Here is a 56979-nt window from a genome sequence, read left to right on the forward strand (position 1 = left end):
CCTTTCGGCGGACCATGTGCGGCGCTGTCTGCTTGCCCACCCCGAGCTCCGGCTCGTCAACGCCTACGGGCCCGTCGAGAACACCATCAACACGACGCTCTGGTCGGCCCGCGCCGACCGGGCCGGCGACGAGGTGCCCATCGGGACCCCCGTGACCAACACCGACATTCACCTCCTGGACGAGCGGCGCCGTACCGTTCCCCTCGGCCGGACCGGCGAGATCGCCGTGAGCGGCGACGGGGTGTCCCTCGGCTACCTGGGGTCCGACGCGCAGACCGCCCGGCGCTTCGTGACGATCGCCGATACGGACGGCAGCCCGGTGCGGGCATACCTCACCGGCGACCTCGCGAGGATCGGGCCGGACGGCGAACTGCTCTTCGCGGGCCGTGTGGACCGCCAGCTGAAGGTGCGCGGGCTCCGGATCGAGCCCGAGGAGATCGAGCGCATCATCGAACGGGTGCCCGGAGTGGGGCGCTGCGTGGTGCTCGGGCTGCCGCTCGGCGCACCGAACGTGACCAGGACGGCGGCGTTCTACCGGAGCGACACGGCGCCCGAGGACGCGGTGCCGCCCACGCGGGTGCGGGAAGCGGTGGCCGCCGCGCTGCCCGCCGGCTTCGTCCCCGATCTGCTGCTCGCCGTCGAAGAGTTCCCCCTCACGGCGAACGGCAAGGCCGACCAGCGAGCCCTCGCCGCGCTCGTGGCGGACCGGGAGGCGGCGCGCGCCGACGCCGGGCCGCGGACCGGGCCGGACGAGGCGGACACGGACGCGGCGGCCGGGGGGTCGGACGGGCCGGACACGGGCGTGGCGGCCGGAGGGTCGGACGGATCGGACGGATCGGACGCCAGCACACGGGCCGGGGGGCCGGACGGCGACGGGCCCGTCGAAGCCGTGCGCGCGGTCGCGTCCGAACTGCTGGGCTACCCCGTCGGCCCCGGCGACGACCTCTTCGACCGGGGCGCCACCTCGCTGACCGCGATGCGCCTGGCCACCCGGCTCGGCCGGCTGCACGCGAGGGACATCGGCCCGGCGGACATCTTCCGGGCCCGCACGCCGCGCCGCATCGCCGCGATCCTGGCCGGCGCGCCGGCCACCCGGACACCGGACGACGGGGGAGCGGCGGAGCCGGACCCCGGCCCCGAGACCGGGTACGTGCCGAAGGAGCTGCCGTTCATCTTCGGCAGCTTCTGGACCGCGATGCGCGGGGGCAACCGCCTCGACGAGGCCGTGGTGCCCGTGGTCTACCGGCTGCGCGGCAAGACCGACCCCGCCCTGCTGGCCGCCGCCCTGGACCACCTCGTCGCCCGCCACGAAGTGCTGCGCGTCCGGTTCGGTGACGACCCCGACCGGCCTTCGGTCCGGGTCCTGCCGGCGAGCGAGGCCGGGGGAGTGCTGCGGCGCCACGGTACGAGCGCCGACCTGGCCGCCGCGGAGAGCGCGGCCACCGCTGCGGCGATGCGCCCCTTCGACCTGGCGGCCAGAAGCCCGATCAGGGCCGAACTCTTCCCGGTGGCGGGCAGCGACGACGCGGTCCTGGCGATCAGCGCCCACCACATCTTCTTCGACGGCTGGTCGGCGCGCCTGTTCAGCGACGAACTGGCCAGTGTGTACGCAGAGTTGGCCGATGGGCGGATACCTTCGGCGGCGCCGCCGCCCTCGTACTTCCGCATCATCGCCGCCCACCGCGCGCGCCACCGCGAGCTGATGCCCAAGGCGATCTGGGCCCGGCGCCGCAGGATGGCCGACGCCCCCGAGCTGGCGTTCCCCCTCGCGCGGACCGGCCTGCCGTGGACCGGGCCCGCCGCCGAGGTGCCCCTCGCGATCGACGCACGGCTGCTGGCGGACGTGGGTGCGGCGGCGGCCACCGTCCAGGGCACGGCCATGTCGGTCCTCTACGCCGCCTACGTCATGCTGCTGCGCTCCTACACGGGCGCCCCCGACCCGGCGGTGGCCGTCCCGGTCAGCGGCCGCTACACCGAGGACGAGAGCGGGCTCATCGGTTGCATGGCGGGGCTGCTCCCGCTGCGGCTGCCCGCCACGGCCACGACCCCGGCCGAGCTGGCCACCGCTGCCGCCGCCGAACTGCGGACGGCGATGCGGCCGCCCCTGGTGCCGATGGGGGCCGTCATGCCCGAACTCCCCGCCGGATACCGGCGCCACCCCCTGCTCCAGGCGTACCTCCTCCAGGAGGAACTGCCGCCCGCCGCACTGCGACTGGGGGAAGCGGACGCCGAGCTGATTCGGGTGCCCTCGGCGAACGCCGGACCCGAGCTCACCGTGGAACTCTGGCCGCACCCCGCCGTCGGCGGCGTGCTGCGCTACCGGGAGGACGCGATCCCCGCCGCCGACGCGCACACCCTGGCCGAGGCGTACGTGACCCATGTGACGGAGGTCGTCCGAGCCCTCGGAGCTACCAGGTGACCGGCAGCGCCTCCGGGCCCAGCGCGGAGCGCCCCAGCTTCCACGGCACCTCGTGCTCCGGCACGGCCAGCGCGAGGCGGGGCAGCCGGGTGACCAGCGCCCCGATCGCCGCCTGCAGCTCGATCTGCGCCAACTGCGCCCCCAGGCACCGGTGCGGACCGTAACCGAAGGCGAGATGGCGGTTGTTGACCCGGTCGAAGTCCAGCTCCTCCGGGTCCTCGAACACCGACTCGTCATGGTTGGCCGAGTCCGCCTGCACCACGACCGCGTCGCCCGCCCGCACCAGCCCGCCACCGAGCCGTACGTCCCGCGTCGCGATCCGGGTGAAACCGGACAGCGTCCCGATCGGCACGAAGCGAAGCAGCTCTTCGACCGCCGGTTCGAGCAGGTCCGGCTCCGTACGCAGCCGCTCCAGGTGCTCCGGATGGGTGAGCAGCGTGTAGACGAAGTTGCCCAGCTCGTCCGTGGTCGTCTCATGGCCCGCCAGCAGCAGCGTCACGGCGAAGCTCACCAACTCCTGCTCGCTGAGCCGGTCCTCGTCGTCCCGAGCCCGGACCAGGGTGCCCAGCAGGTTGTCGGAGGGGTTCTCGCGCTCGACGGCGATCCGTTCCGCGAGGTAGTCCCAGGGCAGCCGGCCCGCCCTGCGCATCTTCGCGACCGCGTCGGCCCCGGTGGAGCGCATCGCCTCCGACCACAGGTAGAACAGCCGCCGTTCGGCGAAGGGCACGCCCAGCAGCTCGCAGATCACCAGCACCGGCAGCGGACGGGTGAGCGCCGCCACGAGATCGGCCGGGGAGCCCTTGGCGACCATCCGGTCGATCAGCTGCCCGACGAAGGACTCCACCCTCGGACGCAGCTCCCGCATCCGCCGCGCGGTGAACGCCTTGGCGACCAGGCGTCGTTGCCGGGTGTGATCGGGCGGGTCCATCGTCAGGATGCTCGACACCTGCTGCACCAGCGGCACCAGCCGGGGCACGTCCTCGCCGAGCGTGGCCGCCCTGCTGAACCGGCTGTCGGCCAGCACGGTCCTGACGTCCTCGTACCGGGTCACCAGCCACGCCTCACCGCCGTACGGCATGGTGACCCTGGCCAGTGGCCGCTCGCCGCGCAGCCGGGCGAACTCGGGATCGATGCGAACCCCCCGCGGCGGGTGGAAGGGGTAGGCGACTGCTGCGTGCTCACCGGTCGTGGTCATCGGGCGGTTCCTGGTCCCTCTCGTACGGATGGCGCGGATCTGGGGCCGGGGCCCGTCAGGGGAACGGGTGCGGGAAGGGATTGAGGTCCGCAGCCGACGCCGGCGGAGCCGGATCACCGAGCAGCCGGGGCACCTCGAACAGCCGGGGCAGGCCATCGACCCTGCGCATGCCGTGGCCGAAGGTCATCGGCAGCGCGCCGGGGACGATCACCTTGACGCAGGAGAGCCCCGCCCCCTCCTGCTCGGGGGTGGTCTGGTCGACGACCAGCACGTCCAGTCCGGTCTCCAGGTACCGGCGCACGGTCCGCAGGACGTCCTCGGTCAGGTCGGTGGGGGAGACGGGGACACTGCGCCGCGCCATGTCGGGCAGCGCCACGCTCCGCCCCGACGCGAACAGGAACTCCAGCCGGGAGAAGACCGAGGCGTCCGCGTACAGCAGCGAGTGGTCGCCCATCGTCCGCACCAGCCCGGAATCCGCCGCCATCTCCGACACCCGCGCCCGCTGCCCCGCAAAGGCGCGGTCGACGCTCGCCAGGATCGGTCCCAGCTCGCACAGTGCGTTGAGCACCGCCCGCTCCGGGTCGATGTGCGATCCGCCGGCGCACAGCGCCCTGGCCCGGCCGGGGTCGTTCGTGCGGTCGACGGCGATCGCCCACACACAGGGGACGCCCTGCTCGACGGTGGTGTCCAGGACGGTCACCGTACGGTCGGTCTCCTCCTCCAGGTGCGCGGCCAGCAGCCGGACCCGGGGGTCGCGCGCCGACGCGAGATCGACACGGGCCAGCGGTCTGCGGCCGTACCACGCCATCAGGAACGCGTCGCGCTCCGCCACCTCCAGGAGCCCGTAGAGAATCGCCTCCTCCAGACAACTGCCCAGCGCGCAGCCGTTGGAGATCTCGTACGCGAGCCTCGGCTCGTCCCGGTGCAGCACGTGCGCGCCGTAGTAGGCGTACGCCTCCGGCACGAGGGCGGCGCGGTCGCGGGCGAAGGAGTGGGCCCACACCCAGCGCAGTTCGAGGTCCTCGTGGAAGGGGACGAAGGGGAAGCCGGGCTCCGCGTAGCGCTCCGGGCCGTACAGTCCGAGCGACGCGGGGTGCACGGCGTCCTCGCGCAGGGCGCGGTAGGAGCCGCGCACGGTCGTGCGCCGCCCGCCGGCCTGGAGCCCGCCCCACCGCTCGACGGCCTCCAGGACCGCCGTCAGCTCGCTGGCCCGGTAGCTGTCGCTCCGGCCCCAGCCGGCCTCCTCCGCCGTGGTGCCGCGCATCGCCAGCGGGGCGCGGGCGACCGGCAGGCCGCCCTCGTCACCGGTCCGGACCTCGCCGATGAGACCGGACTCCGGGTCGACGAAGTGGTGGAGGAGCGAGCGGTGTTCGCGCGTGACCGAGCGCAGCCGGAACGCGCCGGGGTGGGGCTTCGGCCGTGGCCGCGGCACGATCGTGGCGCGTTCCGGGGTGTCGTCGGGCAGCTCGCCGCAGCACGGGCAGAGCGGGTCGGCCAGCACCCGGTGCGTGCGCACGGTGAGATCGGTGAGAGCCACCCGCAGGAACGCCCCCCTGGTACGCGGCACGCCACCGTCGGACAGCGCCGCCATCTCCGCGGCGACCAGCGCGCCGACGGCGTCGGCGGCGAAACCGGTCAGCGCGGACGACGGCCGCCCGGCCAGGACGTCCCGGTGCCGGGCGAACACCGCGGCCCGCCCCGGATGGTTGCGGTCCCGCCGCAGATCGGCGCAGGACCAGCAGCCGGGGGTGCCCGGAGCGGTGAGCGGCCCGATCACCACATGACCCGGCTCGGTCCTGACGGGAAGCAGGGGCACGGAGACGCGGCCCGCCCGCGCGGCCTGGTCGGGCTCCCAGGCGTCCGAGACGACGACCACCGCCAGGGGGGCCGCCGGAACGCCCGGCGCGGGCGGTTCCGGCTTGCCCAGCGCGGCGTCCACAGCGGTACGGAGCACGCCCTCCCCGATGACCCGGACCGGAAGCCTCTCACGCATCGACCAGTACGACCTTTCCGACGCAGGGCAGAATCCGGCCGAGCGCCGGATCATGGTCGAGCGGGACGAGCACGGGTTCCCGGCCCGAGCGCCGCAGCGCGGCGACCGCACCGGCGGCCACGTCCTTGTCATCGGCAGCGGGAGCGGGGCCGTCGGCGGTGCCGACTCCGGTGAGGAGGGCGGGAGCGTCCTGCCCCGACTGCACGGTGACGATCAGCTCCGCCAGGACGTCGCGGACGGCCTCGGCGCGGCGCGCCCGGCACACCAGACCGAGCACGGACCCGCCGACGACCGCGGCGACGGCCGGGACCCCGGCTGCCGCGGTCAGATCCAGGAGCCGCACGTCGAGCCCGAGCACGGCGAGCAGCCGCAGCCGGTGGGCCGCGACCCGGTCCTCCTCCCGGCCGGGCGCGGGGACGCGGACGCCGACGAGGGGCCTCGCGGCGGCGCCCGGACCCGCGCCCGCGCCGGTGATCAGCTCCTGGCGGCAGCGGGCGAGCAGCGCGTCGGCGACCATCTCCGGCCAGTCCAGGCCGACGCCCACCGGCGCCGCCTCCAGGGCGGACGCGTCGACCCGGCACGCCACGTCGTCGCGCAGCCGCAGCCCCCACGCCCACGGCGCGTCGAAGGACAGGGCGCGGTGCACACCGAGCGCCCGCAATGCGGTGCGGTGCCGGGCCGTGGCGAAATCCGCGCCCCACGCCGACACGGTGACCGTGCGCCCGGAGGATGCCGGATTCACGACGACGGCACGTGTCCGGCGCAGCGGCACCTGGGGAAGGTCGTCCTCACCGAGGCTGAGGACGACCCCGAACCGCGCGTCGATGGCCGTCACGACACGGGCGGAGAACTCCTCCTCGTCGCAGCGGGGTCCGTCGCGCAACACCCGTACCGCTTCCTCGAATCCGGCCGCGGAGCGCGGCCGTCCGGCACCGGGCGGCGGCGTGGGAAGGACGTGGTGCCGGGACAGTTCCAGGGTGTTCAGGTCGAAGCAAGCGAGCCGCGCGTCCCCGTGCGCGTCCCCGGCCTCCGCGAGCCGGAGGAGGCGCAGGGCGAGATGGGCGGCGAGGACCCGGCAGGCGGCCTCCGTCGCGGCGGGCCGCCCCGCCGCCTCCTGAAAGGTGTGCCGCTCGGCGGGGAGCATGCGCTGCCGCACCGCCTCCCAGTCGATGCCGTCGGGCGGGGCGATCAGCGCGCATGTCTCGCCGAGCATCACCTGGACGAGCGGGATGCCGCGCGCGGCGCAGTCCTCGGCGATGCGACGGGCCACGGGCGTTTCCCCGTGGCCGAAGAGGTGCAGGACGAGGGCGGCGCCCTCCGGCACCCCGGCGTCCGGCTCGGCCGCGACCACCTCACCGACGCCGCTGTGCGCCAGGGCCCGGACACAGGCATCGGCCACCGGGCCCGCCCCGATGACCAGCGCCGTCGCCCCGGCGAACCGCGCGCCCTCCGCAGCGGGCCGGTGCGCGTCCGCCACCAGCCCCCGCTCCGCCAGGACGCGGATCAGCTCCGCGACCACCGTGCGGTGCTCGTCCGGCAGCGAGGCGGTCAGCTTCTCCACCGTGCGGCGGCCGTCCAGCCGCGGGGCCAGCCGCTCCACGAGGGCGGCGACATGAGCCCCCTTCAGCGTCAGCTCGCCCGCCTCGCCCAGCAGGGCCACCCCGTCGGGCAGCGGTGCGAACAGGACGTCGTCCCCGATCCTGGGCCTCATCCGGTCTCCTCGTGCGCGGCGCGGGGTCGGCTGCCCAGCGCGAACTCGCCGACACTGGTCTCCGTCAGGGCGTCGAGCCCCGTCGCGGCGGCGAAGGCGTCCGAGTCGCCGACCCCCAGGGCGCACGGGGCGAGCCCCATGGCCGTGGCCGCGAGATACATGTTCTGGTAAAGGACGCCGACGTGCTTGAGCGTCAGCGCGTACGCCATCGCCCGGTACTTCCACGCCAGCCGGCCGAACCTGCTGGCCAGCACCACGAGCACCTGCGGGGTGGCGTCGCCCGTCATCCCGGCCGCCGACCCGGTCAGCAGCCGGCGCAGCTCCCCGGCCCGCGCGGGCACCCGGCTGAGCCGGTGGTGGTACGGGTCGTAGTGGTACAGCCCGCTCTCCAGCCCGCGCACCCGGTGCACCAGCGGATACAGCTCCAGCTCATGGGCCGCGCCGCCGCCCGGATGCGGCCGGTCGGAGACGTCGAGGCCCTGATCCGCGCCGGTGGCGCGCACCCGTGCGGTACGGAAGAGGAACTCGCCCAGCTCCTCGACGGTGAGCGGACGCGCTTCGTCGTACGCGCGCAGGGAACGCCGGTCCTCCATGACGGCGGCCAGCGGCGGGTCCTGGGCGCGCAGCCGCTGCGGATCGGGGCGCGCCAGCTCGATCCCGCCCGCCGTCCACACGGGATGCGGACCCGGAGGGGCGGGGAAGGTGTCGCGCGCCCAGTAGGTGCCGCCGAAGTCCTCGCCCATCCGGTGCTCGTGCCGCAGCCTGCTGCCGTGATGGAACGCCAGTTCGTGCGGGCTCCACTGGGCGCCGCCGAGCGTGTCGGTCTCGGCGGCGGAGGCGAGGAAGCCGCCGTCGGCCAGATCGTCGAGCAGCAGTTCCACCAGCCCGGCGGGGAGACCACTGCGGGACGGCTCGCCGGCCCCGGCCGTGACGACCGTCTCGACGAGCCTGCTGTCGTACAGCCGCAGGACGCAGGAGGCCACGGGCGACTCGACCAGGAGGGCGTCGCCGTCACGGCGGACCGCCGCGAAGCGGGAGAGCGTACGCGGCTCGGCGGGCGGGGCGGGCTTCTTCGGCGGCCACAGGTGCCGGGTGGTGAACAGCGCGGTGCCGTCACCGCCGACGACGGTGCCGATCAGCCAGCCGCCCGCGCGCAGCCGGGCCAGCAGCTCGACCGCCTCCCCGGCGGGGCAGAGCGGGGCGAGGTCCTCGGGCGCGGTGTCCGCCGCCAGCTTCCGCAGCGCCGCGTGCTGGCCCTCGGAGAGCCGGCCGATGGCGCCGACGTGGGGCCAGGCGGTGAGCGCGGTGACGCCGGTCGCGGTGCGCACCGCGTTCACTCCCTCGCGCAGCCGGACGATCCTGCGGGCGCGGTCGGGGGCACCGCTCATGAGAACACCAGCTCGCCCGGCGCGGGCAGCGGCACATCGGTGGCGGGCACCCCGTACAGGTCCTCCGCGGCATTGGCCGCCAGATGGCACAGCAGGAACCGTTCGACGGGGGAGAGCCCGAGCCGGGTCAGGTGCAGATACGTGTAGTTGAGGGTCAGCCGGTACTGGTCGAACCAGAGCCGGTCCACCTCGACGCCCTCCGGCCGCCGGTGGTTGTGGAACGTGCTCTTGCGCGCCAGCTCCGCGACCTCCGGATCGTCCAGCGACACCCGGCCCGCCCACGGCGGGTCCATGGACAGCTCACCCGCCGCGATCAGGGCCCGCCCGCGCCGCAGTACGGGCCCCGCCGCGGCCAGCCAGCGGGGCACGAGACCGGCCGCACCGTCTCCCGCCGCCTCCCCGGAGCCCTCCACCGCCCGCAGCACCGCCCGCACCCGCGCCGCCAGCGGCCCGGAGTGCGCCGCGTAGTGCCGGTCCCAGGCCTGCCGCAGCCCCTCCGCCTCCGGCCACCAGGACAGGAACGCCTCCGCGTGGGACCGGAACGAGACGAACCCCTGCCGCAGTTCCACACCGGAGAGCCCGTGCGCCGAAGCGATCATCGTGTCGAAGGCGAGCGCCGCCAACTGGCCGCCGCCCCGCAGCTTCTCCAGCATCTCGAAGGCGAAGGGCGTCGTCTCGTTGTAGAAGTCCGCCAGCAGGTCCGCCGCCTGCGGCCCGCCGTGGACGTGCAGCCGACGGTCGTACGGCGCCTCACGGACGGTGTTGTCGGGCAGCAGCGGGGAGAGCGGACCCGTCTCGTGCTCCAGCCCGGCGAGCCGCTCGTGCTGGGCGAGCATCGCCGCCGCGTCCACCACGGCCGTCGAAGGACGCGCGACCAGATGGCCCCGCACCAGCTCGTCGAGCGCGGGCAGCACCAGCGCGTCGAACACCTCGGGCTCGGCGTCCACCTGGAGGCGCACATGCGGCCCGCGCAGCCAGTGCAGCAGATAGTGGACCCCGTTCACCCGAGGGGCTATCCGCTCCACGAACGGCCGTACCGCGTCCAGGAGCAGCGCCGTCCTGTCCTGCTCGTAGTAGTGGACGTGAAAGCTGCGCCACATCATGCCCCCTCGAGTGCGGCGGGCTCCGTGATCGCGCGGGCGACCAGATAGCGGAGCGATCCTTCGGCATCGATCCGTACGCCGATGCGGTTGGCGAAGAGGTGCGCGCACAGATCGGCGACGCTCTCGGCGGACGGCGGCCGGCCATCGCCCTCGTGGTGGTGCGTGCGCAACACGTCCACGACCCGCGACACCGAGGAGGCCCACTGCCGGACCGTGCTGCCGGCGGGCAGCGCGGTCCAGCCGCGTGCCGCCTTGTGCATGCCGGCGGCCAGCGTCAGCACCTGCGGTCGCTGACGCTCGTACAGCGCCCGCGCGGCGTCGGCGGACGGCGGCGCCTTGGCGAGCTGCCGCCACGCCAGTGCGCGTACGTCGCCGGACGCGAGGAACCAGGACAGCATGAGGTAGCAGAGCACAGCGGTCTCCCGCCTGTGCCGGCCCGGCTCGCTCCGCAGCACGGACAGGGCCAGGGCGCTGGACTCCGTGAAGTGCTCCTCCACCGCCTCGATCGCCTTGCCGCTGCCGTAGCGGCCGTGCTCGCGGACGTACGGGATGAACCGCACCGAGTTGTTGGGATACATCAGCTCCGTCGGGGCCACGCCCTCCCAGGCGCCGATCTCCCGCGCGGAGCGCAGATACGCCTCCTGGCCGAGCACATCGGGGGAGGGGTGCCGGTCGAAGTACGCGCCGGCCCTGTCCTCGATCAGCCGGGCCGCCTCGGCGGCCACCGACGGGTCCCTGGGCAGCACCCGCAACCGGATGTGCGGGCCGCCGTCCCAGTAGCGCAGGAAGAACGAGCGGTCGGCGAGCGAGCGCGCGCGCAGTTCGCCGGTCAGCGGCCCCACGAGATCCACCAGCACCGTGCTGAGATCGCCCTGGTGGAAGAGATGGGCGCTCAGCCAGCCACCGTCGCCCACCCACGCCTCCTTGCTCATCGCCCACCCTCCGACGACAGTTCGACGACACACTCGGTCACCCTGGCCGGACCCCAGCCGGAGTCGGTGGCCGAAGCGGGGTCGGGCAGCGCCTCCTCGAAGGCGACCCGGCCGGTGAAGCCCTTCGTCATGTGGCGGAACACGGCCAGCATCGACACGCTGGCGAGATCGAGGAACATCGGCTTGCGGGACTTGGCGAAGACGCTGCTCACCCAGTCACCGTCGGTCGACTGGAGCCGGACGAAGCAGCGCCGGGGTATGCCGTGCGAGCGCAGCCAGTGGGCGAGACGCAGCAGGTGCTCCGCGTCCGGTTCGCCGGGGCGCTGCACCGGCACCAAGGCGGTCGGCGCCGACCACTCGGCCCGCTGCACCACGAGCCGTCCCACCTCCACACGGGGCAGCAGCTCCACCTCGGGGGACCGGGCACCGGCCGCTGGTTTGAGCAGCGAAAGGCTGGGGTGCAGCAGATACGACTGACCGAAGGCCGCGAGCATCAGCCGGGCCGCCGGCGGCATCAGCGGATCGGCCATCATGCCGAGGTGCGTGGGCTGGACCCGCCGGTCCCGGCTGCCGGACACCAGGGCGAGCAGCCCGCTGGACGGGTCGGTGCGCACGACCAGATCGGCGAGGGGGATGCGCTCCCCTGCGGGGCGGGTGCCGGCGGTGTACGGATAATCGATCTCGTACGGGGCGACGGGCTCGCGCAGATTGACCGAGACCCCGAAGGTCCCGGACAGCTCGGCGAGCAGCGGCCCGTCCTCCGCGCCGTCGGTCCCGGGCCACCGCGCTCCGGCCGCCTCACCGCCCGCCTGGGCCAGCAGCCGGGACCACCGGCCGCGTCCCTTCCCGAATCCGCCGCTCACGGTGTTGACGACGGCGCGCAGCGGACCGTCCTCCTCCGAGCCGTCGAGGAGCTGGAGGTAGCAGCCGATGGATGCCGGTGTGCGCACCCAGGCCGGCCAGCTCTCGGCCAGTTCGACGAGGACTTTGGGGTCGGTACGCACGACCGTGCCGTCCCGGTCCCCCGAGAGCACGGTGGCCAGGGACTCCTGGCGCAGCCGGTGCAGCAGGGCGAGTTCGGGCACCGGGCTGCGCTCCAGCGCGTCGGCCGGAACGGGGCTGCTGAGCTGGAGGTACGGGCGCAGAGGTAGCAGCCGGCCGGGGCACGCGTCGTCGGGCAGCGCCAGGTCGGCCTGGACCGCCGCGTGCAGTTCGAGGAAGGACACGGTCGCTCCCGCGCCGAACCGTTGCTCGGCGTACCGGGCCAGTGCCAGGCGTACCGGAAGCATCCGGTCGTGCAGCCCGAGCCAGCGGCGCAGCACGTCCAGGTCGTCGAGCACGGGCCGCCACGCGGTCTTCGACGCGTTCAGCCGCCCGTGCGGCACCATGGCGTTCTCGTGGAACGCGATCTTCCCGAGGGTGGCGGGCTCCGGCCAGTCGAGCCCGAGTTCGGCGCCGATCTCCGCGAGGAGCCCGGCGATGCGGGACTGCTGTGCGCGATGACCGGCGACGTCGTCGGGTGAAGTCCCGTGGTCGAACTCCGCGCACAGGGCTTTGAGTTGGTGCAGGAGCGGCGTGCCGGGCCGGACGCGGCCGAGGTGGGCGATCAGGTCGCTGAGCGGGGTCCGGGAGTGGTCGGCGACGGGCGGCTCGTACTCCAGCACGCCGAGCCGTACCAGGTGACCGCAGAAGGCCGACACGTCCTCGGGCCGTTTGCCCACGCGCTCCGCCAGCGTCTGCCGGAGCTCCGAGGATGTGCAGCCGTCGCCGACGATGCGCAGGCACGCCGCGATCTCGGGGGTCGCCGGAACGGCCACGATCGACTCGGCGGGCCTGCGGCCGAGGAACGTGTAGCGGCCGCCGGTCTCCCTGAGGCTGGGGTTGCGGCGGACCTTCAGCCCTTCCCCGGCCGGGTCGCGCTCCATCAGCGCCCGCAGCACCTGCTCGACGACCAGCCGGTCCAGTTCGAGCACGCACCCCAGGTCGCCCCTGCCCTCCGGGAGCAGCGCGGGCGCGGCGGGGGAACCTTCGGTGTCATCTTCGTGCCACAGGCCGGCCGCCGTGGCGGTGAACGTGCTGTACGGACTCGTCTTGGTGGCGGCACGGGAGACGAACTTGGTCAGCCCGATCGAGGTACGTCGCCTGAGCGGCGGAAGCCCGTCGCGCTCGGCCCGCAGCAGCTCGTCGAGGAGCGCGGGGCTGGCCTGGGACAGAGCGTGCCGGAACGCGGGAAGTGCGGCGACGCGCTGCAGGTTCCTGCCTTCTTCCGCGCCGTCCTCCTCCATCGCCGCCGCGAGTGTGCTTATGGTGCTCTCCCGCAGGCGTTTACGGTCGAGCCATTCCCGGACCCGCAGGGAAACCGCGGAGGGAAGGGATCGCGATATTTCGTCGGACCATTCGCCTTTCGCCGGAAAGCGGCCCCGGTGAATGCACCGACGCAGCGCCACCAGACGCGGTCTGAGCGCCGGTTCGGAGAGTTCACCGATCACGGAGAAAAGCATCTCGCTCAATTCTTCGGCATCCGTGGCGATGGCTTCGTCCATTGCCAGCACCTGCTCGGCCAGCCGCCAGGCACGCCCTGGGGTGAGCTGGTCGACGACGGAGGCGGGAAGTCCGCCCACGCGTGCGAAGAACTGTGTTCCGACAGCGTACGAAGTCACGCCACACCCTTGCCCGTAGCCCTCGTTCAGTCTCTGACGTGGATCGATGCAGCCCGTGGGTGCCGGGAACGCGCGTTCCCGGCACCCACCCGCCGGCTACGGCAGGGACGAGCAGGAGCTGCCACAGCTGGGCGCCGAGGCACCGTTCTCCGCCAGGCCGTGTCCGCTGGTGAGGGACTCGACCGTGAGGCCGCTGTCCGCCAGCTCGAATACGTCCGCCGGAATGTCGTCGAGGTTGAACTCGAGGTCGCCGAGGTCTTCCACGGGGACTCCTTTCAGGGAACGAACATGAAATTGCGCCGAATTTTTCGGCGGCAATTCGGAACGCTACTCGGCGAGTTGGGAGGAGGATACGGTTCCGCGCCCCCGAATCTGGCAGAAACATGCCACGCCGAGGACGGCGCTGCCGAATTGACAGGAGGCCCACGTGATTGGCATGAGGCCCACCCTGACCGATGCGGCCGAGGCCCACGTACGACTCGCCGAGGGCGGCCTGCCCGGACGCATCGTCCTCGTGCCGTGAACCGCTCGCCCGCATACGACGGCCCAGGCGGCATCGTGCGCGGGTGCCGCCGAGGCACCCGCCCCGCCCGGCTGCCACACGCCCCCGCCCACGTAGACCGCCGGGCCGGCGGCGCCGCCGAGCTCACTCGCACTCTCACCTGACCCACCGCACGACGACACCACGAACCACGGAGGACATCCCATGACGAACATCGCCGTCTTCGGCGCCAACGGCACCATCGGCTCCGCCATCGTGCGCGAGGCCCTGCGCCGGGGCCACCGCGTCACCGCAGTCGTCCGCGACCCCGCGAAGTTCATCCAACAGCACCCCGACCTGACCGTCACCACGGGCGACGTCCTCGACCCGCGGTCGGTCACCGCCGCAGCGGAAGACCAGGACGTCATGGTCAGCGCCGTCGGCGGTGGCGACGGCCCCGGCCACCTCGCCACCATCCGGCCCGCCGCCGAAGCCCTCACCGAAGGTCTGCGCACCCTCGGCACCCGGGCCCCCCGCCTGATCACCGTCGGCGGCGCAGGCTCCCTGCGCACCCCCGACGGCAAGCAGGTCTGGGACGCCCCCGGCCTGCCCGACTTCCTCCTGCAGATCATGCACGCCCACGGCGATGCCCTCGACCACTACCGCACCATCACCGACGTCGACTGGACCAACCTCAGCCCCGCGGCGACCATCGCCCCCGGCGACCGCACCGGCGTCTACCTGACCGCCCTCGACGACCTCGTCACGGACGAGAACGGCGACAGCACCATCTCCGTCGAGGACTACGCCGTCGCCCTTCTCGACGAGATCGAGCAGCCCCGCCATCACCGCCGGCGCCTCACCGTCGGCTACTGACCACCAACCACCGCGCAGCGCCCCGGCCCACCCCGGCGGATCCCGCCGCCTCGTGAGGGTGCTGCATACAGGGAAGGAGATGGAATACATCGAGGCGTCTCAGCTCGAGGAGCTGCCCGGCGGTCCAGCGCATCTCCCGGTGCACCGCGTCGCCCGAGCAGAGGGCCGCCCAGCGTGCCCGTAACACTCGCGGTCGAGCCGAGGGCGACCGAGCTTCAGGAATCCCGTCCGCGCAGCACCAGGTAGCCGCCGAGCAGCGACGCCGCCGTCCAGGCCAGGAGGACGCCGAGGGCCGTCACCGGACCGTAACCCGGGCCGAAGCGGCTGTCACCCGACGGGGCGGCGATGTGCATCAGCACCATTCCCGCCTGGTCCGGCAGGAAGCGCAGGACCGGTTTCAAAGCGGGTACGTTGCCGAGTCCCTGGGACCCGAGAAACAGCACAGGGAGCAGGACCGCCATCGAGATCGCCGCGCTGCGCGCCATGGCCGTGACCCCCATGGCGATGGCACAGACCGACGTCAGGTGGACCACGGCCCCGGCGAGCGCGGCCGGGACCCCGCCCGCGCCCAGCGTGGTGCCGTACGGGCCGAGTGCCGCCTGCGCCGCGAGGAACGTGACTACGACGATCACCGCCGAGGCGGCGAGAGCCGTCAGGGCTCCGACGAGCACCTTGCCGACGTAGAACAGGCCGCGCCCCGGCACCGCCGCCAGCGAGGTCCGGATCGAGCCGGAGGAGTACTCGGAGCCGACGAGCAGGGCCCCCAGGACGACGAGCGCGAGCTGCCCGAGAGTCATGCTGTACAGGGCGGCGGCCAGTGGGTCGAAGTTGACGACGCGGTCGATGTCGGCGCGCCAGGAAGACGAGACGAGAGTGCCGGTGCCGACGCAGAGCACGAAGGCCAGCGACAACGTCAGACCGGTCGAGCGAACGGTCCACGCCTTGGTCCATTCGGCGGCGAACACCGCCCGGGGCGAGTTGGTCATCGGCTCCCCCTTACAGGCCCGTGCGCCAGCCCTTGTCGCCCCGCCTTCTCCAGTGGCTCCGCCCGGTATTCGACGGCGTCGGCGGTCAAGCGCATGAACGCCTCTTCCAGGGATGCGGCGTTCCTCGTCACTTCATGCATCGAAATGGCGTGCGCCGCAACGAGAGCGCCGATCCGTCCCGGAGCGGCCGCCGCGCTCAGACTGCCGTCGGCGTGGTCGGTGAACGCGATGCCCGCGTCGGCCAGCACGGTGCGAAGCCGCCACGGTTCCGGCGTACGCATGCGAACCCCCGCGTCCGCGTACGTGTTGACGAATTCGGCAACTCCGGAGTCCGCGAGAAGCCGCCCACACCCGATGACGACGAGACGGTCCACGGTGACCGCGGTCTCGCTCATCAAGTGACTGGACATCAGGACGGTACGACCTTCAGCCGCCAGGCTCCGCACCAGACCCCTGATCCACCGGACACCTTCGGGATCGAGCCCGTTGACCGGCTCGTCGAGGATCAGAACGGCGGGGTCGCCCAGCAAAGCCGCCGCGATGCCCAGCCGTTGACCCATCCCTAGTGAAAGCGTCCCGGCCCGCCGGTCCACCATGCCCGACAGCCCGACCTGCTCGATCACCTCATGGACTCGGCGCATCGAAATCCCGTTGCTTCGGGCCAGCCACCGCAAGTGGTTCAGCGCGGTCCTGCCCGGGTGAACGGCCCCCGCGTCGAGCAGCGCACCCACGGTCCGCAGCGGGTCGCGCAGCCGTCGGTACGGTGCTCCGTCGATCCGCACCTCTCCGGAAGTCGCACGATCCAGACCCAGGATCATCCGCAAGGTTGTCGTCTTGCCGGCACCGTTGGGGCCCAGGAATCCGGTCACCAGACCGGGCCGTACTCGGAAGGTGAGCCCATCCACCGCAGTGGTTCTCCCGAAACGCTTGGTGAGTTCGAACACTTCGATCATGCCGGTGATGGTTCACGAATCCGCGCGTCCGCCGCATCAGGCCCGGGGCCCACCCGCTCGGGTCCACCCGTGGGTGGAGACGAGCTGTGAACTGGCGAAGGCATCCGACCAAGGGTGGAGGACCTGAACCGACCCTGAGGCCGAGGCGGTGCGCGGCGCTCCCTGAGTAGGGTCGAGCGGTGCGAGCAGGTACTGAGGTGAACGAGGACGACCACCCGATTCTGGCCCGGCGACTGAACCGACGCCAGCACATCACCCTGGACTGCACGCTCGTGCTCCTCTACGTGGCGGCACTGCTGCTGACAGGACCGGACACGGGCGGCTTCTCGGCCACGCCGCCCGGCACGGAGGAGCGGCTCATGCTCATAACCGCGGCGACCCTCCCCGTCGCGGTTCGGCGGATCTGGCCCCTGCCCGTGTTCATGGTCGTCCTGACGGTCACGGCGGCGGCCGTCGCGCGGGGTGTCACATGGGATCCGTTCCTGTCGGTGGCCTTCGCCCTCTACGCCGTCGCCCTCACCCTGCCGTCGCGCCGTTGGTGGCAACGGTGGCTGCCCCTCCCGGCGACCGCCGTCCTCCTCGCAGCCGCTGCCGTCGGAACGGTGCGCGCCGGCGAGGGCTACTGGTGGCAGGACGGGCCGGGACTGCCACTCCTCGGTTGCGTCGTCGTGCTCGGCACATGGGAGCTGGCGCGGGCGGTGCGGCAGAGACGCGCTCTCGCCGTCCGGGCGGCCGAGCAGTTCGCGCGGAGAGCCGTCACGGAGGAACGCCTGCGCGTCGCCCGTGAGCTGCACGACGTCGTCACGCACAGCATGGGCCTGATCGCGGTCAAGGCCGGAGTCGCCAACCACGTTCTGCACGTCAGGCCCCAGGAGGCGCACGATGCGCTGCGGGTCATCGAGCGCACGAGCCGTACCGCGCTGAACGACATGCGCCGGATGCTCGGGGTGTTGCGCGCCCCCGAGGGTGAGACCGAGGGACGGTCCGCGCCCCTCGACCCCGCACCCGGCATCGACGCGCTTCCCGAACTCGTCGAGCGGGCCGGCGCGCGGCTGGCAAGGCGCGGCAACGTGCCTGACGACCTCGCGCCGGCCGTCTACCGTGTAGTGCAGGAATCACTCACCAACGTCGCCAAGCACGCCGACCCGGGGACACGTTGCCACGTGATGGTCCACGCGGACGACCACGAGGTGCGGATCGAGATCACGGACGACGGGGGAGGGCGGGCTTCCCGAACCCCCCGAGCATCGCGCCCGGCCACGGCACCAGGTGGCCACGGCATCATCGGCATGCGAGAACGCATCGCCCTGCACGGCGGCTCGTTCTACGCGGGCCCGCGCCCGGCGGGCGGCTTCGAAGTACAGGCGACCCTGCCGATCGAGGAGAGCCCATGACTCGCCCCGCAGTATCGGGGGAGCGCCCCTCCCATGCCGCAGAGCCTTCGCACGGAGCTCCATTGCCCCATGGCATCGAGCCGCCCGGGGTCCCGGTCCGGGTCCTCATCGCCGACGACCAGACGCTGTTGCGTGGCAGCCTGCGCGTGCTGATAGACGCCGAACCCGGCATGGTGGCCACATCCGAGGCGACGAACGGTACGGAGGCGGTGCGATGTGCCCGGCAGGATCTCCCCGACGTCGTCCTGATGGACGTACGGATGCCGGGCATGGACGGAATCGAGGCGACCCGGCAGATTTGCGGATCTCCCGCGACCGCCGGTGTCAAGGTGCTGATACTGACGATGTTCGACCTGGACGAGTACGTCTACGCCGCGCTGCGGGCCGGCGCCGGGGGCTTCCTGCTCAAGGACACGCCTCCGGGCGAACTGATCGCGGCGATACGAGTGATAGCGGCCGGTGACGCGTTGCTGGCACCGGCCGTGACGCGGCGCCTGATCGCCGAGTTCGCTCGCCGGCCCGAGCCGTCGCGACAGCTGCCGGACACCCTGGACGGGGTGACCGAACGCGAACGAGAAGTCCTCGTCCTCGTGGCGCGCGGACTGTCCAACACCGAGATCGCTGCACAGCTGTACCTCGGCCTCGCCACCGTGAAGACCCACATCGGCCGACTGCTTGCCAAACTCAACTGCCGCGACCGTGCCCAGCTGGTGATCGTCGCCTACGAGAGCGGCCTGGTCACGGCATCAGTGCCGCCGCGGGCCCCCTGATGGCTGGCCTCGAACGTTTGGGCGAGACGACATCCACTAAGCCTTCCTCGGCCTCGCCACCTGCCTCATCACACACCGGCACGGTGAAACGCCTTTGTCAGGAGTTCTGAGCAAGATCAGAAAAGGACGTCCTCGGTCCGACCGTCAAAGCTGGGAGAGCTCGTCGACCAGGTCGTCCAGGCCCAGGGAGCCCTGAGAGAGGGCGGCCATGTGCCAGGCTTTCAGGTCGAAGGCATCGCCGCGGTGCTCCATGGCCCTTTCCCGGCCGAGCAACCATGCCCGTTCCCCGAGCTTGTAGCCGATAGCCTGCCCAGGCATCGTCAGATAGCGGATGAGTTGGCTCTCCACGTAGTCCGCCGGGCGGCTGCTGTGCGCGCCGATGAACCCCTGGGCGAGGTCAGGCGTCCACCGCTCGCCCGGGTGGAACGGGGAGTCGGCCGGAATTTCCAGCTCCAGGTGCATACCGATGTCGACGATCACCCGGACCGCCCGCATCATCTGCGCGTCCAGATAGCCGAGCCGTTCCTCGCTGTCCTTCAGGAATCCGAGTTCGTCCATCAGGCGCTCGGCGTACAGAGCCCATCCCTCGATGTTGGCGCTGACCATGCCGACGGTCGCCTGGTAGCGGGAGAGGTCTTCCGAGACGTGTATCCATTGGGCGAGCTGGAGGTGATGACCCGGCACGCCCTCGTGATACCAGGTCGACACCAGGTCGTACACGGGGAAGCGGGTCTGCCCCATGGTCGGCAGCCAGGTGCGGCCGGGGCGGGAGAAGTCCTCCGAGGGAGGGGTGTAGTACGGGCCTCCGCCGCCTCCGGACGGCGCGATACGGGACTCCACACGCCGTACCCGGTCGGCGAGTTCGAAATGGGTGCCGTCCAGGGCGCTGATCGCCTGGTCCATCAGGCCCTGGAGCCAGTCACGGACCTTCTCCTCGCCCTCGACGTGCCGGCCGTGCTCGCGCAGACGAGCCAGCGCTGTCCACGGGGTGTCCGCGCCGGGCAGGACACGTTCGGCCTCGGTCCGCATCTCGGCGAGCAGACGATGGAACTCCGACCAGCCGTAGGCGTACGCCTCGTCGAGGTCGAGGTCGGTGCCGTTGTAGTAACGCGCCCAGCGGGCGTAGCGCTCGCGGCCGACGATGTCCGGGGCGCCTTGGACGGCGGGCTCGTATTCCGCACGGATCCAGTCGCGCAGTCCGGTGACGGCGGCGGTGGCGGCACGGGCCGCCTCGTCCAGCTCGCCGCGCAGCGCGTCGGGACCGGCGGTTGTGAAGTCTTCGAACCATCCTCGCCCTTGGCCATCGGTGTCGACCCACTGATCGAGCTGGTCGGCGAAGGTGGCGGTGGCGCGGGGGGCCGCGTACAACTCGCGTTCGAGTCCGAGGGCCAGGCACTCGCGGTAGCCGGCCAGCGCCCGGGGCACGGCCCGCAGGCGCTCGACGACGGCCGTCCAGTCCTCCTCGGTCCGGGTCGGCATCGCCGTGAAAACGTCGCGGACGAAGTGGGGCGGCGTCGCTATGTTGCCTACGGCCCGCAGGTGTTCACCGGCCGAGTGAACCGCGAGTTCCGCAGTGAGGCGTTCGCGCAGCAGGCGAGCGCAGCGGCGCTCGTTCCCGCTGTCGGCACCGGGCAGGCGCTCAGCCTCGGTGAGGTGCGTGAGGGTCTCCCGCGCGAGCGCCGCGAGGGCGTCCGCGCCGGCCGGTGAAAGGTCGGGCAAGCGGCCGGCACTCTCCGGCACGCCGAGGAACGTACCCGTGATCGGGTCGAGTTCGACGAGGGCGTCGACGTATGCGTCGGCGACTTGACGAGGAAGCGGGCTGTCGATCTGCGTCATGCGGTCATCCTTTCGTAGAAGCCGACGCCAGTCATCAGTCGACGAGGGGCCCCACGTCACAGATGATCCGTGCCGGAACCAGCTCCATTTGCCTTCGGCCTCCGACTCCCGCGAGAGGCGCCGACGGGATCGCCGCCGTCCTGGAGGACATCGCCACCCACGGCCCTCCCTCGGCGCCGGTGACAGCCCCGCGCCGCGGTAGGCGCCACGCTTTGACCGGTCACCAGCAGCTCATCGATCTGTTACAGCCGTGGTGAGGCCGCGGCCAGGAGGGTGTGTCCTGCTTCGGTGAGTTCGTACATGGCCGTGCGGCCGGCCCGGCTGCGCTCGACCAGCCCGGCGTCCCGCAGGATCGCCAGGTGTTCGCTGGCTGTCGGGGGAGTGACGCCCACCAGCCCGGCCACCGCTGTCGTCTGCAACGGAGTGGTGAGCGCGGCAAGGATCCTCGCTCGAGTCACCCCCAGAAGACGGTCGAGCGACCTCGGAGTGGGAGGTGCCGCCCAGAGGTATCGCCCGGACGCCGGGTAGTAGATCGCCGGAGCCCAGTGGTCCGAGGTGGTGCACTGCACCCGGTCGGTGATGAACAGCGACGGAACGAGAATGAGCCCATCCGGGCAGTCGACGTCGATGTCCACAGGCTTCTCGACGGTGACCGTGTCGTCTTCGTACGTCGCGGAAGGGTGCAGGCGCGGAAGCACTGCACGTAGTCCCTCGCGGTTGACCTGGATGGCCCGCTCCAACAACTCGGCACGCAGCGCCTGCCGCATGCCCACCCACTCCGGTTCCACGACTGTCTTCCAGAGGCGGCGCAGCGCATCGGCGGCCTCGGACCTGGCTCGCTCGGGGTCGTCGAGCATTCGGCCCATGTCTTCCCCGCGTCCCCGCGAGGCGTCGACCAGTTCCGCGTACGTCTGGTCCGCCGGCACGGCGAGGAGGGCATTCATCCCCTCCTCGAACGTCGGCTCACTGGTCATCGGCGACGGGTCGAGGAAGTCGGGCCGATACGCACCGTCGGCCATGAAGACGGTGAGCGCCCGCAGGTCCGGATGCGAGAGGTGGAGATGGCGGCGGCGCAGCCATGGATGGAACATCGCGTGACGCTGCGGTTCGGTCAACAGCTGAGCGAGGCTGACCACCTCGTGGATCGGTGACATCGCCCACCGCACACTCGCGGCGCCGGCACCCAATCGGTAGCGGATCATCCCCGCATTGTTAGGCCACCGCCGAAGTGAGCGCGAGCAGAACGGTGAAACCCCGAGACTCGGGGCATGACCGACACGGAATCGACTTACCGGCTTTCCAAGGAATCCGAGCGAGCCCTGCAGACGCGCATGATTCGGCTGGGCGTCGGCGGATCGACCATCGAAGTCCTCGCCGGTCCGGCGGAGACCAGCGGGACGGTGAGCATCTACAGGTGGCGCATGTCGCCGTCCAGCCGGGGACCTGCCCCGCACTTTCACACGACCTTCAGCGAGACCTTCATCGTGGAAGAAGGTGAAGTCGACTACTTCGACGGGCAGGCATGGCGAACACTGCAGCCTGGCGACACCGCGCACGCATCGATGGGGGCTGTCCACGCCCTCCGGAAGGAACGCGCCGAGCCGGCCACTCTCCTGATGGCACTCTCGCCAGGCGTACCGCGGGAGGAGTACTTCGCACAGCTCGCCATCATCGACGAGCGGGAGTTGAGCAGGCTTCACGAAGACCACGACAACCATTTCGTCGACGACCACGAGCGGTGACGGCGGCGCACCCTGCCCCCCTCCCGAGGGACAGGTGACCTAAGCATCCCCTCAGCAGGTTCGCCACCGCCGCATGGCCCACCCTCGCCCAAAACGCTACGTGCACGCCAAGGCATACCCGCCTCCAAGAGCCGGGCTCGCTCCGCCTTCGACAGCTTCTACCTCTCCAACACCGCCACGAAATGGATCCGTCTCATGCTCGCCGCCATCGCCACCACCCTGACTGCCCTGATCGCCACTGCTGTCGTCCTCGTCGGGGCCCGCTCCGTTTGGGCGCCCGGCTCCGCCGTCGGCTTCGGCATCCCCAACACCCGCCCCGATGACCCGGCCGTACGATCGTGGCTGGCCGTCATGGGCGTCCGCGACATCGGCACCGGCCTGATTCTCGCGGTCCTGCTGATCGGCGCCACCACTCGCCTGCTGGGCTGGGTCATGCTGGCCGCCGCGCTGATGCCCGCCGGTGACGCGGCCGTAGTGGCCCGCAGCAAAGGGCCGCGCTCCGCGATCTACGGTGTCCACCTCGGCACCGCTGCCATCATGGTGATCATCGCTGCCCTCCTGTTTCTGGCTTGAAGGCCCAGCAGGAATGCCACCCCGGCTGGCTGGCTGCGCCTGCTGTGGACTCGGCGCCGAGCAGTAGCCATGGACATCGACCCCTGAGGGAAGGCATCCGCCCGTTCGACGTGATACGTCGGGCCGAAGCGACCCGGGAGCAAGGGTAGGTTCGCACTACACGGTATGTTCAAATGGCTCTGGCCAGAGTGTTGTTGTGTGAAACGAACGTGCGCCCTCGCGCGAAGGAGATCGTGTGTTCCCCAACGGGTCATTCGAACAGGGAAAGCCGCACCCGGCGCGGGTCTACGACAGCCTCCTCGGCGGCAAGGACAACTACCCGGTGGACCAAGCCGTCGCAGAGGGCATCGCCCAGCGCTGGCCGGAGATCCAGCGCAGCGCGCAGCAGAACCGGGCATGGATGGCGCGCGCCGTTCGGCACATGGTGAAAGAGGGCGGTGTCACCCAGTTCCTGGACATCGGGACCGGCATCCCCACCCGGCCCAACCTGCACGAGATCGCTCAAGGCATGGTGCCCTCGGCCCGGATCGTCTACGTGGACAACGACCCCGTCGTGCTGCGCCACGCCGAGGCGTTGCTCACCCCGGTATCACCAGAGGGCCGCTCGACCTACCTCCAAGCCGATCTGCGTGACCCGCGCGCGGTACTGGATTCACCCGAGGTGACCGGGACACTCGACATGACGCGTCCGGTGGGCCTGGTCCTGGCCGCGATCCTGCACTTCCTCGACGACGACGAGGACCCGGCGGGTGTCCTGCGGGTCCTCGTGGACGCGCTTCCGGCCGGCTCGTACGTCGCGTTGTCCCATGCCTGCGGCGACGCAGATCCCGTCAGGGCGGCGGAGGCATCGGCCTTCTACCGGCAGAACAAAGTCTCCAAGCCCGTGGTGCTGCGCACACAGAAGCAGATCGAGGAGTTCTTCACGGGACTGGAACTGCTGGAGCCGGGCGTAGTGACCGTCGACCGCTGGCGCCCGGACGCATCGGTGCCTGAGGGGCCCGACGACATGGGGTTCCGTGGCGGCCTGGGCCTGAAGCGCGGAGCTGCGTGAGGCGTGGAAGGCATCGCCGACCGACGGCCGGGCGTAGCAGGGAGGCTCGAGCCACCAGTTCGCGCGCGGGGAGTGGGTGTGCGAACGGCAGGTGCTTCGTGAGGGGATGCTGCCCGCCCTGTTCGCCATCGCCGATACAGACGGCGACGACCCGCTGACCCTGGACGAGTTCCAGATCCTCGCCGGCTCGGCACCGGCACCCACCGGGCCGTCGAGACCTTCGTCGGGCCTTGACCGCGACAGCCGCGTCGGCCGAATGTTCACAGTTCAAGTTATGCAGAGCGAGAGCCTGCGTACGGGGGCGCAACGCGAACGCGTTGCACCCCCGTACTGCGCAGCGTGTCGCAGCCGCCCCCGGAACAGGCCCGGGGCAGTCATGCGGCTGGGGGTCAGCTGAAGAGCGCGGAGCGGAGCTTGAGCCGGTCGGTGGCCCGACCGCCCGGCCTGAGGCTGTAGAAGTCGCCGTCGCAGTCCGGGCCGGTGAACATGGTGACGGTGCTTCCGGTGTAGTTCTGCGGGGCGAAGGCCGGTTCGGTGGCGTCGGGGTCGGCGACCTCCGGCAGGGTGACGCACACGCGGCTGTCGGGCTCGACGAGGACGCCGGCGGCCCGGTTGCCGAAGTCGTCGTAGTAGGTGTATCGGAACTCGCCCACGGCGGCGCCCGCGGAACCCGGCAGTGCGACCGCCATGGCGAGGGCCGCCACTGCGACGGAGACCTGACGCATGCGGGTGGACATCGGTGAACCTCCAGTAGGGCTGACAAAAGCTGATATCAACGCAAAGAAACTAAACGGCACCAGAACTGGAAGATCGTTTCTTCTTCATCCGCCGCACGACCCGAAAGCGCGATACACCCATGCGAGGTAATCGGGAACAGCCACGTGATCGCGCCGTCGGAGCGTACGGTCACCGGGCCGGCCGCGGCCACGGTGCGGAGCTCACCGACGCGCGGGTCGCGGGATCACGAATCTCGCTCTGGAGACCTCACGCCACTGACGCCCGAGGCCGTGCGGAATCAGGTCCGGGCCTTCCGTGGCGCTCTCGTGCGGGCAACCGCACCTCAAGCGACTCCGGTGCGGCGCAGGGAGCCGCCTGCGCGGACGGCGGGCCACCCCGTTGGAGCCGGAAGACGGCAGCCAGTCGTCCGCGGCATGGCCAGGCCCTTCATCAGGACCACTGTGGTGCTGTTCCTGCAAGGACCCCACTGCCCTCAAACTCGGGACCGACACCCGCATCCACCGGTACGCAGGCTTCTGCTGACCGGGGCTGTCGCTCCGCGGCGTGGGGATTCGGGCTGTGGCGCCGGGCCTGGCAGGTCTCAGCGGGCGGGGGTGACGTGGACGGGCTTCTCACCGTGCCCCGGGGGACCGGACGCCTTATGCCTGTGCGCCCATCGGGAGGTTGGCGCCGCCGGTGCAGTCGAGTACGACGCCGGTGATGAAGCCGTTCGTCGCCAGGGAGTGGATGGCCCTCGCCACATCGGTGGCGCGGCCGACCCGGCCGGCCGGGGTCGTTTTCGCGAGGCCGTCGAAGAGTGCCGTGCGCTGTTCCGCCGGGACGCGGTCCCACCAAGGGGTGTCGATCACACCGGGGGAGACGGCATTGACGCGGAGAGGGGCCAGTTCGACCGCGAGGGGCGGCACCATGGCCTCAAGGGCGCCGTTGATCGCGGCGAGGCCGGACGTGCCCGGGAAGGCGGCACGAGCCGAGGCGGCCGTGATCAGGGTGACGGAGCCGCGCCGGCGGTCGAGGCGGGGGAGCGCGGCCTGGAGGATGCGGACCTGGGGCCAGAACTTCGCGTCGAAGCCCGTGGCCAGGTCCGCGAGGTCCAGTTCTGCGAAGGGGCCGCTACCCGCGGCGCCACTGACCGCGATGACCAGGTGGTCAATGGGGCCGGATGCAGCGAAGTACGCCGCCGTGTCTTCCTGTGACATGGCGTCCATTTGGTGGGTGAGTGTGTTGCCGCCGATACGGTTCGCCGCTTCGTCCAAGCGGGTCTGCGAGCGTCCGGTGATCGTCACCTCCGCGCCTGTCGCGGCGAAGAGTGCCGCTGTGGCCTCGCCGATGCCGGAGCTGCCGCCCATGACGACGACGCGAGGGGCGGGGCTGTGGTCCGTGGTCATGATGGCGGTCCTCCGTAAGCGCTGTGCGCGGTTGTCGTTCATGCCCTGTCTTCGGTCTTCCGTAGCGTTGACGAGACCGTCGGTCTCGGTAAGGTGAGTCTTGTCGAGACCGGCAGTCTCGTCAAGTGGTTCGAGCTCGGAAACTCGGAAAGGATGTGCGACATGGCGCAGCAGGCGGAAGCGGACAAGAACACGAACGCGGGCACGGGCGGCGTGCGGCCCCACACGGGGCGCCGGCGCAACGAAGCGGCGCGCCGGGCCATCCTCGACGCCGCGCTGCGGTTGCTCGGCGAGGGCGACGGCGCCCCCGTCACCGTCGAGACCATCGCGCGGGCGGCCGGGGTCGGCAAGCAGACGCTCTACCGCTGGTGGCCCTCCAAGGGTGCCGTGCTCCTGGAGGCTCTGGCGGAACGCGCCCAGCAGACCGTGTCCGCGCCTGACCACGGGGACCTGCGGAGCGACCTCCAGGTGGTCGTCGCCGCAACCTTCGCCGGGGCCCAGCAGCCCCCCGTGGGTCCGGCGCTGCGGACATTGGCCCGGGAGGCGGCGCGCGACCCCCAGCTGGCCGAGCTCATGCGTGAGTTCACCGAACGCCGCCGCGCGGCCCTGCGAGAAGTGCTGGAGCGCGGGCGGGAACGCGGCCAACTGGAGCCCGGGCGGGACCTCGACCTGATGGTCGACCAGATCTACGGGGTCTTCTGGTACCGCTTCCTGCTCGGCCACGCACCCCTTGACGACGCCACCGCCACGGCCCTCGCGGACTCGCTCCTGCGGTGACGGCGGCTCACGGTGGTTCAGGTACGCCGGCACCGTCAGCGGCCCGAGGGTGTACGGACCTCGGAGTCGGCGCTCGGGCGGTCGCTGCTGCGGGCGACGCAGGTGCGGCCCGCCACCACGCGGAAGTGGTGGAGTGAGTGCGATGGTTCGACCGGGCTGCCCGAAAGTCACCTCCCGACCGTCACAGCAGGCGGCAGCCACGGTGGTTTCGGCGTACTTTCGAAACCTTGCGAGCTGTTCCACGCCCACGCGTCGGCCGATTCGAACCCGGCGTAGCGTGGCGGCCATCGCCCCAGCCCCGCCCGCGCAGACAAGAATTGCGCCAAAGAGCCGCGCGTACCCGGCGGGACGCCGCCTCCGCAGGCCGCAGGCCAGTGCGGCTCCGGGGTCGGTCTTCCTCGAAACCCCGCCGGGACCGGCTGCGGAGCCGAGCACAGCGCGCTGCGCTCGGCAGAGTGTGCCGTACTGCCCGGCCGAGCATGCCCATGGGCCATGCCGAGGGAGCATTCCGGGCTCCACGCCTGATTGTCGGGGCAAAAGGGACGCGCACGCTGGTCCCGTCCGCCTTCGAAACTGTCCGAAAGTTTCCCGAAGGGGTTCCGGCCTCATGCGGGGTGCGCTTCACTGGTCCGGCACGCAGCAGGGCAAGGACTGATATTCATACGCCTCACGTGAAGGTTTTCTCACCTCCGTCAAGAGGAGAGTCTTGTATACCCTCGGACTGAATTGCTGCTTCTCGCTGCCGGGCCGTGAAATCGTGCCCGATCTGCCCCAGTGGTTTTTTCACGACGCGTCGGCGGTACTCATTCGGAACGGCGAAGTGGTGGCTGCGGCCGAACAGGAGCGGCTGAACCGGCTGAAGCACACGAATCGCTTTTCCGGCGATGCCGTCCGGGCCTGTTTCGACCATGCCGGCATCGGTTTCGAGCACGTGGACTCGGTGGCGTTCTTTTTCGACGAGGCGTGGACGGACAAGGAACTCTTCCACCAGTACGTCGAACACTCCGACGTGACGACGAGTTCGGCCAGGGAGCTCATCAAGGACCGCGTCCGGGAACTGTTCGACTTCCAGCTTCCGGACGACCGCATCTCCTTCGTCCGGCACCACGATTCCCACGCCTATTCGGTCTATCCCCAGTCGGGCTTCGACGACGCACTCGTGGTCGTCATGGACGGGCGGGGCGAAGACGCCTCCGCCTCGGTCTACAGTGCCGCGGGTGAACGGGTGGAGCTGCTCGCCACGAAGGGCCCGTCCGACTCGCTCGGCCACTGGTACACGGCGGGAACCGAACTTCTGGGCTACCAATTGTTCGACGAGTACAAGGTCATGGGCCTCGCGCCGTACGGGAACCCGGACACCTACCGCCCGGTCCTCGACGAGCTGTTCGAGCTTCGCCCGGACGGTGACTTCCGGCTGGATCACGCACGACTGCGTGCGGCCATGTTCTCCGCCGGCTTCGTCCCGCGCCGCCGGGGCGGGACGTTCGAGCAGTGCCACATGGACTTCGCGGCGGCGGTCCAGCAGGTGACCGAGGAAGCCGCCCTGCACATGATCGGGCACTGGCTCCGCGAGACCGGCCACTCCCGTCTGGCGCTCGCCGGCGGCGTCGGCCAGAACTGCACGCTGAACGGCAGGCTCCTGCGTGAACAGCACCTGCGGGACATCTTCGTCCACCCCGCCTCCCACGACGCCGGCGCCGCGCTGGGAGCCGCGATCAAGGTCGAGGCGGAGAAGACCGCCGCGCTGCCGCGCCGCAGAATCCGTGACGTCTTCTGGGCGCCCGCGTCGCCCCGGCCGGAGGAGACCGAGCCCCTGCTGAAGAAATGGGCCGGCCACCTGGACGTCGAGCACGTGACCGGCATCGAGAAGCGCACCGCGCAACTCCTCGCGGACGGGAAGGTGGTCGGCTGGGTGCAGGGACGTTCGGAGTTCGGTCCCAGGGCGCTGGGCAACCGGAGCATCCTGGCCGACCCGCGACCCGCGGACAACCGGCAGCGGGTGAACCTGATGGTGAAGAAGCGGGAGACCTATCGGCCCTTCGCACCGTCGGTACAGGCCGAGAGCCTGCACGACTGGTTCGAGTTCCCCGAGGACATCGCCGCCCCGGACTTCATGGTGTTCACCGTCCCCGTGCTCGAACACCGGCGGACCGAACTGGCCGCCGTCACGCACGTCGACGGCACTGCCCGAGTGCACGCGGTGGACCGCGAGGTCAACGGACGGTTCTGGCGTCTGCTGGAGGAGTTCGAGGCACTCACCGGAGTGCCAGTCCTGCTCAACACGTCCTTCAACAACCACGCCGAGCCGATCGTGGACTCCGTCGAGGACGCCGTACGCTGCTTCCTCACCACGGAGCTCGACCATCTCGTGGTCGGCGACCTCCTCGTCTCCCGCTCGCCCCGCGACCGCGAGGCCCGGACCGCGCTGGTTCCCCGCCTGCGCCCGGACACCAGGATCGTCCGCGAGAGCGGGCCGGGCCGGGTGGAGCGGGCCGTTGTGACCGGTGAGTACACCAAGGCCAAGCGGGTTCCGGTCGGGGCGGCGACGGCCGCACTGCTCCTCTCCGCTGACGGTGAGCGCAGCCTGGCCGAACTCTCTTCGAACCTGACGGGGCCGGGCGGTGCCGAGACGCTGGCCGAGGTGGAGCTGCTCTGGAGCGAGCGCTTCCTCGACCTGGCGCCGCGCTGAGAACGGCGGCACACGCCCGCCATGCGCTCGCGAACCCCCCGACGGCAGCCCGACAGGGGCAGCGGACGTCTCTGGCACAACAAGGACTTCACACTGCTGTGGATCGGGCAGTCGCTCTCCTTCTTCGGCGGTGGGCTCTACGACGTTGCCGTGGCCTGGAGCGTCTACGCGGTCACCCGCTCTTCGGCCGCTACCGGCATCGTCGTCGCGGCCACGACCGCCGCGCAGTTCCTGTGTGCCGTCCCCTCGGGATACCTCAGCGACCGGATGAGCCGGCGCCGGATGCTCATCATCAGCGACCTGCTGGCCGGGGCCGCGGCACTCGCGGTGGGGTTGGCGGCGCTCAGGGACAGCCTGTCCCTGGCACCGGTGGTCCTGCTCAGCCTGGTGCTCGGTGCCTGCCGGGCGTTGGGCACCATCGCCCACATGCCGCTGCTCGCGCAGACGGCCCGGGGGGACGTCAAGACCGCCAACTTCCTGCACTCGATCAGCTACAACTCGATCAGAATCACCTCGGTCGCCCTCGGCGGTCTGCTGCTCACCATCACCGAGGCGCACTGGCTGATCCTCGCGAACGCCGTGTCCTTCTTCGGCGCGGCCCTTGTGACCCAGCGGATCGGCGCCCAGCAGGACGAGGGCACGGCCACCGGGCCGGGCGCCCCGTGGCAGGCGTGCCGGGAGGGGCTGCGGGTGCTGCTGGAGATGCGGTCTGCGCGGTTGATCGTCCTCAGCTCCGCTCTCGCCAAAGCCGTGTACTCGTCGGCTCTGGCCGTGACCCTGCCCCGGCTGATGACCGAGAGCGCCGGCACATCCGGCAGCCTGGGCCTGGCGATGGGGTTGCAGAGCCTGGGCGTCGTGGCGGGGTCATGGATGCTCAGGCGGGTCACCGGAGGAGAACTGGGGCTCATGCACTTCCGGCGTCTGGTGACGGTGGGCGCGACGGCGATTCTGGCTCTGACGTGGACCTCGGGCCCGCTGCTTCTGCTCTGCGTCTTCGTCGCGGGCTGCGGACTCGCCTTCGAAATGATCGAACAGACCTGCCTGCAGCAGATCATTCCGGCGCGGGTACTGGGCCGGGTGCTCAGCCTCGACATGTTCGCCGGGCTGCTCTGCTATTCACTGGGCTCGGCGCTGCTGGGCGGGCTGGTCGACCTCTCGGGTGCGACCCTGGTCCTCACCTGCTGTGCCGCCGCGCAGTTCGCTCTGGTACTGGCGCTGCGACACGGCTCCCGGCACGAACCGGGAGCGGTCTGACCGTTACCGGAACGAGGGCTGCTCCTCCAGCCAGGTGAGGCCCTGGTGGCAGGTGAACATGCAACGCACCAGGTTCTCGACCGGCGGCGAGAAGGACAGCCGGATCCTGTGTCGGCCGATTCCCTTCCCGGGCGGGGCCATCATCTCTTCGGGTACCACCCTCACTCCGAGCAGGTAGGAGAGCACGCCGAACAGGTGGAAGGTCCGCTCCACCGCCACCGGCCCGATGCCGCCGCGGTCGAGGACCGCGTCGCAGTGCACCACGAGGAAGAAGCCGCACTCCGGCTCGTACTCGACCGCGAACCAGCGGCTGAGCCCCTCGTCGAGGAACCGCTCGGCCAGCTCCCGGTGGAACTCCCGGGTCCTGGCGTCCAGTTCGTCGTAATGGGACGCATCCACCGGGTGCTCCCGCAGGCCCGGTGGGCAGAGTACGACGCCTTGCGCGAACTTCCACCGCAGAAGCCGGTCCACCTCGTCGAGCACCACGGAACGGACGCGCCCGCGCTGAGCGTCGGGGATACGGGCCGATCCGATGCCCTCCACCATCGCCACCATCAGGTGGCGCCGGAACTCGTAGCTGTTCTCCTGGTGCCAGGACTCCTCCGCCAGGTAGGCCCGGATCTCCTCCGCTCCGGTCCGCATCGCCCGCGCCAGGGCGTTCTGGAACCCCGTGTAGACGAATCCGATGGTGCTCTCGAGAACCCGTCGAACGGACTCGGCCTGCGTGCGCGGGCTCCAGAGCAGACCGATCCGCAGGTTGGCCAGCGCGAACGGTTTGGAGAGGCCGAACAGCACGAAGGTGTCCGGGTGATGGTCGAGCAGCGTGCCGCAGTCCTCGGGCATGCTGCGGATCGAGTGGTACGACATGTCCTCAATGGCCGCCACCTGGTGGCGGCCGAGCACCTCACCCAGCCGGCGCAGGTGCTCGGGCGTGGCCATCCGGCCGGTGACGGTCGGGTTGATGTGCAGGTAGCAGACGACTCTGGGGGGCCGGAGCACCAGCGCGGGGCCACGGTGCAGCGGCTGGGCGTTCCGAAGCGCGGGCCAGCGGGAGGCGGCGCGCTTCAGCATCGTCCGGGCTGCCCGAAGAGGGCCGAGTTCCTCCAGTCCGCGGGTGATCTCCTCCGCGTCCTCGGGGCACGGTGCGGCGACGTCTCCCAGCAGTCCTCTGCTGTGCAGGTCGCGCAGGGTCCCCCGCACCAGGACGGACCGCTGCGGCAGCCATTCGGCGTACAGGGCGGCGTTCCGCTCGGTCACCACACGGTCCAGGGCGTCGATGTCCACGGCGCCGTCCTCGCCCAGCGGAACGGTCGCCACGGTTCCGCCCGCCCGGTAGGGCTGGGGAAGGAAGAATCCGTAGGACACCTCGGGATGCAGGACCACGTCGCCCGGCACCGTCACGCGGGTCCGGCACAGCGCGTCGTAGAGGCTGATGGTCCCGACTCCGACGACCGGTTCGACCTGGTCCAGGTGCCGGGCGAGGGGGAAGCCCAGTCCTGCGACGAGCTCCCGCACGGCCGTGTCCAATTCCTCCGTGCACTCGGGGCCGAAGTACCGCTGGAAATCCTTTCCTCGGCCCACTTCGACAGACAAATGGTGCACAAAGCTCGGTAGTGGGGCGGCGGATGCGTCACCGGTGTCCAGATTCCGTTCCCCGGGAATGCAGTCGACCGGGCCCTCGGAACCGCCGCCGGACTCCTGGTTCCGGCTGGTGAGGACTTGATAGGCCCAGCGGCAGAGAAAGGGAAAGCGCGACGGCTCGTCCTCGGCGACTCCCGCATATTGCGTCTCAAATTCGGCCAACAGCCGCCCGAGTTCCGCAATCGTGTCTCTCTCCAGGGCGGGGGAAATGCCGGCGCGCGCAACGCGTAACTTTTGTTGACATGTGTAAGTCATGACTGTTAGCGTAGCCGCGCCTTGAGGGCAAATCAAGCAACTCCCTGCTGACAGAAGGGCAGTTGAAGTGAGTAACTTAGCTTTGTTCGGCGGCGATCCCGCAGTGACCACCCCTCGGGAAGACCTTTTCGATTGGCCGATCCTAGGGCCCGAGGAGGAAGCCGCAGTACTGGCGACAATGCGAAAGCCGAGCTATCTCGATTTCCAAACCGTTCCGGCCTTCGAGTCGGAGCTCAGGGACTGGCTCGGCACCGACTACCTGATCACCGAGAGCTCCGGAACCCACGCGGTCCTCGGGGCCATGTTCGCCTGCGGAGTCGGAGAAGGTGACGAGGTCATCGTGCCGGCGTCGACCTACTGGGCCTCCTGCGTACAGGCGTTCACGTTGCGGGCCAAGGTGGTGTTCGCCGACATCGATCCGCTGACGATGAACCTCGACCCCGCTGATGTGGAGCGCAAGATCACCGACCGCACGAAGGCGATCGTCGTCGTCCACCTGCTCGGTTACCCGGTCGACATGGACGCCGTCAACGCCGTCGCCCGCCGTCACGGCGTCAAGGTCATCGAGGACGCGTCCCACGCGCACGGCAGTCTGTACCGCGGCCGCCTGGTCGGCACCCTGGGTGACATCGCGGCGTTCTCCATGTGCGGCAAGCCCCTCTCCATCGGCGAGGGCGGGATGATCGCCACCAACGATCCGGAGCTCCACGACCGGGCGCTGGCCTGGGGCCACAACTTCCGCTTCCACGCGGGTGAGGTGAAGTCGCCGGAGCTGCTGCGCTACGCCGGCCTGCCGCTCGGCGGAGTGACCTCCCGGATGCACAACCTCAGCGCCGCGATCGGCCGGGTCCAGCTGCGCCACTTCGACGAGCGCATCCAGGAGATCGACCGGGCGATGAACCACTTCTGGGATCTGCTCGCCGACATACCGGGGCTCGTCTCCCACCGCCCGCCGAAGGACAGCGGCTCCACCATGGGCGGCTGGTACAACCCGCACGGCGTCTACCTCCAGGAACACTTCGAGGGCCTGTCCGTCGCGCGGTTCGTCGAGGCGATCAGGGCGGAGGGGTACCACTCCTGGACCCGCATCTGCATCCGTGAGCCGCTGCACACGCACGAGCTGTTCAGGAGCGCGGACGTCTACAACGAAGGCGCGCCCACGAACAGCAGGCGCGGGGCGGTACCGCCCCAGGGCCGCGGCGACCTGCCGGTGGCCGAGTCGGTGCGGGCCCTGACCGTTCCACCGTTCCGGCGCTTCGACCGGGACGCCATCGAGATGTACGCCGCCGCCTTCCGCAAGGTGGCGGACAACTACAAGGAGCTCCTTCCGGGAGACCGCGGGGACGAAAGCGTGGTCCTCGACGAGCGGGGCAACGGGTGACGGCCGAGGCCGTCGAGCGATCCTTCCGCACCCCCGCCACCGCCGCCCTGGAATGGGCCACACGAGTCTTCCGCGTCCTCGGAGCCGATCACACGACCGCCCAGGACGCGGCTCTCGCGCTGGTGGCCGCAGACCTCGCCGGGCACCCCAGCCACGGGGTGCGGCTCGTCACCACCTACGCCCACCAGGCCGACAGCGGCGAACTGCTGCCCGAAGCACGCCCCGCCATCGTGCGGCAGGACGCCCACTCCACCGTCATCGCGGGCCGGAGAGGCCTGGGGGCCGGAGCCATGCGCCTGACGGTACGGAACGCCACGGAGCAGGCCCGGCGGCACGGAGCGGCCACCGTCCTGCTCACCGACCACGGTCACCTCGGACGCCTGGGACTCTACGTCGCCCAGCTCTCCGCCGCCGGCATGGTCGGCGTGCTGTCCAGCGGCTACGGACTGCTGCCGGAAGAGGCCGTCGTGGCGCCCGTGGGCGGCGTCGACCGAGTCTTCGACACCAACCCGTGGGCCTTCGGCTTTCCCGCCGAAGGAGGCGACATCATCATCGACATGTCCTCCGCGGCGATCTCGTACAACGCGGTCAGGGCACTCGGGCTCGCCGGAGTCCCGATTCCCGGCCACGTCGCCCAGGACCGGCACGGGCAGCCCTGCACCGACCCGGACAGCGTGCTGGCCACCGGCAGCCTGCTGCCGGCCGGGGGCGCCGTCGGATACGGGCTGGCCCTCGCGGCCTGCGGGCTCGCCGCCCTGGCCGGCGGGCCGCCGGCCTCGGCACCGCTGGAATCGATCGCAGGTACCTTCCTGCTGGCCCTCGACGTGACCCGGTACCGGCCGCTCGCACAGTACCGCCGGCATCTCGGCGCGGCTGCGGCGGCCGTCCGGGCCGGCACGCCGGCGAAACCGGGGAGCCCCGTCCGGACACCGGGAAGCCGCGGTGTCCTGGTGCGCTCCCCTCGCGAAGTGAGCGGAACGATCGAGCTGTCCGAATCCACCTTTCGAGAACTGGAGGACACATGTCACCGCATGCGACTGCCCGCTTTCCCGGAGAGCCGGTGAATCCTGGCCGATCTGTCGGGATCGCCTTCGCCGGCTGCGGCTACGCAGCCGACTTCTACGGCGCGACGCTGCCCAACTACCCGTGGCTGGACGTCAGAGGCGCCTACGACGTACGGACGGACCGCGCCAGGTCCTTCGTCCGGGAGTACGGCGGCCGCGTCTACGACAGCTTCGACCAACTCCTCGCCGACCCGAGCGTGGATGTCCTGGTCAACCTCACGCCGGTCACGCTCCACCACAGCACCACCAAGGCCGCGCTGAACGCCGGCAAGCACGTCTACTCGGAGAAGCCGCTCGCCACCCGGCTGGACGAAGCCTCCGAACTGGTGCTTCTGGCCCGTGAGCGCGGTCTGCTGCTGTCCAGTGCCCCGTCGACGGTCTTCAGCCAGGCCGCGCAAACGCTGATACAGGCCGTCGGTGACGGGCTGATCGGCCGCCCGCGCCTGGTGCACGCCGCGCTGGACATGGGCGCCCTGGCGTTCATGGCCTACACCGACTGGCACAGTCGGCGCGGGGTGCCCTGGCCGTTCGAGGACGAGGTGCGCAACGGCTGCGTCATGGAGCACGCGGGCTACCAGCTGAGCTGGCTGGTAGCCATGTTCGGGCCCGTCGTGCGGATGGCGGCCCACACCGCTTCCCTGCTGGCCGACGAGTGGTCCACGCTCGACGCGGGTGAGGTGGCTCCCGATGTCTCCCTGGGATTCCTGGAGTTCGCCGACGGCACCGTCGGAAGGATCAGCATCGGCTGGGTCGCTCCGACCGACCAGACCCTCACCGTCATCGGTGACGGAGGGACCCTCACCGTGGGTGACGTGTGGCAGGCCTCGGAACCCGTCGTTCTGCGCCGCAGGGTGGGCACCAATGGCAAGGACCACTCCTATCTCGCCGAGCCGGAGCAACTTCCGTTCGTCGTCCCGGCCGCCGAGCACCGGTATGTCGACACCCACGACCTCACGGTGGGCGCCGGTGTGGCCGACCTGGCCCGTGCCGCGGTGCGGGACGAGCAGCCGTTCCTCTCCGCCGACTACTGTCTGCACGTGCTCGACGTGAGCCTGCGGCTCGCCGCGGGCACCGGTGTGGCGGAAACCGTGACGGTGCCGGCCTCGACCGACTCGAAACTTTTACGATGTCCCGTCGAAAGTCTGGCCACGGCCGGAAGGGGCCAGGCACCAACCCCATGGCCCACCGTCGGCCTGGCGGGAGAAAAGAGGAGAGCATGAACGCCCAGAGGCACCAAGAGGTCGCCGCGCTGCTCGACCGGGCCGTGGAGTGGGCAGGCGCCCGGCCCGACGTCGCGGGACTGCTGCTCGTCGGCTCCTGGGCCAGGGACGCGGCGCGCGAGGACTCCGACGTCGATCTCGTCCTGCTCAGCGACGACCCGGCACTCTACGACGCCGAGTCCCTGACGGACCAATGGGCCCTCGGAACCTTCGTCACCACCCGCCGCTGGGGCCCCATCACCGAATGGCGGTTCGTCAGGGAGTCGGGGCTGGAGGTCGAGCTGTGCGTCGGGAGTCCGGACTGGGCCGGCACCTCGCCCATGGATCCGGGTACCCGCCGGGTCGTCTCCGACGGAGCGCGGTCACTGTACGACCCGCGCGGTCTGGTCGCCGGCGTCATCGGCGCGTGCGCGGGCTGAAACCCGTCCACCGGCGCGCACACCTGGCGCTGCCCCACCCCGCGCCGGGTGTCCGAGCCCGCACAACAGACCTGGTGTGCACGGGCTCGTCCGCCGGCCGGGGACGGCCCGCACCGGGTCGGCGGGCCGTCCTTGTTTCGCCGCCGGGTTAGACACCCCCCGAGGTCACGCTCCGGTCGGGTTGCGGGTGCCCCGGGACGGGGCGCCGTCCGCGGCGGGCGATCAGTGGCTCCGCAGCCAGACAGGCGACGGCGGCGGACACCAGCGCGGCGGCCACCAGAGCAGTGCTGCGCACCCCCCACGAAGGCAGCAGCAGCGCCCCGGCCAGGGCGCCGGCCGCGACGCTCGCATTGAACACGGCGCTGTGCGCGGCCGTGGCGACTTCGGTACTGCCGGGCGCCACATCGAGGATCCGGTTCGCCATCGCGGTGATCATCAGGAACATCGTGGCGCCGAACAGGACGAGCAGCCCGATCACGGCGAGCCGGAGCGCACCTACCCCGTGGAGACCGAACAAGGCGCCCGCGAGCAGTGCGGTCGGCACGATCAACCCGGCGCGCGGCCAGCGGTTCAGGACCACTCCGCCGAAGGCCATGACCGCCACTCCGGCCGCTCCGCGGACGAACAACAGGGGCCCCATGGCCGTTTCCGGGAAGCCGCTGACCTCTGTCAGGAAGGGCACGGTGTACGTGGAGGCAGCCGAAAGACCGGTGATCGACAGCGCAGTGGCCGCCAGCAGGACGACGAACCGCCGGCCGTCCGGGGCGGTGGCGGCGGCGGGCTTCTCCTCCGTCCGCGTACGCGGCATGCAGACGGCCACGGTCACCAGAGCGGCCAGACCGAGACCGCTGAGCGCCAGGAAGGGCAGCCGCCACCCCCACTGCTGTCCCAGCCAGGTGCCGGCCGGCACGCCCATGACGGTAGCGACCGAACTCCCGGTGAACACCACCGAGACGATCCGTCCTCGCAACCTCGGTGGGAACATGCCCACCGCCGTCACGACGACCACCGACCAGAACACCGCGTGAGCCAGCGCGGTGATCACCCGGCCGCCGAGCAGAAGCGGGTAGCCCGGAGCGAGAGCGGTGAGGCAGTTCGCGGTCACGAACACCGCCAGCACCCAGGAGAGCAGCCGGCGGCGCGGAACACGGCGGGTGGCCCTGACCAGTGGCACGGACACGACCGCCACGGTCAGGCCGTATCCGGTGACGAGCAGCCCCACTGCCGAGAGCGAGGTGTGCAGATCACCGGCCATCAGCGAGAGCAGACCTCCGGGCAGGTTCTCGTTGGCGACGAAGCAGAAGGTGGCCACCACCAGTGCGGCGAGCGCGGCCACCCGCGCGGATGCTCCCGACGCCGGGGCGGTCGCAGGCATCAGGCGCACCGGTCCAGGATGTGCCGCACATACCCTTCGTACGTGTGGTGCTCCTCCGCGTACGCACGCAGGCCGGCGGCGGCCTCGTGCAGCTCCGGCAGGTGCCGCAGAGCATCGTCGATCGCACGGCGCAGGGCACGGTCGTCGGCGGCGGGAACCACCTGGCAGGCCGGCGAATCGGGTATCTGCTCAGCGAGCACCTCCGAGACGATCACCGGCTTTCCGGCGCTGATCGCCTGCGCGAGTGCCCCGGACGCGCCCCCGTAGCCGGCGAATTCCTGCTGGTAGGGGAAAACGATCACGGCGGCCCCGGCGATCACCTCTGCCAGCCGCGCCCGGGATATCCAGCCGCTCTCGAACCCGACACGGGCGTTCGGATGGTCCTTGCACAGGCGTTCCTCGACACCGTCGTACTGCTGGCCGAGAACGCGGAGTTGCGGGCCGTTCTCCAGGGCCGTTAGCAGGACCCCGATGCCCTTGTCCGACCGGGCACTGCCGATGGAAAGGACGTATGGTTCCTCGTCGGTGGGAGTCCAGCCGCGCCGGAAGGAGGCGGCGACCTCCGCGCGGGTGGCGGTCGGCCAGCCCACTCGGAGCAGCCTGTCCGGAGCGACGAACCGCCGTGCCTGCCGCTCGCCGACCGGAGTGTTCACCACGAACAGTGCGTCCGGGCCCTGCCCTCCCACGACATCCAGCAGGCGTCCTCCGCCCAGACGGCGTCGTACGTCCGCCTCGAAGTAGCCGGGCCGGTGCAGAGCGTGCACGTACGTAAGCCCCGCCTCCGAGATGGGCCAGGCAGGGTAGTTCTCGTCGAAATAGCAGTTGAGGAACACCGTGGCACCGTGGTCGCGCGCGTCCCGGCACGCCTCCGCCAGTCTCTTGGGGTCGACCGTCCCGGAGTAGGAGAGCTTCACGGCGCTGGAGCCGGGCGAGGCACCCGTCGTGGCCATGTGCGTGACACCTCGGTCGAGCCGGTGGTGGAGCAGGTAGGACGGCGGGCAGTACATCCGTACGGGCCCTGCCGCAGGGGTCGCCGCGGCCGCGTTGGCCAGTCCGACGACGAAGTCCGGGTGATGGCCGAGGACGGTGTCGTTGAAGTCGTCGAAGACTGCCATCCCCGTCATGAGGTGCCGAGCCTTTCCAGCCGGGGCAGGGTGCCCGACGGCACCGGCGCGCTCCCGACGACCGTCTCCAGCGCGGACATCGCCAGATCCATGGGCACCGGCACCAGCGGACGCCCGCGTTCACCGGTGACGACGTGCCCCGGCGCCCTCAGCAGCACCATCGGCACCTCGTCGGGGGCGCAGGACAGGTAGCCGCGCTTGTTGTCCCGCGCCAGTACCGCGCGTATCCGGCCCGGATCGAGCGCGCCGGGTCCCGTGGACGCCGGGGACAGGTGCAGCCGTCCCACCAGTCGGTGGTGCAAGGCGAGGCCGTCGCGATCGAGATGTCCGAGGGAGTGGCTGATCTCGGCGGCGACCAGCATGCCCCAGCCGATGGCCTCGCCGTGGCCGAGCCGGCCCTGGGAGACGAACTCCAGCGCGTGCCCCATCGTGTGTCCGTACTCGAACACCAGCGCCTCGTGGCGCTCCCGCGGATCGGTCCGCAGGTAGGGCGCCTTGGCGGTGCATCCGATGTCCAGCAGGTCGAGCAGTGCCGTGGCCGGCGCATCTCCCAGACGGCCGAGAGCGCGCTCGAGATCAAGCCGCCGCTCCGGTACGACCGCCAGTACGTTCTTTGCCATCTCGGCCAGGCCGGTGAGTATCTGGTCGTGGGGCACCGTCGTGAGCCACCGCAGATCGCAGGCGATGAGCGAGGGCGCATGGTAGGTGCCGCAGAGGTTCTTGCCTCCGCTCAGGTTGACCGCCTGCTTGACCGACAGCACCGAGTCGAACGCCGCGATCGGCGTGGTCGGCAGGTGTACCAGCCGGATGCCGCGGAAGAGGAGCGCGGCGGCCAGTCCGGCGACGTTGCCGACCATTCCTCCGCCCATGGCCACGACCACCGTGCTGCGACTGGCGCCCTGACGGATCGCGAACTCGACGATGTCCTCCACCAGCGACAGGGTCTTGCGCTGTTCCCCGGCGTCCACGGTCATCGTGGCCACCCGGACGGTCTCGGAGACCCCGTGTAAGACCGCCGCGGCGTGCTCGGTCACCTGCCGGTCGCGCACGACGAGAACGAGATCCGCTGTCACGGCCAGGTCGGCCATCGCCGCGACCAGGTCCTCCGTCACGTCCACGCCGTACAGGTACGGGACGTCCTTGCCGTCGAGTGACACTTGTTGCCTGAGCAATGAACACAACCTCTCGCAGTGGGTGGTGGGCAGAAGCCGGACACGTGTGGCGGGAGCGCTCCCACACTACAGATGGTTCGTGCTAGCGTGCGATTACTTCTGATCTTCCATGGTTGATGCGGGCATCGCTGAGCAATCGGGGTGGACGGTTGAGTGGATGTGGCCGTACGGACGAACGGACCGGCCCTGCCGTGATCATCGGCGGCTGCGGGCGAGTCGGTCTGCCCCTGGGCATCGCCCTCGCCTCGCGCGGGATGCCCGTGATCCTTTATGACATCAACGAGTCCGCGGTCGCGACGGTCAACCGCGGCGTCCTGCCGTTCGGTGAGCCCGACGCGGCGGAGCCCCTCGCGACCGCCGTCCGGGACGAACGCCTGCGAGCCGTGACCGACCCGGCCCGGGTCGCGGAGGCGGAGACAGTCGTCGTGATCGTCGGCACACCGGTCGACGAGCATCTCAACCCGGACATCGGCGCCGTGCCCCGCGCCATCGAGCAGGTCGCCGATCACCTTCGCGACGGTCAGTTACTGATTCTGCGCAGCACTGTCCATCCGGGTGTGACCGCACTGGCCGAGAAGGTGCTCGCCTCTCGCGGCCTCGACATCGATGTGGCCTTCTGTCCCGAACGCATCGCTGAAGGCCGGGCCATGACCGAACTCTTCTCCTTACCCCAGATCGTCGCGGCCCGTTCCGAAAGGGCCTACCGCCGCTCGGAGACGTTCTTCCGCACCCTCACCGAGCAGACCGTGCGGCTCGCCCCGGAAGAGGCGGAACTGGCGAAGCTCTTCACCAACACCTGGCGCTACATCAAGTTCGCCGCGGCCAACCAGTTCTGGGTGATGGCCAACGACGCCGGTCTCGACTTCGACCGCATCCGCAACGCGATCACCCACGACTATCCGCGAGCGGCCGACCTGCCGGGCCCCGGATTCGCAGCCGGGCCGTGTCTCTTCAAGGACACGATGCAACTTGCAGCCTTCAGCCGGAACAACTTCCCGCTCGGCCACTCGGCCATGCTGGTCAACGAAGGGCTGCCGCTCTACCTGGCGGACCGCCTCGAAACGCGTTACGACCTCTCCGGGCTCACCGTCGGCATCCTCGGCATGGCGTTCAAGGCGGGCAGCGACGACCCACGGGCGAGCCTGTCGTTCAAGCTCCGCAAGATCCTCGCGCTCAAGGCACGCGAAACGCTGTGCAGCGATCCCTACGTCACCGACGACCGCTTCCTGCCGCTGGACGAAGTCCTGGCCCGTGCAGACCTGTTGGTCATCGGCGCACCGCACCCCGAGTACCGCGATTTGTCCACACGAGCGCCCGTCGTCGACATCTGGGGAATCAGCGGTCGCGGGATGCTCGTGTGACGGCGCCCGGAGCCGTCACGACCGCCAACCGTACACAGGACGCGCCGACGGGCGGCGCTCACCACACCACCAGGGGGCAGAACGAGATGGTGAAGGCACTGGTCACCGGGTCGGCAGGTTTCATCGGCGGCTACGTCGTGCAGGAGTTGCTCGGACGCGGCCATGAGGTGATCGGCCTGGACAACTTCTCCAAGTACGGGCCGGTGAGCCACGACTACGACACCCACCCCCGCTACCGCCTGGTGGAGGGCGACGCCCGAGACGTGGGTCTGCTGCGCTCACTCCTCGACGGGTGCGACCATTTCATCGCCGGAGCGGCGATGATCGGAGGCATCTCCTACTTCCACACCTACGCCTACGACCTGCTGGCCGCCAACGAACGGATCATGGCGGCGTCCTGCGACGCGGCGATCGAGGCGCACCGGTCGGGCACCCTGCGCAAGATGACGTACGTGTCCTCCTCGATGGTGTACGAGTCGACGGACCGGTGGCCTTCCGCGGAGGGCGACGAACGGGTCGTCCCGCCCCCCGCGTCGAGCTACGGCTTCCAGAAGCTGGCCGTCGAGTACTACGCGCGGGCCGCCTGGGACCAGTACGGGCTGCCCTACACCATCGTCCGGCCGTTCAACTGCGTCGGGGTGGGGGAAGGCCGGGCGGCCGGACAGGAGGAGATCCTTTCGGGCAACGTCAAGCTCGCGATGTCGCACGTGGTACCCGACCTGGTCCAGAAGATCGTCAAGGGGCAGGACCCCCTGCACATCCACGGGGACGGAAACCAGGTCCGGCACTACACCTATGGCGGGGACCTCGCCCGCGGCATCGTCACCACGCTCGATCACCCCGCGGCGCTCAACGAAGACTTCAACCTGTCCACCGAGCGGTCGACGACCGTCCTGGAACTGTCCGAGCTGATCTGGCGCAAGATCAAGGGGCCGCACGTGCCCTTCCGGTACGTAAGCGAGCAAGCGTTCCGGCACGACGTGCAGAAGCGGGTGCCCGATGTCACGAAGGCCCGTGAAGTCCTCGGTTTCGAGGCGTCGACGAGTCTGGAGGACATGCTCGACGAGGTGATCCCCTGGGTGGCCCGTGCCGTCGCCGACGGTCGGCTGTGACGGCCGGTCCGCCCGTCACAGCCGACCGCCGGCCCCCCGCCCCTGCCCGAACAGGAGAGACATGAGAGCGACCGATCCCAGGGCGTCGGTGGTGATACCCACGTACAACCGCCGGGAAGAACTCCGTACCACGCTGACATCCCTCGCCGACCAGAACCTGCCTGCTGACGAGTTCGAGGTGATCATCGCCGACGACGGTTCCAGCGACGGGTCCCTGGAAGTGGTTCGTTCCTTCGAGCAGCGGCTCGCGCTGCGGTACTTCTTCCAGGAGGATCAGGGGGCCCGCGCCGCCATGGCACGCAACGCCGGTGCCCGGTTGGCCGATGCGCCGGTCCTGATCTTCCTGGACACCGGGACGATCGCCGGTCCGGGTTTCGTGGAGGGGCATCTCGCCCTGCACGCCTCCCCGGACGAGGCGCGCGGTCCGCGGGTGGTGATCGGCTACACCTACGGCTACCGGCCATTCGACCCGACGCCGGGTCTGGCGGAAGCGGTGGCCGCGCTCGCCCCGGAGGCGGTGCGCCGTCGCTACGGCGAGGACCCGTCGTTCCAGGACTGCCGCCACCCGGAGTTCCTGTCCGTGGACTTCCACGCGAACTCGCTGCCGTTGCCCTGGATCATGCCCTGGACCGTGAACCTGTCCGTCGCGACCGCGGACTTCTGGCGGGTCGGCGGATTCGACGATTCCTTCCAGGGCTGGGGGGTGGAGGACCTGGACCTCGGTCTGCGCCTCCACAAGTCCGGCGCTCGCTTCGACGTGAGCCGCGAGGCGTGGGCCATCGAAACGCCTCACGAGCGGGATCCGTCCGGCAACGCCGACAGCGTCACCCGCAATGCCCTGCACCTGCTCCGGAAGTTCCCGGAACCGGCGGTGGAGCTCAACTGGGCCTGGTTCGCGACGGGCGACTGGCTTACGGAGGACAACTCGGCGCCCCTCCACGCCCGGTACGCACGCCTGCTCGACTGGACGGACGAGGCGCGCGGACTGTGCGCCGACCACGAGCTGGAGGCCATGCTGACGAACGTTCCGACCGGAGCATCCGTCGCCGTGTTCGGCTGTGGCCCGAAGCTGCCGAGGTCCCTGCCGGCCGGCACCACCCTGTTCGACTTCGATGTCCGGGTCCGGGCCGCCGTGGCCGCCGACACCCCATCGCGGCCCGTCCGGCACGCGCTCGGGGTGCGCACGTGCCTGCCGGACCAGTCGTTCGACCTGGTGATCGTGACGAGCCGACTGCGCGGTGTCTGGAAGGACTACGGCAAGCTGATCCTCGCCGAGGCGCACCGGATCGGCAGGGCGGTACGCAGCAGCTGCCCCTGACCGTCCGCACCCAGCGTCTTCGGGGCGGTGGACTCACCGACCCCGCACGCTGCTCGCGGGCCGCCACCTGCGGGACCCGCTCCGAGTTGTGACCACGAGATGTCCGTTCTCGGAAGGCGTCGAGTCCGCTCCTGGGAGCGGCCGCGTCCGGGCTGGGTGAGGAAGCCCTGGCGAGTGAGTCGTCCCAGGCGGACTCGGTCAGCGGCCCACGCCTCCCGACCTCAGTGCGACTGTGAGGCTCCGTTTCGCAGGCCGTCGAAGAGGAGGGCGGTGATCTGCCGGGCCTCGTCCAGCCAGCCCTCCGTGGCTCGCATTCCGCAGATGCCGCCCAGGGCGCGCAGGAGGGTGGAGCCTGTGACGTCGTCGCGGATGGTGCCGGCGGCACTGCCGGCTTCGAGCAGCAGTGAGAGAGCGCCTGCCATGCGGGTGCGTGCGTCGTCGAAGACCGGTGAGTCCGTTGCCATGATGCTTTCCAGCACGCTGGACATTCCCTTGCCCACCGCCGCATGGTCCACGAGCAGCAGGAGGAAGCGCCGCAGCGCCTCCTCAGGTCTGTGCTGGTCGAGGAGAGCCCTGGGCGTGGCACACAGATCGTCGACCTCTTTGCGGTAGACCTCCTCGATCAGTGCCTCGCGGGTTTCGAAGTGGCGGTAGAGCGTCCCGACGGCGACGCCGGCGCTGCGGGCGATGTCCTCGACGTGTGCGTCGGTGTCGTCGCCGAGGAACGCCTGGCGGGCCGCGGACAGAAGTGCCTCGCGGTTGCGTCGCGCGTCGGCGCGCAGGGGGCGTGGGGGCGGCATGGGAACCTCCATAAGGTGAGTCTGGTTCCGTTTACGTGTACCGTTTCCGGAGTCAGGTTCATCTTACGGAGGGGATTTCCATGCCGAACACCGATGACGGCCTGTCGGGCCTGCGCGTTCTGGTCACCGGCGGCAGCCGGGGCCTGGGCGCGGCGACCGTACGCCGCTTCGCTGCCGCGGGCGCGACCGTACTGACAGCCTCCCGCAGCCGGCCCGAGGAAGACAGCGGTGCCACCTTCCTCGAAGCGGACCTCTCCACCCAGCAAGGTGTTGCCGAGCTCGGCCGCCGAGTCCTGGAACAGGTGGGCGGAGTGGACGTGCTCGTGAACAACGCGGGTGCCGCGAGCGCCCCGACACCGACTCTGAGCCGCTCGGACGCCTCCTGGCAGGCAGACCTGGAGATGAACCTTCTCAGCGCCGTGCGACTGGACCGGGCCCTGGTGCCGAGCATGGTCGAACGGGGCTCCGGCGTGGTCGTACATGTCTCCTCGATCGCCAGTCAACTGCCCCAGCGCACCGAAGCGTCCTACGCCGCAGCCAAGGCTGCACTCAACACGTACAGCCGCGAGCTGGCCACCGAGGTCGGCGGGCATGGGGTGCGTGTGGTCTGCGTCCTGCCGGGTTTCGTCGTCACCGACGGTGCCACCGCCCACCTGCAGCGCATGGCCGAGGCACAGGGTGTGACCACCGAGGAAGTCACACAGCAGATCGTGGAGCACCTGAAGGTCCCCATGGGCCGTCCGGGAGATCCCGAAGATGTCGCCGAGATGATCGCCTTCCTCGCCTCCGGCCGGGCGAGATGGCTCACCGGAGCACAGTTCCGCGTCGACGGCGGCATCATCCCGACCGTCTGAGTAACCCCCTCCAGCAGGAACAGGACATCTCTCGTGCCCATCACCCTGACCTCCGTGATCATTGACGCCGCCGACATCGCAAGGGAGAGCGCTTTCTGGCACCGGCTGCTTGGCGGCTCCCTCACCCCCACTCCGACCCACCACTTCATCCAGGCCGCCGGGCTCCCGGTGATCGTCATCCAGTCCGCTCCCGGACACACCGCCCCGGACTGGCCGGACGGCACCTCCCAGCAGATGCATCTCGACTTCGGGGTCGACGACCTGGCAACCGCCGACCGCACGGCCACCGACGCCGGCGCCACCCGTATGCGGCCCACCGAAGACGGCACCGCGGAAACCTTCACCGGCAGCCGCGTCTACGCCAGCCCAGCCGGACATCCCTTCTGCCTGCGCTCGACCTGAGTTCGTTACCGCCCACCACCGCCTGCCTGCCGGCGTTCGTCCAGGGCGTACGTAAAGCTCCGAGGAGCGGGGGAGTGGGGGCGCCGCTCAGACCGGGGCGATGACGAGGGTGTCGAGGACGGACCTGATGGCCCTCGCCGGGGCCGCGCTACCGGTTCGGTGACCGAGGTCGCCTGCCGCTGGGGTCTCACGCACCTCGGCCGCTTCAGCGCGGAGTACCGGCGGGTGTACGGACGACTGCCGTCGGATACGGCGAAGGGGCGGTCCTGACTATCCGCGAACGCGGCCGACTCCCGCTCCCGAAGCGGATAGTGCGCGGGGAGCGCACGAGCGAGCCTGGATTCCGACGGCAGCCCAAGCCGCCGTCGGGTCGAACGACGAAGGGACAGCAGTCTCCATGGCTACGAAGACCGGCAAGAGCCGACGCAGTGGTGTCCTCGCGAAGATGGCGGGCGTGACCGCCGGGCTCGCGCTCCTCACCGTCGGCACGGTCACCCAGGCCCAGGCATCACCGTCCGCCGGCTACATCGGCGACGGCTACGCCAACAACACGCACGGCGTGTGGTGCGTCCAGCACCTCCTCAACGACATCGCCGTGGACTTCGGCTACAACCGCCCGCTCGCCGAGGACGGTATCTGGGGCCCCAACACCCGTGCCTGGGTGGAGTGGTACCAGCGTAGCGTCCTGTTCCTCGATCACGTCACCGTGGACGGCATCGTGGGTAAGGAGACCGGCGGCAACCTGCTGCTGGGGGGCGACCAGTACTACGGCGGCACCAACTACTGCTATTCGTACGTGCCGTCGAAGTTCTGACGAGCTCCCGCTCCGCACACCGGGCCGGACGCAGCCAGGACCCGTCAAGGCCCCGCCCTGCGCCCGTCGTCGTGCCCGACTTCCAGTCGCGGCGCAGGATCGTGTACTCCACGGAATCGTGAACGGTGCCGTCGGCGGCCGGCCACGCCTCGCGGTCGCGCGCCTCCTGCACGTATTCGCACGTGCGCGCGGCTGGCGCGGCAATACCCTCCACCCCGTCGACTGGCAGCAGGCCGCCGCCGAGGTCCCGGAGCGGCATGACACCAGCGGGCCGCAGTCCCCACCTCCGAGGGCCAGGGCTCCTACGCGGTGAACTTCGTCAGCGACCACTGAGCCCGTCCGCCTGCCGGCAGCGCACGCTGCCGGCAGGCGGGTTGTCAGCTGACAGTTTCCTGGCGGCGCCCATGCTTACCGGGCATCGTCGGGGTGTGGAGCCGCTTCACTCCCCGTGCCGGTCTCGGCGATACGGGTTCCTGTGCCGCTGACGCGTACCCGCGGGTCCCCGGCGTACAGCTCCACTCGGAGCTCGCCGGGACGGCCCATGTCCGTGCCCTGGTGGAGGCGGAGAACCGTCTCCTCGGGTACGAGGCCCAGTTCGCGAGCGTAGGCGCCGAACGCGGCGGCTGCGGCACCGGTTGCCGGGTCCTCGACCACGCCGCCCACGGGGAAGGGGTCGCGGACGTGGAAGACGGTCGTGGACTCACGCCACACGAGCTGGACTGTAGTGAGGTCCAGAGCGGTCATGAAGTGCTCAAGGCGCTCGAAGTCGTAAGCCAGGTCGGCCAGCCGGGCGCGGGTGCGCGCGGCCAGGATCAGGTGGCGGGCCCCCGCGTAGCCGATCCGGGGCGGGAACTGCGAGTCCAGGTCGGCCCGGGTCCAGTCGAGCGCCTGCAGTGCTTCGTCGACGTCGTCCTCCGCCACCACGTGGACCGTGGGTTCCACGCTGGTCAGGGTCGCGCGCAGTGTCCCGTCCGTGGCACCGGACACCTCTACCGGGACGGTGCCGGCTGGAGTCACGAGCAGCAGGTCGCCGGGTCCGTGTCGTTCCGCGTAGGCGATGGAGGCGGCGATGGTGGCGTGTCCGCAGAAGGAGACTTCGGCGCGCGGGGAGAAGAAGCGGACGGTGTAGGCACGGTCCCGGCCGACGAGTTCGGCCGGTGGAGCCGTGAAGAAGGCCGTCTCGCTGTATCCCAGCTCTGCGGCGATCGCGAGCTGCTCGGCGTCGGTCAGTCCGGTGGCGTCCAGTACGACGCCTGCGGGATTTCCTCCCTCCGGGTCGTCCGAGAAGGCGGTGTAGCGGAGGATTTCGGGGCGTCGGGGCGTTGTCGTCATGGCGTTTTCTCCTCACGGCCGTGGCCGATTGCGGGCGGGGTCTATGGGTGATGGCAGGGCGCCGTGCCCCGGGGTGTTCGAGCGGCTTCGCGGACGGCGGCGCCGGCCACGGATGCGGGAAGTGCGGTCAGGCGGTCGGACCCGCAAGCTTCGGACTGGCCGGCCTGGCCCGCAGGGCGAGGAGTGCGCCGAGGGCGAACGCGGCGGCTGCGATGCCGGCGGACAGGCGCAGACCGGAGGTGAAGTGGTGTGCCGTGGCGGCGAACGTTCCGAAGAGGGCGACGCCCACGGTGCTGCCGACCTGCCGGGCGACGTTGAAGACGGCGGTGGCGACGCCGGCATCGGTGACGTTCGCGGTGTCAACGATGACGGCGGTGGCGGCGAGAGCGGTCATGGTCTGACCCAGACCGGTCGCGACCAGGGCGAAGAGCAGAACCGGGTAGGGGGTGCCGGGCCCGGTGAACAGCCAGCCGGCGAATCCCGCGGCGCCGAGAACGAGGCCGGCGGCCATCAGCGCGTACGGACCGGTTCGGGGCGCGACGCGGTGGAACAGGGGGGCGGCGATCAGTCCCATGCACACGGACGGCAGCAGGGCCAGGCCGGTGTCCAGGGCGCTGAGGTGGCGTTCCTGCTGGAAGTAGAGCGTGGCGAGGAAGAGCATGCCGTAGTAGCCGAGGCTGATCAGCATCCCGATCACGGTGGCCGAGGTGAAGGAGCGGGACCGGAACATGGACGGCCGTAGCAGCGGGGCGCGCCCGCCCCCAACGCGTGCTTCCAGAGTCCGTGTCGTCAGGACGAGGGATATGAAGGCCGCCGTCCCGACTGCGAAGGCGGAGAGGACCAGGGGCGACGTCCAGCCCCGTGCGCCCGCTTCGTTGAGACCGCCGGTCACCGTCACGAGTCCGACGACGGCGAGCACCTGGCCCACCGGATCCGTCTTCCGGGCCCTGCCACGCAGCACCGGAACCGGCAGGTGCCGCAGCGTCAGCAGCACGGCAAGGCCGCCGAGCGGCAGGTTCAGCCAGAACACCGCGCGCCAGTCCGAGCCGGCGACCAGGATGCCTCCGACGGCGGGACCGGCACCGAAGGCGACCGACGCGACAGCCCCCCATACAGCGATTGCGCGGGCTCTGGTCGCACGGTCGGGGAAGGTGGCCTGCAGCAGCGCGAGCGAAGCGGGAACGAGCAGCGCCGCTCCGGCTCCCTGGCCGAGCCTTCCCACGATCAGCAGTGCCGCCGAACCGGCGAGTCCGCAGAGGACGGAAGCCCCGCTGAACAGGCCGAGGCCGGTGAGGAACACGCGACGGTGTCCGAACCGGTCGGCGGCCACTCCGCCGAACAGCAGCAGCGACGCGAAGACGGTGCTGTACCCGTCGACGACCCACTGGAGCGCGGAGGGCCCCGCGCCCAGTGAGGCCCGGATGTCGGGGAGCGCGACGTTCACCACCGTGACGTCCAGCATCACCAGGAAGTATCCGAGGCTAAGGGCGACGGGGGGCGCCAGAGCGAGGGGCGCCTTGTCGTGGGTCGTGTCCGCCCCGCCCCACCGGTCCCGGCCAGGCACTTCAGGGGGGCAGGCGGGGGAGCCTTGGACGGTTGTGTTGTTCATCGCCGCGGTAGCCATGGCAAGAGCATCGGCCCCGGATACTTCGTTGCCCGGCGAAGTGTCGTTGCTCTACGGTCCCTTCATGCCGAACACCGACCGCGACCGCGCACACTCGACGACCGGTACCGCGGGGCTTGAGTCCTCGGGAGAGCCGCTCAAGCACCAAACCGACATCGCACGGGCCGCCGCCCTCATCGCCGACCCCTCGCGCGCCCGAATTCTCAAGTGTCTGGCCGACGGCCGCGCCCTTCCGGCGAACGCCCTGGCCGCCGAGGCCGGCATCGGTGCCGCCACCGCCAGCGCACACCTGGCCAAACTCGTCGAGGGCGCACTGCTCACCGTCGAGCAACGGGGCAGGCACCGCTTCTACCGGCTCGCCGGCCCGGACGTGAGCGCGGCCCTGGAATGCCTTGCGCTGATCGCGCCGCCGCTGGCCATCAACTCGCTCAAGCAGAGCAACCGTGCCATCGCCCTCCACCGTGGCCGTAGCTGCTACGACCATCTCGCCGGGCGGCTCGGCGTGGCGCTCATGCGTGGTCTGCTGGAACGCGGCATCCTCACCGGACACGACCGCATCCACCGGCCCGACGAGTCCGTGCGCGACCGGCCCGCCTCCTACGGCCACGACGTCCGGTACCGGCTCACCCGCTCCGGACGCACGGAACTGGCCGGACTCGGCATCGACACGGACCGGTTGCCGCCACGCCGGCCCGCGATCCGCTACTGCGTCGACTGGAGCGAACATCAGCACCACCTCGCGGGCGGCCTCGGAGCCGTACTGACAGCCCGTCTGTTCGCGCTGGACTGGGTGCGATGGGGGCGCAGCCCTCGCGTGGTGAACCTGACCGGTACGGGCGCCCGCGGCCTGGAGCGAACGCTCGGAGTCGTGCTCACCGACGTCAAGGTTCCGGCCGGTGGGGAGCCCGTGAACCCGGCATGATCCGGAGGAACGGGCGTGGAGGGCAAGTCCGCGGCCTGTTCGCAACCCCGTGCGATCGTCCTCACGAACGACTCAACTCACCGCCGCCTGCTGCAGCTCGGCCAGGTTCGAGGACCGGGCCGTCTCCAGCAGGGTGTCGATGAAGGCCTGCACTTTCGGGGTGCTGTTCGCGGCCGTCCACAGGAGGCCGTATTCGACCAGTGGTGCGTCGCTGAACGGCAGGTAGACCACATCTGGGCGGGAGTAGTACTGGGCGGCGCGGGCGCACGTAGGGGAGACCCCCTTGCCCGCGCCGACCAGGGCGAGCACCTCCTGCCAAGCCGTCGTGGACGGACCGCGCGGAATGAGGCGCCCCTTGGGCGTGCGGTGCGGGTAGTGGTGGTCGAGGAAGTACTGGGGCTGGCCCGTGACGGTGATCAGAGGAGCTTCCGAGAGATCCTCCAGTGAGACGGTGCCCCGCCGGGCGAATGGGTGGCCGACGGGAACGACGAGCGCACGCGGCTCGGAGAAGAGGACCGGGCCGTTGACGATGTCCGGCTCGTCGATGGGCAGTTCGACCAGCTGAATGTCGTACGTGCCGTTGCGCAGGGGACCGATCGGATCCAGGAGAGGCGACTCGTGGATGCGGACGAGGCAGTGGGGTTGGCGCGCACGGAATATATCGGTCGCGGCCACGACGAGAATGCCGCACCACGCCGCGGAGTACGCGATGTTGAGTTCGCCGGTGATGCCCCGGCCCACGGCCACCGCGGAGGCCAAGGCCTCCTTGATCTGCTGGTAACCGGCGGCAAGGCCGTCCCGCAGCACGATTCCGGCGGGCGTGAGCTGGACACTGCGGCTGGTCCGCTTGAACAACTCAGCACCGATGGCACGTTCCTGCTTCTTGATGACCTGGCTGACCCGCGCCGGCGTGACGCGCATCCGCTCGGCCGTACGGCCGAAGTGCAGCTCCTCCGCCAGCATCAGGAAGATCTCTATCTCCCGCAGTTCCACGCCGCCCACCCCGTTTCGTGTACCGCCGGCTTAACGATCGTTGCAGGATACGACCTTGATGGCCCTCTCCCCGGCCGTGAAGCTGGACCCCGTGAGCAACATCCGCAGAAAGGAGCTCAGGCCATGAACATCATCGGGTCGGCCGTGGTACTGACCGTCGACGACCCGGCTCTGTCGTCCCGGTTCTTCGTGAGCCACCTCGGCTTCCGCGAGGTACTGGTGGCCCAGGGAATAACCCACCTCGCCCGCGACGACGCGGCTACCGACATCGTCCTTCGTAGCAGCGTCGGCCCCGGCATCTCGCAGCGGCACCCACCCACACAGGTGCGCGCCGTCGTCTCCTTCACGGTTACCGGAATCCACGCCGAGTACGAGCGTCTGCGACGCGAAGGAGCACGGATCACACTTCCGCCGCGCATGGAGCCCTGGGGGGAGTGGGGTCTGCAACTCACCGACCCCAACGGCGTGGTGATCCAGCTCGTGGAGTGGATCCCTCCGGCCGGAGCCTGACCACTGTCCCCAAGGCCCGTCCGTGTGCCGATGCCCGCTGCACGGTCTGGGACCCCACGTCTGCCGCTTCCCCAGCGGCACCCAGCCACGCGTCACTCCTCGATCGAAAGACACCAGCCATGCCTTCCACACGCATGCCTTCACCCGCGCAGGCCGCGCAACAGCCAGCCGTCGGGGCAGAAGGGGAGAACCGGAGAGCGAAGCGGAGGGCTCTCCTGTCCGCGAGGCGCCACGGGCCCGCCGTCGCGGTGCGAAGCCCCCCGCCACAGCAGAACCTACCCCTGCGCCGATGACCGCGCCCATCACGACCCCGTGCGTTACAACCTTCCCCACACCCTGACAGGAGCCCACAGACATGTCCCTCACACCGCCCGAGAAGGACCGGCCCGAGCTGCAGAAGATCATCGACGGGATGATCGATTCCGGATTCACCGGCGTGGCCATACGTGTGCACGACGAGAGAGACCCGTGGTCGGGCAGTGCCGGCCTGTGCAAGCTGGACGAGACGGCAAAGCCTCCTACGGACGGGCACATCCGCATCGGCAGCAACACCAAGACGTTCGCCGCCACCGCAGTGCTCCTGTTGGTCGCCGAGGGGACGATCGATCTGGATGCTCCCGCCGCGGACTACCTCCCCGACCTGGCGCTGGACCGCAGGATCACCGTGCGCATGCTTCTGCAGCACACCAGCGGCATCTTCAACTTCACCGGCGAGTACTACGAGGACGGAACGTTCGCACTGGGAATCGCCGCGACGACGGCAGGTCGGGAATGGGTGGACAACCGCTTCCACACCTACCGGCCGGAAGAACTTGTACGGCTGGCCCTGTCCAAGCCGGCACGGTTCGAGCCGGGCACGGACTGGAGTTACTCCAACACCAACTACGTGCTGATCAGGCTGCTGATCGAAGGGGTCACAGGCAACTCGCTCGCCGACGAGATGGAGCGGCTGATTCTGAAGCCTCTGGGACTGACCGGCACGTCGCTGCCGGAGACCGAAACCGGCCTTGCGGAGCCGCACGCGCACGGCTACTACCGCTACGAGGAAGAAGCAGGTCAGGAGACGACGGTGGACGTCACCCGTCAGAACCCTTCGTGGATCTCCACCGGCGGCGACATGATCTCGACCACCCACGACCTTCACACCTTCATCTCCGCGCTGACGGGCGGCAAGCTCCTTTCGGCCCCGCTGCTGGCCGAGATGTTCCGGCCGCACCCCAAAGCCGGGTACGGCCTCGGCGTCTTCGTACAGGACATAGGCCCGGACGGTGGCCAGGTCATCACCCACAACGGAGGAATGGCAGGCCACGCGGCGTTGATGTACAGCACCCTTGACGGCACCAGGACCCTGACCGCGGCGCTCAACTATGTGGACGATGCCTCGATGTCCATGGCCCAGGCGTTCCAGCAGGCGACCCAAGCACTCGTCCGGGAAGTGTTCGGAGACAGGGAGGCATCTACGGCCACGACGAGCCCGTCACCGGCCGACGTGTGACAGTTGCGCCCGGTATCCGTCTACCGTCCTGATTCCGCCCCGAGTGGAGAAGACCGTGTGTCTTTTCCGGCCGCACGCTGACGCGTGGTGAAGGACGAGAACGGCCTGGACGATCGCGGTGATGCGGTTGGCGCCGCAGCGGAGCTTCCGCAGAAGGCGCCAGCCATTCAGAGTGGCCATGGCCTGCTCGCCGAGGCAGCGGATCTTGGCGTGGGTGCTGTTGTGCCGACACTGCCACCGCTCGAGGCGACGACCTCGGAACGGGAGGCGGACGGGGTGACCGGCTCCCGGGTACGCCTTGTCCGCCGAGCATTCCGGCTCCGCGACGGGACCAACGGCCGAACGGGGGTGTGTCAGCGGCGTCGCTGGTCTGCTCGCAGTACGAAGTCGCCGTGGCTGTTGTCGACCGCGTTGGCCGTGCCCCTGGGGGGCGATCGCGTCGAGGACATCGACGGGCAGGGTGACGTCACCGGCGAGCAGGAAGGACCTCCAGCTGTTCCGTGGTGCGGAGGCCGATGATGGCTGAGGCGATGCCGGGGTGGTTGATACGGAGGCGACGGCGCGCTCGATCGGCGTCAGGCCGGACTTCAGACAGCGAGCCGCCCGAGAGCAGGCTGTCGGTGAGGGTGCCCCCGGTTGCTGCCTCGGCTTGTGGCCGGAAGTCATCGAGCGGCGCTGACGCCGACGAAGCGCTGTGCGCTGCGGAGCAAGGAGTGGTGCGCGCAGCGGCGGGACTCGCCGTTGGTCGTGCCTAGCGTGCTCTTCGGAGCAGCACCTTCTGCTCCGATGTACCCCTCCGAGCGCTGGAAGAAGACCACTCATGCAATCGTTTCCCGTTCCGCCTTCACCTGTCCTGGAGGCGGCCGCCGCTGCGTTCGCCGAGGCGACGGCGCAGCCCCCCTACCTCTTCGATCTTGCCCCCGCAGAGGGCCGTGCCGCGGTGGACGAAGCGCAGTCCGGCTCTGTGGAACTGCCCGAGGTGGACGAGGAGTGGGTGACCGTCCCGTCTGACACCGGTGACGTCCGGGTACGCGTCGTGCGCCCCGCAGGGTCCACGGGGCCGCTCCCGGTGATCCTCTACATCCATGGCGCGGGCTGGGTCTTCGGCAACGCGCACACCCATGACCGGTTGGTGTGTGAACTCGCCGACGGAACCGGCGCGGCCATTGTGTTTCCTGAGTACGCGCTCTCGCCCGAGGCACGTTACCCCGTTGCGATCGAGCAGAACTGGGCCGTGGCCCGCTGGATCGTCACCGACGGCGCCCGGCACGGCCTGGACAGTGCACGGATGGCCGTCGCGGGTGACTCGGTGGGCGGCAACATGAGCGCGGCGCTCACCCTCATGGCCAAGGAGCGCGGCGGCCTCGCTCTGCGCCAGCAGGTGCTGTTCTACCCGGTCACCGACGCCTCCTTCGACACCGCCTCCTACACGCAGTTCGCCGAGGGCTACTTTCTGCGCCGCGATGGCATGCGCTGGTTCTGGGACCAGTACACGACCGACGAGAGCGACCGTGCCCGCATCACCGCCTCCCCGCTGCGCGCCACGACCGATCAGCTCACCGGTCTCCCGCCGGCGCTCGTCATCACCGCGGAGGCGGACGTGCTGCGCGACGAGGGGGAGGCGTACGCCGCGAAGCTGCGTGCCGCCGGGGTGCCGGTGACCGCCGTGCGGTACCAGGGCGTGATCCACGACTTCGTCATGCTCAACGCGCTGCGCGGAACACAGGCCGCCGAGTCCGCGATCGCCCTCGCCGTCGCCACTCTGCGTACTGCTCTCGCGCCGCGCTGAGCTCCGCTTCAACCCCCGCGGTTTCGAACCCTGCCCAGGCGGGACCGGCCTCCACGCCCTATCGGCCGGTTCCGCCCCGCCGTGCTGCCCTGATGCGGCAGCGGCCTTTCCCGACAGGTGATCATCATGACCACACCTCCATCCGCCCGCCGCTTCGAACCGGATCTGCGCGCGATGACCCGCATCAACCTGCGGCCCATCGCTTCCCCGATGCCCCTCGGCTTCTATGCCGTCGGCATCGCCTCCGTGGTCGCCGGAACCTACCAGCTCGGCATACTCGGCGAGGACGCCGGCCGCGCCGTGGCCTTCACGATCCTGCCCGCGTTCGTCCTCCAACTCCTGGTCGCCGTACTCGCTTTTGGAGCACGTGACGTCCTGGCGGCGACGCTCATGGCGTGTTTCTCCGGTACGTGGCTCGCCAACGCCCTCGTCCTCGCCCTGCACCCGGAGCACGGACCGCGCGTCCTCGGCGTGCTCAACCTGTGCTTCACGTTCTTCGCGCTGCTCATGGCGTCCGTCGCCCGAGCCAAGCGCGCTCTGTGGTTCGTGCTGTGCGTGGCCGTGCCCCGCTTCGGCGTGGCCGCCGCTGCCGGGCTGAGCGGCGCGCATGCGCTCACCGTCCTCTCCGGAGCCCTCGGTCTGCTTCTCGCGGCCGTAGCCCTCTATGCCGCGTTCGCGCTGATGCTGGAGGACATGCGGGGCGAGGAAGTGCTGCCCCTGGGCCGCAGCGGCCCGGCGCACCACGCCGTCGAGGGCGACCTGAGTGTGCAGCTGCGCAACCTCGAACGTCACGCGGGCGTGCGCCGCACGCTCTGAGGACGGCCGCAGTCCCCACGTTCGGGCAGGCGTCGCGTTCCCGCCGCCGTGCCTCTTTCATCACCTCCTGGAGCTTCATTCCATGACCAGCAGCACCCCCATGCCCGTGGGCGGGTTCACGCCGCAGCCGGGCCTCGACCCGGCGGCCGGCGCCGACCTCGTCGTCCGTAACGCCAAGGTGTGGACCGGTGACCCGGCCCGGCCCGCCGCTTCGGCCCTCGCCGTCCGCGACGGCGTGGTCCTCGCGATCGGCGACGAGACCGACGTCGCCGCCGTGACC

Annotated in this window: 49 protein-coding genes and 1 pseudogene (2 of these 50 cut by a window edge); 26 read left to right on the forward strand and 24 right to left on the reverse strand. The window is 70.5% G+C overall.

Annotation, left to right across the window (positions count from 1 at the left end; all coding sequences use genetic code 11):
• A protein-coding gene (locus tag AB0L33_RS04975) for an AMP-binding protein (protein WP_365677731.1) crosses the window boundary here: on the forward strand, positions 1 to 2419 show its 3' portion. Its footprint begins 827 nt before the window's first position; 2419 of the gene's 3246 nt are visible here — the last part of the coding sequence; its start codon lies beyond the left edge, outside the window; the stop codon is at positions 2417 to 2419.
• Here the strand turns inward: AB0L33_RS04975 and AB0L33_RS04980 are convergent.
• From AB0L33_RS04980 to AB0L33_RS05015, 8 genes are all read right to left on the reverse strand, one after another.
• Entirely contained in the window at positions 2409 to 3614 is a 1206-nt protein-coding gene (locus AB0L33_RS04980; protein ID WP_365677733.1) for a cytochrome P450, read from the reverse strand. The genes AB0L33_RS04975 and AB0L33_RS04980 overlap by 11 nt on opposite strands.
• A gap of 55 nt (positions 3615 to 3669) precedes the next feature.
• Complete coding sequence (locus tag AB0L33_RS04985) at positions 3670 to 5607, reverse strand: TOMM precursor leader peptide-binding protein (RefSeq protein WP_365677734.1); 1938 nt, start codon at positions 5605 to 5607, stop codon at positions 3670 to 3672.
• Positions 5600 to 7318 (reverse strand): hypothetical protein, encoded by a 1719-nt coding sequence (locus AB0L33_RS04990; RefSeq protein WP_365677735.1) that lies wholly within the window; start codon positions 7316 to 7318, stop codon positions 5600 to 5602. Before AB0L33_RS04990 ends, AB0L33_RS04985 begins: the two co-directional genes overlap by 8 nt.
• Positions 7315 to 8706 carry a SagB family peptide dehydrogenase gene (locus AB0L33_RS04995; protein WP_365677736.1) on the reverse strand — a complete coding sequence of 464 codons (1392 nt, stop codon included), beginning with the start codon at positions 8704 to 8706 and terminating at the stop codon, positions 7315 to 7317. Before AB0L33_RS04995 ends, AB0L33_RS04990 begins: the two co-directional genes overlap by 4 nt.
• On the reverse strand, positions 8703 to 9809 hold the full coding sequence (locus AB0L33_RS05000; protein WP_365677737.1) for a thiopeptide maturation pyridine synthase: 1107 nt from the start codon (positions 9807 to 9809) through the stop codon (positions 8703 to 8705). Before AB0L33_RS05000 ends, AB0L33_RS04995 begins: the two co-directional genes overlap by 4 nt.
• On the reverse strand, positions 9806 to 10741 hold the full coding sequence (locus AB0L33_RS05005; RefSeq protein WP_365677738.1) for a thiopeptide-type bacteriocin biosynthesis protein: 936 nt from the start codon (positions 10739 to 10741) through the stop codon (positions 9806 to 9808). The genes AB0L33_RS05000 and AB0L33_RS05005 overlap by 4 nt, the downstream gene beginning before the upstream one ends.
• Positions 10738 to 13026: a lantibiotic dehydratase gene (locus tag AB0L33_RS05010; RefSeq protein WP_365677739.1), complete on the reverse strand. Its 2289-nt coding sequence runs from the start codon at positions 13024 to 13026 to the stop codon at positions 10738 to 10740. Before AB0L33_RS05010 ends, AB0L33_RS05005 begins: the two co-directional genes overlap by 4 nt.
• Positions 13027 to 13497: 471 nt before the next feature.
• On the reverse strand, positions 13498 to 13665 hold the full coding sequence (locus AB0L33_RS05015) for a thiomuracin/GE37468 family thiazolyl RiPP peptide (RefSeq protein ID WP_147972290.1): 168 nt from the start codon (positions 13663 to 13665) through the stop codon (positions 13498 to 13500).
• A gap of 442 nt (positions 13666 to 14107) precedes the next feature.
• On the opposite strand from AB0L33_RS05015, the gene AB0L33_RS05020 reads away from it, so the two are divergent.
• Positions 14108 to 14758: an NAD(P)H-binding protein gene (locus AB0L33_RS05020; RefSeq protein ID WP_365677740.1), complete on the forward strand. Its 651-nt coding sequence runs from the start codon at positions 14108 to 14110 to the stop codon at positions 14756 to 14758.
• Positions 14759 to 14973: 215 nt separating this feature from the next.
• Here AB0L33_RS05020 and AB0L33_RS05025 read toward each other — a convergent pair whose 3' ends face one another.
• Both AB0L33_RS05025 and AB0L33_RS05030 read right to left on the reverse strand, forming a co-directional pair.
• Positions 14974 to 15744 (reverse strand): ABC transporter permease subunit, encoded by a 771-nt coding sequence (locus AB0L33_RS05025; protein WP_365677741.1) that lies wholly within the window; start codon positions 15742 to 15744, stop codon positions 14974 to 14976.
• Positions 15741 to 16697 carry an ATP-binding cassette domain-containing protein gene (locus tag AB0L33_RS05030; RefSeq protein WP_365677742.1) on the reverse strand — a complete coding sequence of 319 codons (957 nt, stop codon included), beginning with the start codon at positions 16695 to 16697 and terminating at the stop codon, positions 15741 to 15743. The genes AB0L33_RS05025 and AB0L33_RS05030 overlap by 4 nt, the downstream gene beginning before the upstream one ends.
• 179 nt (positions 16698 to 16876) lie before the next feature.
• Between AB0L33_RS05030 and AB0L33_RS05035 the strand changes: the two genes are divergently transcribed.
• The gene (locus AB0L33_RS05035) at positions 16877 to 18091 is read left to right on the forward strand and encodes a sensor histidine kinase (RefSeq protein ID WP_365677744.1); all 1215 of its coding nucleotides are present in this window, start codon (positions 16877 to 16879) and stop codon (positions 18089 to 18091) included.
• Positions 18088 to 18861, forward strand: a complete 774-nt coding sequence (locus AB0L33_RS05040; protein ID WP_365677746.1) for a response regulator transcription factor — start codon at positions 18088 to 18090, stop codon at positions 18859 to 18861. Before AB0L33_RS05035 ends, AB0L33_RS05040 begins: the two co-directional genes overlap by 4 nt.
• Positions 18862 to 19005: 144 nt before the next feature.
• Here AB0L33_RS05040 and AB0L33_RS05045 read toward each other — a convergent pair whose 3' ends face one another.
• Both AB0L33_RS05045 and AB0L33_RS05050 read right to left on the reverse strand, forming a co-directional pair.
• A complete protein-coding gene (locus tag AB0L33_RS05045; RefSeq protein WP_365677747.1) occupies positions 19006 to 20697 on the reverse strand; it encodes a DUF885 domain-containing protein in 1692 nt (563 codons plus the stop codon).
• A 242-nt stretch (positions 20698 to 20939) separates the two neighbouring features.
• Positions 20940 to 21899: a DUF5937 family protein gene (locus tag AB0L33_RS05050; RefSeq protein ID WP_365677748.1), complete on the reverse strand. Its 960-nt coding sequence runs from the start codon at positions 21897 to 21899 to the stop codon at positions 20940 to 20942.
• A gap of 66 nt (positions 21900 to 21965) precedes the next feature.
• Between AB0L33_RS05050 and AB0L33_RS05055 the strand changes: the two genes are divergently transcribed.
• From AB0L33_RS05055 to AB0L33_RS05065, 3 genes are all read left to right on the forward strand, one after another.
• Entirely contained in the window at positions 21966 to 22439 is a 474-nt protein-coding gene (locus tag AB0L33_RS05055; RefSeq protein ID WP_365677749.1) for a cupin domain-containing protein, read from the forward strand.
• A gap of 195 nt (positions 22440 to 22634) precedes the next feature.
• A complete protein-coding gene (locus AB0L33_RS05060; RefSeq protein WP_365677750.1) occupies positions 22635 to 23012 on the forward strand; it encodes a DUF4267 domain-containing protein in 378 nt (125 codons plus the stop codon).
• Between the two features lie 235 nt (positions 23013 to 23247).
• Positions 23248 to 24063 (forward strand): SAM-dependent methyltransferase, encoded by an 816-nt coding sequence (locus AB0L33_RS05065; protein WP_365677751.1) that lies wholly within the window; start codon positions 23248 to 23250, stop codon positions 24061 to 24063.
• Between the two features lie 389 nt (positions 24064 to 24452).
• On the opposite strand, the gene AB0L33_RS05070 is transcribed toward AB0L33_RS05065, so the two are convergent.
• Both AB0L33_RS05070 and AB0L33_RS05075 read right to left on the reverse strand, forming a co-directional pair.
• Positions 24453 to 24800 (reverse strand): hypothetical protein, encoded by a 348-nt coding sequence (locus tag AB0L33_RS05070; RefSeq protein WP_365677752.1) that lies wholly within the window; start codon positions 24798 to 24800, stop codon positions 24453 to 24455.
• 639 nt (positions 24801 to 25439) lie between these two features.
• Complete coding sequence (locus AB0L33_RS05075) at positions 25440 to 26186, reverse strand: SDR family oxidoreductase (RefSeq protein WP_365677754.1); 747 nt, start codon at positions 26184 to 26186, stop codon at positions 25440 to 25442.
• Between the two features lie 162 nt (positions 26187 to 26348).
• Here AB0L33_RS05075 and AB0L33_RS05080 point away from each other — a divergent pair, with 162 nt between their 5' ends.
• Entirely contained in the window at positions 26349 to 26963 is a 615-nt protein-coding gene (locus AB0L33_RS05080; protein ID WP_365677755.1) for a TetR/AcrR family transcriptional regulator, read from the forward strand.
• 667 nt (positions 26964 to 27630) lie between these two features.
• On the opposite strand, the gene AB0L33_RS05085 is transcribed toward AB0L33_RS05080, so the two are convergent.
• Positions 27631 to 27894 carry a hypothetical protein gene (locus AB0L33_RS05085; RefSeq protein WP_365677932.1) on the reverse strand — a complete coding sequence of 88 codons (264 nt, stop codon included), beginning with the start codon at positions 27892 to 27894 and terminating at the stop codon, positions 27631 to 27633.
• Between AB0L33_RS05085 and AB0L33_RS05090 the strand changes: the two genes are divergently transcribed.
• A complete protein-coding gene (locus AB0L33_RS05090; protein ID WP_365677756.1) occupies positions 27787 to 29652 on the forward strand; it encodes a carbamoyltransferase C-terminal domain-containing protein in 1866 nt (621 codons plus the stop codon). The genes AB0L33_RS05085 and AB0L33_RS05090 overlap by 108 nt on opposite strands.
• Positions 29653 to 29673: 21 nt before the next feature.
• Positions 29674 to 30906 (forward strand): MFS transporter, encoded by a 1233-nt coding sequence (locus AB0L33_RS05095; protein ID WP_365677758.1) that lies wholly within the window; start codon positions 29674 to 29676, stop codon positions 30904 to 30906.
• Positions 30907 to 30909: 3 nt separating this feature from the next.
• Here the strand turns inward: AB0L33_RS05095 and AB0L33_RS05100 are convergent, their stop codons facing one another.
• Positions 30910 to 32802, reverse strand: a complete 1893-nt coding sequence (locus tag AB0L33_RS05100; protein ID WP_365677759.1) for an aminotransferase class I/II-fold pyridoxal phosphate-dependent enzyme — start codon at positions 32800 to 32802, stop codon at positions 30910 to 30912.
• A 103-nt stretch (positions 32803 to 32905) separates the two neighbouring features.
• Here AB0L33_RS05100 and AB0L33_RS05105 point away from each other — a divergent pair, with 103 nt between their 5' ends.
• From AB0L33_RS05105 to AB0L33_RS05120, 4 genes are read left to right on the forward strand one after another with little or no spacing between them, the layout of a single operon-like run.
• Positions 32906 to 34183 carry a DegT/DnrJ/EryC1/StrS family aminotransferase gene (locus tag AB0L33_RS05105; RefSeq protein WP_365677760.1) on the forward strand — a complete coding sequence of 426 codons (1278 nt, stop codon included), beginning with the start codon at positions 32906 to 32908 and terminating at the stop codon, positions 34181 to 34183.
• Positions 34180 to 35247 carry an Ldh family oxidoreductase gene (locus AB0L33_RS05110; protein ID WP_365677761.1) on the forward strand — a complete coding sequence of 356 codons (1068 nt, stop codon included), beginning with the start codon at positions 34180 to 34182 and terminating at the stop codon, positions 35245 to 35247. The genes AB0L33_RS05105 and AB0L33_RS05110 overlap by 4 nt, the downstream gene beginning before the upstream one ends.
• A complete protein-coding gene (locus tag AB0L33_RS05115; RefSeq protein ID WP_365677762.1) occupies positions 35244 to 36467 on the forward strand; it encodes a Gfo/Idh/MocA family oxidoreductase in 1224 nt (407 codons plus the stop codon). The genes AB0L33_RS05110 and AB0L33_RS05115 overlap by 4 nt, the downstream gene beginning before the upstream one ends.
• A complete protein-coding gene (locus tag AB0L33_RS05120) occupies positions 36464 to 36886 on the forward strand; it encodes a nucleotidyltransferase domain-containing protein (protein ID WP_365677763.1) in 423 nt (140 codons plus the stop codon). Before AB0L33_RS05115 ends, AB0L33_RS05120 begins: the two co-directional genes overlap by 4 nt.
• A 148-nt stretch (positions 36887 to 37034) precedes the next feature.
• Here AB0L33_RS05120 and AB0L33_RS05125 read toward each other — a convergent pair whose 3' ends face one another.
• From AB0L33_RS05125 to AB0L33_RS05135, 3 genes are read right to left on the reverse strand one after another with little or no spacing between them, the layout of a single operon-like run.
• Positions 37035 to 38261, reverse strand: a complete 1227-nt coding sequence (locus AB0L33_RS05125) for an MFS transporter (protein ID WP_365677917.1) — start codon at positions 38259 to 38261, stop codon at positions 37035 to 37037.
• Positions 38261 to 39385, reverse strand: coding sequence for a glycosyltransferase family 4 protein (locus tag AB0L33_RS05130; protein ID WP_365677764.1), 1125 nt, complete (start codon positions 39383 to 39385; stop codon positions 38261 to 38263). The genes AB0L33_RS05125 and AB0L33_RS05130 overlap by 1 nt, the downstream gene beginning before the upstream one ends.
• A complete protein-coding gene (locus AB0L33_RS05135; protein WP_365677765.1) occupies positions 39382 to 40542 on the reverse strand; it encodes an iron-containing alcohol dehydrogenase in 1161 nt (386 codons plus the stop codon). The genes AB0L33_RS05130 and AB0L33_RS05135 overlap by 4 nt, the downstream gene beginning before the upstream one ends.
• Positions 40543 to 40748: 206 nt before the next feature.
• Between AB0L33_RS05135 and AB0L33_RS05140 the strand changes: the two genes are divergently transcribed.
• The 3 genes from AB0L33_RS05140 (at position 40749) to AB0L33_RS05150 (ending at position 44348) form a co-directional block, all read left to right on the forward strand.
• Entirely contained in the window at positions 40749 to 41918 is a 1170-nt protein-coding gene (locus tag AB0L33_RS05140; RefSeq protein ID WP_365677766.1) for a nucleotide sugar dehydrogenase, read from the forward strand.
• Positions 41915 to 43030 carry an NAD-dependent epimerase/dehydratase family protein gene (locus AB0L33_RS05145; protein WP_365677767.1) on the forward strand — a complete coding sequence of 372 codons (1116 nt, stop codon included), beginning with the start codon at positions 41915 to 41917 and terminating at the stop codon, positions 43028 to 43030. The genes AB0L33_RS05140 and AB0L33_RS05145 overlap by 4 nt, the downstream gene beginning before the upstream one ends.
• A gap of 61 nt (positions 43031 to 43091) precedes the next feature.
• Positions 43092 to 44348 (forward strand): glycosyltransferase, encoded by a 1257-nt coding sequence (locus AB0L33_RS05150; protein ID WP_365677769.1) that lies wholly within the window; start codon positions 43092 to 43094, stop codon positions 44346 to 44348.
• A 221-nt stretch (positions 44349 to 44569) separates the two neighbouring features.
• Here the strand turns inward: AB0L33_RS05150 and AB0L33_RS05155 are convergent, their stop codons facing one another.
• Positions 44570 to 45148, reverse strand: a complete 579-nt coding sequence (locus AB0L33_RS05155) for a TetR family transcriptional regulator (RefSeq protein WP_365677770.1) — start codon at positions 45146 to 45148, stop codon at positions 44570 to 44572.
• An 80-nt stretch (positions 45149 to 45228) separates the two neighbouring features.
• Between AB0L33_RS05155 and AB0L33_RS05160 the strand changes: the two genes are divergently transcribed.
• The 3 genes from AB0L33_RS05160 to AB0L33_RS05170 all read left to right on the forward strand — a co-directional run bounded on the left by AB0L33_RS05160 (position 45229) and on the right by AB0L33_RS05170 (position 47218).
• A complete protein-coding gene (locus tag AB0L33_RS05160; protein ID WP_365677771.1) occupies positions 45229 to 46002 on the forward strand; it encodes an oxidoreductase in 774 nt (257 codons plus the stop codon).
• A gap of 33 nt (positions 46003 to 46035) precedes the next feature.
• Positions 46036 to 46404: a VOC family protein gene (locus AB0L33_RS05165; RefSeq protein ID WP_365677772.1), complete on the forward strand. Its 369-nt coding sequence runs from the start codon at positions 46036 to 46038 to the stop codon at positions 46402 to 46404.
• A gap of 397 nt (positions 46405 to 46801) precedes the next feature.
• A complete protein-coding gene (locus AB0L33_RS05170; protein ID WP_365677774.1) occupies positions 46802 to 47218 on the forward strand; it encodes a hypothetical protein in 417 nt (138 codons plus the stop codon).
• Between the two features lie 408 nt (positions 47219 to 47626).
• Here the strand turns inward: AB0L33_RS05170 and AB0L33_RS05175 are convergent, their stop codons facing one another.
• Together AB0L33_RS05175 and AB0L33_RS05180 are read right to left on the reverse strand one after the other, a co-directional pair.
• Positions 47627 to 48550, reverse strand: coding sequence for a PhzF family phenazine biosynthesis isomerase (locus tag AB0L33_RS05175; RefSeq protein ID WP_365677775.1), 924 nt, complete (start codon positions 48548 to 48550; stop codon positions 47627 to 47629).
• Between the two features lie 127 nt (positions 48551 to 48677).
• Complete coding sequence (locus AB0L33_RS05180; protein ID WP_365677777.1) at positions 48678 to 50174, reverse strand: MFS transporter; 1497 nt, start codon at positions 50172 to 50174, stop codon at positions 48678 to 48680.
• 64 nt (positions 50175 to 50238) lie between these two features.
• On the opposite strand from AB0L33_RS05180, the gene AB0L33_RS05185 reads away from it, so the two are divergent.
• Positions 50239 to 51096: a metalloregulator ArsR/SmtB family transcription factor gene (locus AB0L33_RS05185; protein WP_365677779.1), complete on the forward strand. Its 858-nt coding sequence runs from the start codon at positions 50239 to 50241 to the stop codon at positions 51094 to 51096.
• 72 nt (positions 51097 to 51168) lie between these two features.
• On the opposite strand, the gene AB0L33_RS05190 is transcribed toward AB0L33_RS05185, so the two are convergent.
• Complete coding sequence (locus tag AB0L33_RS05190; RefSeq protein WP_365677781.1) at positions 51169 to 52089, reverse strand: LysR family transcriptional regulator; 921 nt, start codon at positions 52087 to 52089, stop codon at positions 51169 to 51171.
• Positions 52090 to 52212: 123 nt separating this feature from the next.
• Between AB0L33_RS05190 and AB0L33_RS05195 the strand changes: the two genes are divergently transcribed.
• Complete coding sequence (locus tag AB0L33_RS05195) at positions 52213 to 52599, forward strand: VOC family protein (RefSeq protein WP_365677783.1); 387 nt, start codon at positions 52213 to 52215, stop codon at positions 52597 to 52599.
• 355 nt (positions 52600 to 52954) lie between these two features.
• A complete protein-coding gene (locus AB0L33_RS05200) occupies positions 52955 to 54094 on the forward strand; it encodes a serine hydrolase domain-containing protein (protein WP_365677785.1) in 1140 nt (379 codons plus the stop codon).
• A gap of 75 nt (positions 54095 to 54169) precedes the next feature.
• Here AB0L33_RS05200 and AB0L33_RS05205 read toward each other — a convergent pair.
• Positions 54170 to 54418: pseudogene (locus AB0L33_RS05205) on the reverse strand (transposase family protein); the annotation flags it as partial.
• A gap of 496 nt (positions 54419 to 54914) precedes the next feature.
• On the opposite strand from AB0L33_RS05205, the gene AB0L33_RS05210 reads away from it, so the two are divergent.
• From AB0L33_RS05210 to AB0L33_RS05220, 3 genes are all read left to right on the forward strand, one after another.
• Positions 54915 to 55883, forward strand: coding sequence for an alpha/beta hydrolase (locus AB0L33_RS05210; protein ID WP_365677787.1), 969 nt, complete (start codon positions 54915 to 54917; stop codon positions 55881 to 55883).
• A gap of 126 nt (positions 55884 to 56009) precedes the next feature.
• Positions 56010 to 56699, forward strand: coding sequence for a GPR1/FUN34/YaaH family transporter (locus AB0L33_RS05215; RefSeq protein ID WP_365677789.1), 690 nt, complete (start codon positions 56010 to 56012; stop codon positions 56697 to 56699).
• Between the two features lie 82 nt (positions 56700 to 56781).
• Positions 56782 to 56979: the start of an amidohydrolase gene (locus AB0L33_RS05220; protein WP_365677791.1), read on the forward strand. It continues 1713 nt past the right edge of the window; the window shows 198 of its 1911 coding nt (coding positions 1-198); it begins with the start codon at positions 56782 to 56784; its stop codon lies off the right edge, out of view.

Origin of the sequence: Streptomyces sp. NPDC052299, from assembly GCF_040679335.1 — a bacterium.
Taxonomy (GTDB): Bacteria; Actinomycetota; Actinomycetes; order Streptomycetales; family Streptomycetaceae; genus Streptomyces.

Coding starts and splice junctions, on each gene's coding strand:
- AB0L33_RS05005 (WP_365677738.1), bottom strand. CDS start 10,741: ATGAGCAAGGAGGCGTGGGTGGGCGACGGTGGCTGGCTGAGCGCCCAT.
- AB0L33_RS04990 (WP_365677735.1), bottom strand. CDS start 7,318: ATGAGGCCCAGGATCGGGGACGACGTCCTGTTCGCACCGCTGCCCGAC.
- AB0L33_RS05125 (WP_365677917.1), bottom strand. CDS start 38,261: ATGCCTGCGACCGCCCCGGCGTCGGGAGCATCCGCGCGGGTGGCCGCG.
- AB0L33_RS05150 (WP_365677769.1), top strand. CDS start 43,092: ATGAGAGCGACCGATCCCAGGGCGTCGGTGGTGATACCCACGTACAAC.
- AB0L33_RS05180 (WP_365677777.1), bottom strand. CDS start 50,174: ATGGCTACCGCGGCGATGAACAACACAACCGTCCAAGGCTCCCCCGCC.
- AB0L33_RS05020 (WP_365677740.1), top strand. CDS start 14,108: ATGACGAACATCGCCGTCTTCGGCGCCAACGGCACCATCGGCTCCGCC.
- AB0L33_RS05120 (WP_365677763.1), top strand. CDS start 36,464: ATGAACGCCCAGAGGCACCAAGAGGTCGCCGCGCTGCTCGACCGGGCC.
- AB0L33_RS05060 (WP_365677750.1), top strand. CDS start 22,635: ATGCTCGCCGCCATCGCCACCACCCTGACTGCCCTGATCGCCACTGCT.
- AB0L33_RS05095 (WP_365677758.1), top strand. CDS start 29,674: ATGCGCTCGCGAACCCCCCGACGGCAGCCCGACAGGGGCAGCGGACGT.
- AB0L33_RS05010 (WP_365677739.1), bottom strand. CDS start 13,026: ATGGAGGAGGACGGCGCGGAAGAAGGCAGGAACCTGCAGCGCGTCGCC.
- AB0L33_RS04995 (WP_365677736.1), bottom strand. CDS start 8,706: ATGAGCGGTGCCCCCGACCGCGCCCGCAGGATCGTCCGGCTGCGCGAG.
- AB0L33_RS05185 (WP_365677779.1), top strand. CDS start 50,239: ATGCCGAACACCGACCGCGACCGCGCACACTCGACGACCGGTACCGCG.
- AB0L33_RS05030 (WP_365677742.1), bottom strand. CDS start 16,697: ATGATCGAAGTGTTCGAACTCACCAAGCGTTTCGGGAGAACCACTGCG.
- AB0L33_RS05160 (WP_365677771.1), top strand. CDS start 45,229: ATGCCGAACACCGATGACGGCCTGTCGGGCCTGCGCGTTCTGGTCACC.
- AB0L33_RS05170 (WP_365677774.1), top strand. CDS start 46,802: ATGGCTACGAAGACCGGCAAGAGCCGACGCAGTGGTGTCCTCGCGAAG.
- AB0L33_RS05080 (WP_365677755.1), top strand. CDS start 26,349: ATGGCGCAGCAGGCGGAAGCGGACAAGAACACGAACGCGGGCACGGGC.
- AB0L33_RS05055 (WP_365677749.1), top strand. CDS start 21,966: ATGACCGACACGGAATCGACTTACCGGCTTTCCAAGGAATCCGAGCGA.
- AB0L33_RS05200 (WP_365677785.1), top strand. CDS start 52,955: ATGTCCCTCACACCGCCCGAGAAGGACCGGCCCGAGCTGCAGAAGATC.
- AB0L33_RS04985 (WP_365677734.1), bottom strand. CDS start 5,607: ATGCGTGAGAGGCTTCCGGTCCGGGTCATCGGGGAGGGCGTGCTCCGT.
- AB0L33_RS05040 (WP_365677746.1), top strand. CDS start 18,088: ATGACTCGCCCCGCAGTATCGGGGGAGCGCCCCTCCCATGCCGCAGAG.
- AB0L33_RS05175 (WP_365677775.1), bottom strand. CDS start 48,550: ATGACGACAACGCCCCGACGCCCCGAAATCCTCCGCTACACCGCCTTC.
- AB0L33_RS04980 (WP_365677733.1), bottom strand. CDS start 3,614: ATGACCACGACCGGTGAGCACGCAGCAGTCGCCTACCCCTTCCACCCG.
- AB0L33_RS05045 (WP_365677747.1), bottom strand. CDS start 20,697: ATGACGCAGATCGACAGCCCGCTTCCTCGTCAAGTCGCCGACGCATAC.
- AB0L33_RS05215 (WP_365677789.1), top strand. CDS start 56,010: ATGACCACACCTCCATCCGCCCGCCGCTTCGAACCGGATCTGCGCGCG.
- AB0L33_RS05130 (WP_365677764.1), bottom strand. CDS start 39,385: ATGACGGGGATGGCAGTCTTCGACGACTTCAACGACACCGTCCTCGGC.
- AB0L33_RS05195 (WP_365677783.1), top strand. CDS start 52,213: ATGAACATCATCGGGTCGGCCGTGGTACTGACCGTCGACGACCCGGCT.
- AB0L33_RS05000 (WP_365677737.1), bottom strand. CDS start 9,809: ATGATGTGGCGCAGCTTTCACGTCCACTACTACGAGCAGGACAGGACG.
- AB0L33_RS05100 (WP_365677759.1), bottom strand. CDS start 32,802: ATGACTTACACATGTCAACAAAAGTTACGCGTTGCGCGCGCCGGCATT.
- AB0L33_RS05070 (WP_365677752.1), bottom strand. CDS start 24,800: ATGTCCACCCGCATGCGTCAGGTCTCCGTCGCAGTGGCGGCCCTCGCC.
- AB0L33_RS05155 (WP_365677770.1), bottom strand. CDS start 45,148: ATGCCGCCCCCACGCCCCCTGCGCGCCGACGCGCGACGCAACCGCGAG.
- AB0L33_RS05050 (WP_365677748.1), bottom strand. CDS start 21,899: ATGATCCGCTACCGATTGGGTGCCGGCGCCGCGAGTGTGCGGTGGGCG.
- AB0L33_RS05075 (WP_365677754.1), bottom strand. CDS start 26,186: ATGACCACGGACCACAGCCCCGCCCCTCGCGTCGTCGTCATGGGCGGC.
- AB0L33_RS05210 (WP_365677787.1), top strand. CDS start 54,915: ATGCAATCGTTTCCCGTTCCGCCTTCACCTGTCCTGGAGGCGGCCGCC.
- AB0L33_RS05025 (WP_365677741.1), bottom strand. CDS start 15,744: ATGACCAACTCGCCCCGGGCGGTGTTCGCCGCCGAATGGACCAAGGCG.